At 72.3% G+C, this 53,468-nt stretch carries 58 protein-coding genes and 1 tRNA gene; 46 read left to right on the top strand and 13 right to left on the bottom strand.

Translation table 11 applies throughout. The annotated features are described in order from the left end of the window. Window positions 1-197: hypothetical protein (locus tag VM324_10165; protein ID HVL99642.1), on the top strand; the 197-nt coding region annotated here is incomplete at its 5' end. Window positions 198-652: 455 nt separating this feature from the next. Here VM324_10165 and VM324_10160 read toward each other — a convergent pair. After that, window positions 653-2,002 carry a hypothetical protein gene (locus VM324_10160; GenBank protein HVL99641.1) on the bottom strand — a complete coding sequence of 450 codons (1,350 nt, stop codon included), beginning with the start codon at window positions 2,000-2,002 and terminating at the stop codon, window positions 653-655. 656 nt (window positions 2,003-2,658) lie between these two features. Between VM324_10160 and VM324_10155 the strand changes: the two genes are divergently transcribed. From VM324_10155 to VM324_10115, 9 genes are all read left to right on the top strand, one after another. Beyond that, on the top strand, window positions 2,659-3,609 hold the full coding sequence (locus VM324_10155) for a BTAD domain-containing putative transcriptional regulator (protein HVL99640.1): 951 nt from the start codon (window positions 2,659-2,661) through the stop codon (window positions 3,607-3,609). 159 nt (window positions 3,610-3,768) lie between these two features. Next, window positions 3,769-4,017 (top strand): hypothetical protein, encoded by a 249-nt coding sequence (locus VM324_10150; protein ID HVL99639.1) that lies wholly within the window; start codon window positions 3,769-3,771, stop codon window positions 4,015-4,017. Between the two features lie 100 nt (window positions 4,018-4,117). Then, window positions 4,118-4,576 carry a secondary thiamine-phosphate synthase enzyme YjbQ gene (locus VM324_10145; protein ID HVL99638.1) on the top strand — a complete coding sequence of 153 codons (459 nt, stop codon included), beginning with the start codon at window positions 4,118-4,120 and terminating at the stop codon, window positions 4,574-4,576. A gap of 118 nt (window positions 4,577-4,694) precedes the next feature. Further along, window positions 4,695-6,107, top strand: coding sequence for a family 2B encapsulin nanocompartment shell protein (locus tag VM324_10140; protein HVL99637.1), 1,413 nt, complete (start codon window positions 4,695-4,697; stop codon window positions 6,105-6,107). 32 nt (window positions 6,108-6,139) lie between these two features. After that, window positions 6,140-7,603: a family 2B encapsulin nanocompartment shell protein gene (locus VM324_10135; protein HVL99636.1), complete on the top strand. Its 1,464-nt coding sequence runs from the start codon at window positions 6,140-6,142 to the stop codon at window positions 7,601-7,603. Then, the gene (gene ispH, locus VM324_10130; GenBank protein ID HVL99635.1) at window positions 7,600-8,574 is read left to right on the top strand and encodes a 4-hydroxy-3-methylbut-2-enyl diphosphate reductase; all 975 of its coding nucleotides are present in this window, start codon (window positions 7,600-7,602) and stop codon (window positions 8,572-8,574) included. Before VM324_10135 ends, ispH begins: the two co-directional genes overlap by 4 nt. 60 nt (window positions 8,575-8,634) lie before the next feature. Further along, a complete protein-coding gene (locus tag VM324_10125; GenBank protein ID HVL99634.1) occupies window positions 8,635-9,969 on the top strand; it encodes a family 2 encapsulin nanocompartment cargo protein terpene cyclase in 1,335 nt (444 codons plus the stop codon). A 27-nt stretch (window positions 9,970-9,996) separates the two neighbouring features. Continuing rightward, the gene (locus VM324_10120) at window positions 9,997-10,905 is read left to right on the top strand and encodes a geranyl diphosphate 2-C-methyltransferase (GenBank protein ID HVL99633.1); all 909 of its coding nucleotides are present in this window, start codon (window positions 9,997-9,999) and stop codon (window positions 10,903-10,905) included. Window positions 10,906-10,922: 17 nt separating this feature from the next. Continuing rightward, the gene (locus VM324_10115; protein ID HVL99632.1) at window positions 10,923-11,942 is read left to right on the top strand and encodes a polyprenyl synthetase family protein; all 1,020 of its coding nucleotides are present in this window, start codon (window positions 10,923-10,925) and stop codon (window positions 11,940-11,942) included. Window positions 11,943-11,953: 11 nt separating this feature from the next. Here the strand turns inward: VM324_10115 and VM324_10110 are convergent, their stop codons facing one another. Then, the gene (locus VM324_10110) at window positions 11,954-12,670 is read right to left on the bottom strand and encodes a CYTH domain-containing protein (protein HVL99631.1); all 717 of its coding nucleotides are present in this window, start codon (window positions 12,668-12,670) and stop codon (window positions 11,954-11,956) included. Between the two features lie 43 nt (window positions 12,671-12,713). On the opposite strand from VM324_10110, the gene ispG reads away from it, so the two are divergent. Together ispG and VM324_10100 are read left to right on the top strand one after the other, a co-directional pair. Further along, window positions 12,714-13,952: a flavodoxin-dependent (E)-4-hydroxy-3-methylbut-2-enyl-diphosphate synthase gene (gene ispG / locus VM324_10105; protein HVL99630.1), complete on the top strand. Its 1,239-nt coding sequence runs from the start codon at window positions 12,714-12,716 to the stop codon at window positions 13,950-13,952. A gap of 371 nt (window positions 13,953-14,323) precedes the next feature. Continuing rightward, a complete protein-coding gene (locus VM324_10100) occupies window positions 14,324-14,476 on the top strand; it encodes a hypothetical protein (protein HVL99629.1) in 153 nt (50 codons plus the stop codon). 105 nt (window positions 14,477-14,581) lie between these two features. On the opposite strand, the gene VM324_10095 is transcribed toward VM324_10100, so the two are convergent. After that, window positions 14,582-14,657 (bottom strand) — tRNA-Pro (locus VM324_10095). Between the two features lie 69 nt (window positions 14,658-14,726). Between VM324_10095 and VM324_10090 the strand changes: the two genes are divergently transcribed. The 12 genes from VM324_10090 (at window position 14,727) to gcvPB (ending at window position 24,644) form a co-directional block, all read left to right on the top strand. Continuing rightward, window positions 14,727-15,344: a CDP-alcohol phosphatidyltransferase family protein gene (locus tag VM324_10090; GenBank protein HVL99628.1), complete on the top strand. Its 618-nt coding sequence runs from the start codon at window positions 14,727-14,729 to the stop codon at window positions 15,342-15,344. A gap of 42 nt (window positions 15,345-15,386) precedes the next feature. Further along, complete coding sequence (locus tag VM324_10085) at window positions 15,387-16,214, top strand: DUF881 domain-containing protein (GenBank protein HVL99627.1); 828 nt, start codon at window positions 15,387-15,389, stop codon at window positions 16,212-16,214. Further along, the gene (locus VM324_10080; protein ID HVL99626.1) at window positions 16,211-16,543 is read left to right on the top strand and encodes a small basic family protein; all 333 of its coding nucleotides are present in this window, start codon (window positions 16,211-16,213) and stop codon (window positions 16,541-16,543) included. Before VM324_10085 ends, VM324_10080 begins: the two co-directional genes overlap by 4 nt. Before the next feature lie 40 nt (window positions 16,544-16,583). After that, window positions 16,584-17,375, top strand: coding sequence for a DUF881 domain-containing protein (locus VM324_10075; protein HVL99625.1), 792 nt, complete (start codon window positions 16,584-16,586; stop codon window positions 17,373-17,375). A gap of 58 nt (window positions 17,376-17,433) precedes the next feature. Continuing rightward, window positions 17,434-17,814 carry a glycine cleavage system protein GcvH gene (gene gcvH / locus VM324_10070; protein HVL99624.1) on the top strand — a complete coding sequence of 127 codons (381 nt, stop codon included), beginning with the start codon at window positions 17,434-17,436 and terminating at the stop codon, window positions 17,812-17,814. Between the two features lie 64 nt (window positions 17,815-17,878). After that, window positions 17,879-18,406 carry an FHA domain-containing protein gene (locus VM324_10065; protein ID HVL99623.1) on the top strand — a complete coding sequence of 176 codons (528 nt, stop codon included), beginning with the start codon at window positions 17,879-17,881 and terminating at the stop codon, window positions 18,404-18,406. Window positions 18,407-18,421: 15 nt separating this feature from the next. Further along, window positions 18,422-19,192 (top strand): MerR family transcriptional regulator, encoded by a 771-nt coding sequence (locus VM324_10060; GenBank protein HVL99622.1) that lies wholly within the window; start codon window positions 18,422-18,424, stop codon window positions 19,190-19,192. A gap of 5 nt (window positions 19,193-19,197) precedes the next feature. After that, window positions 19,198-20,349 (top strand): D-alanyl-D-alanine carboxypeptidase family protein, encoded by a 1,152-nt coding sequence (locus VM324_10055; GenBank protein ID HVL99621.1) that lies wholly within the window; start codon window positions 19,198-19,200, stop codon window positions 20,347-20,349. 109 nt (window positions 20,350-20,458) lie between these two features. Further along, the gene (locus VM324_10050; GenBank protein HVL99620.1) at window positions 20,459-20,929 is read left to right on the top strand and encodes a bifunctional nuclease family protein; all 471 of its coding nucleotides are present in this window, start codon (window positions 20,459-20,461) and stop codon (window positions 20,927-20,929) included. 207 nt (window positions 20,930-21,136) lie between these two features. Next, window positions 21,137-21,670 (top strand): MerR family transcriptional regulator, encoded by a 534-nt coding sequence (locus tag VM324_10045; protein ID HVL99619.1) that lies wholly within the window; start codon window positions 21,137-21,139, stop codon window positions 21,668-21,670. A gap of 128 nt (window positions 21,671-21,798) precedes the next feature. Next, a complete protein-coding gene (gene gcvPA, locus VM324_10040) occupies window positions 21,799-23,169 on the top strand; it encodes an aminomethyl-transferring glycine dehydrogenase subunit GcvPA (protein HVL99618.1) in 1,371 nt (456 codons plus the stop codon). After that, window positions 23,169-24,644, top strand: coding sequence for an aminomethyl-transferring glycine dehydrogenase subunit GcvPB (gene gcvPB, locus VM324_10035; GenBank protein HVL99617.1), 1,476 nt, complete (start codon window positions 23,169-23,171; stop codon window positions 24,642-24,644). Before gcvPA ends, gcvPB begins: the two co-directional genes overlap by 1 nt. A gap of 17 nt (window positions 24,645-24,661) precedes the next feature. On the opposite strand, the gene VM324_10030 is transcribed toward gcvPB, so the two are convergent. Continuing rightward, window positions 24,662-25,120 (bottom strand): hypothetical protein, encoded by a 459-nt coding sequence (locus VM324_10030; protein HVL99616.1) that lies wholly within the window; start codon window positions 25,118-25,120, stop codon window positions 24,662-24,664. 100 nt (window positions 25,121-25,220) lie between these two features. Between VM324_10030 and VM324_10025 the strand changes: the two genes are divergently transcribed. Next, entirely contained in the window at window positions 25,221-25,817 is a 597-nt protein-coding gene (locus VM324_10025; GenBank protein ID HVL99615.1) for a DNA-formamidopyrimidine glycosylase family protein, read from the top strand. Further along, on the top strand, window positions 25,735-26,472 hold the full coding sequence (locus tag VM324_10020) for a SurA N-terminal domain-containing protein (GenBank protein ID HVL99614.1): 738 nt from the start codon (window positions 25,735-25,737) through the stop codon (window positions 26,470-26,472). The genes VM324_10025 and VM324_10020 overlap by 83 nt, the downstream gene beginning before the upstream one ends. Window positions 26,473-26,516: 44 nt before the next feature. On the opposite strand, the gene VM324_10015 is transcribed toward VM324_10020, so the two are convergent. Then, window positions 26,517-27,998 (bottom strand): leucyl aminopeptidase, encoded by a 1,482-nt coding sequence (locus VM324_10015; protein ID HVL99613.1) that lies wholly within the window; start codon window positions 27,996-27,998, stop codon window positions 26,517-26,519. 52 nt (window positions 27,999-28,050) lie between these two features. Then, entirely contained in the window at window positions 28,051-28,662 is a 612-nt protein-coding gene (locus VM324_10010) for a 2,3-diphosphoglycerate-dependent phosphoglycerate mutase (protein HVL99612.1), read from the bottom strand. Window positions 28,663-28,834: 172 nt separating this feature from the next. Here VM324_10010 and VM324_10005 point away from each other — a divergent pair, with 172 nt between their 5' ends. The 3 genes from VM324_10005 to VM324_09995 are packed head-to-tail and all read left to right on the top strand — an operon-like array spanning window position 28,835 to window position 30,993. Continuing rightward, window positions 28,835-29,779, top strand: coding sequence for an acyl-ACP desaturase (locus VM324_10005; protein HVL99611.1), 945 nt, complete (start codon window positions 28,835-28,837; stop codon window positions 29,777-29,779). A gap of 57 nt (window positions 29,780-29,836) precedes the next feature. Further along, entirely contained in the window at window positions 29,837-30,256 is a 420-nt protein-coding gene (locus tag VM324_10000) for a DUF6098 family protein (GenBank protein ID HVL99610.1), read from the top strand. 35 nt (window positions 30,257-30,291) lie between these two features. Next, on the top strand, window positions 30,292-30,993 hold the full coding sequence (locus tag VM324_09995) for an HAD family phosphatase (GenBank protein HVL99609.1): 702 nt from the start codon (window positions 30,292-30,294) through the stop codon (window positions 30,991-30,993). On the opposite strand, the gene VM324_09990 is transcribed toward VM324_09995, so the two are convergent. After that, on the bottom strand, window positions 30,942-31,553 hold the full coding sequence (locus VM324_09990; GenBank protein ID HVL99608.1) for a TetR/AcrR family transcriptional regulator: 612 nt from the start codon (window positions 31,551-31,553) through the stop codon (window positions 30,942-30,944). The genes VM324_09995 and VM324_09990 overlap by 52 nt on opposite strands. A gap of 439 nt (window positions 31,554-31,992) precedes the next feature. Here VM324_09990 and VM324_09985 point away from each other — a divergent pair, with 439 nt between their 5' ends. From VM324_09985 to VM324_09945, 9 genes are all read left to right on the top strand, one after another. After that, entirely contained in the window at window positions 31,993-34,200 is a 2,208-nt protein-coding gene (locus tag VM324_09985; protein ID HVL99607.1) for a carboxypeptidase regulatory-like domain-containing protein, read from the top strand. Window positions 34,201-34,327: 127 nt separating this feature from the next. Next, window positions 34,328-36,139: a glycoside hydrolase family 3 N-terminal domain-containing protein gene (locus VM324_09980; GenBank protein HVL99606.1), complete on the top strand. Its 1,812-nt coding sequence runs from the start codon at window positions 34,328-34,330 to the stop codon at window positions 36,137-36,139. Between the two features lie 80 nt (window positions 36,140-36,219). Further along, window positions 36,220-37,260: an N-acetylglucosamine-6-phosphate deacetylase gene (nagA, locus tag VM324_09975; protein ID HVL99605.1), complete on the top strand. Its 1,041-nt coding sequence runs from the start codon at window positions 36,220-36,222 to the stop codon at window positions 37,258-37,260. Between the two features lie 151 nt (window positions 37,261-37,411). Beyond that, the gene (locus tag VM324_09970) at window positions 37,412-38,413 is read left to right on the top strand and encodes an SIS domain-containing protein (GenBank protein HVL99604.1); all 1,002 of its coding nucleotides are present in this window, start codon (window positions 37,412-37,414) and stop codon (window positions 38,411-38,413) included. 241 nt (window positions 38,414-38,654) lie between these two features. Next, window positions 38,655-38,894 carry a PTS glucose/sucrose transporter subunit IIB gene (locus VM324_09965; GenBank protein HVL99603.1) on the top strand — a complete coding sequence of 80 codons (240 nt, stop codon included), beginning with the start codon at window positions 38,655-38,657 and terminating at the stop codon, window positions 38,892-38,894. 7 nt (window positions 38,895-38,901) lie between these two features. Beyond that, window positions 38,902-39,357, top strand: coding sequence for a PTS glucose transporter subunit IIA (locus VM324_09960; GenBank protein HVL99602.1), 456 nt, complete (start codon window positions 38,902-38,904; stop codon window positions 39,355-39,357). A 121-nt stretch (window positions 39,358-39,478) separates the two neighbouring features. Then, window positions 39,479-40,645, top strand: coding sequence for a PTS transporter subunit EIIC (locus tag VM324_09955; GenBank protein HVL99601.1), 1,167 nt, complete (start codon window positions 39,479-39,481; stop codon window positions 40,643-40,645). Between the two features lie 52 nt (window positions 40,646-40,697). Next, entirely contained in the window at window positions 40,698-40,919 is a 222-nt protein-coding gene (locus tag VM324_09950) for a hypothetical protein (protein HVL99600.1), read from the top strand. 17 nt (window positions 40,920-40,936) lie between these two features. Further along, on the top strand, window positions 40,937-41,614 hold the full coding sequence (locus tag VM324_09945; GenBank protein ID HVL99599.1) for an HAD-IA family hydrolase: 678 nt from the start codon (window positions 40,937-40,939) through the stop codon (window positions 41,612-41,614). On the opposite strand, the gene VM324_09940 is transcribed toward VM324_09945, so the two are convergent. Both VM324_09940 and VM324_09935 read right to left on the bottom strand, forming a co-directional pair. Further along, window positions 41,611-42,666 (bottom strand): ATP-dependent DNA ligase, encoded by a 1,056-nt coding sequence (locus VM324_09940; GenBank protein ID HVL99598.1) that lies wholly within the window; start codon window positions 42,664-42,666, stop codon window positions 41,611-41,613. The genes VM324_09945 and VM324_09940 overlap by 4 nt on opposite strands. Further along, complete coding sequence (locus tag VM324_09935; protein HVL99597.1) at window positions 42,663-43,415, bottom strand: SDR family NAD(P)-dependent oxidoreductase; 753 nt, start codon at window positions 43,413-43,415, stop codon at window positions 42,663-42,665. The genes VM324_09940 and VM324_09935 overlap by 4 nt, the downstream gene beginning before the upstream one ends. Window positions 43,416-43,523: 108 nt before the next feature. Here VM324_09935 and VM324_09930 point away from each other — a divergent pair, with 108 nt between their 5' ends. From VM324_09930 to VM324_09920, 3 genes are read left to right on the top strand one after another with little or no spacing between them, the layout of a single operon-like run. Continuing rightward, a complete protein-coding gene (locus VM324_09930) occupies window positions 43,524-44,378 on the top strand; it encodes a 5'-3' exonuclease (GenBank protein ID HVL99596.1) in 855 nt (284 codons plus the stop codon). After that, on the top strand, window positions 44,371-44,898 hold the full coding sequence (locus VM324_09925) for a hypothetical protein (GenBank protein ID HVL99595.1): 528 nt from the start codon (window positions 44,371-44,373) through the stop codon (window positions 44,896-44,898). Before VM324_09930 ends, VM324_09925 begins: the two co-directional genes overlap by 8 nt. Further along, the gene (locus VM324_09920; protein ID HVL99594.1) at window positions 44,895-45,353 is read left to right on the top strand and encodes a hypothetical protein; all 459 of its coding nucleotides are present in this window, start codon (window positions 44,895-44,897) and stop codon (window positions 45,351-45,353) included. The genes VM324_09925 and VM324_09920 overlap by 4 nt, the downstream gene beginning before the upstream one ends. A 73-nt stretch (window positions 45,354-45,426) precedes the next feature. Here the strand turns inward: VM324_09920 and VM324_09915 are convergent, their stop codons facing one another. From VM324_09915 to VM324_09905, 3 genes are all read right to left on the bottom strand, one after another. Beyond that, window positions 45,427-46,311 carry a hypothetical protein gene (locus VM324_09915; protein HVL99593.1) on the bottom strand — a complete coding sequence of 295 codons (885 nt, stop codon included), beginning with the start codon at window positions 46,309-46,311 and terminating at the stop codon, window positions 45,427-45,429. A 44-nt stretch (window positions 46,312-46,355) separates the two neighbouring features. Next, window positions 46,356-47,360: a hypothetical protein gene (locus VM324_09910; protein ID HVL99592.1), complete on the bottom strand. Its 1,005-nt coding sequence runs from the start codon at window positions 47,358-47,360 to the stop codon at window positions 46,356-46,358. Window positions 47,361-47,559: 199 nt separating this feature from the next. Then, the gene (locus VM324_09905; GenBank protein HVL99591.1) at window positions 47,560-48,453 is read right to left on the bottom strand and encodes a sigma-70 family RNA polymerase sigma factor; all 894 of its coding nucleotides are present in this window, start codon (window positions 48,451-48,453) and stop codon (window positions 47,560-47,562) included. 236 nt (window positions 48,454-48,689) lie between these two features. Here VM324_09905 and dapC point away from each other — a divergent pair, with 236 nt between their 5' ends. The 5 genes from dapC to VM324_09880 are packed head-to-tail and all read left to right on the top strand — an operon-like array spanning window position 48,690 to window position 53,203. Further along, window positions 48,690-49,880: a succinyldiaminopimelate transaminase gene (dapC, locus tag VM324_09900; GenBank protein HVL99590.1), complete on the top strand. Its 1,191-nt coding sequence runs from the start codon at window positions 48,690-48,692 to the stop codon at window positions 49,878-49,880. A 34-nt stretch (window positions 49,881-49,914) separates the two neighbouring features. Continuing rightward, window positions 49,915-50,736, top strand: a complete 822-nt coding sequence (locus VM324_09895) for a 2,3,4,5-tetrahydropyridine-2,6-dicarboxylate N-succinyltransferase (GenBank protein HVL99589.1) — start codon at window positions 49,915-49,917, stop codon at window positions 50,734-50,736. Beyond that, window positions 50,736-51,821 carry a succinyl-diaminopimelate desuccinylase gene (gene dapE, locus VM324_09890; protein HVL99588.1) on the top strand — a complete coding sequence of 362 codons (1,086 nt, stop codon included), beginning with the start codon at window positions 50,736-50,738 and terminating at the stop codon, window positions 51,819-51,821. The genes VM324_09895 and dapE overlap by 1 nt, the downstream gene beginning before the upstream one ends. A 43-nt stretch (window positions 51,822-51,864) precedes the next feature. Next, window positions 51,865-52,065, top strand: a complete 201-nt coding sequence (locus tag VM324_09885) for a hypothetical protein (protein ID HVL99587.1) — start codon at window positions 51,865-51,867, stop codon at window positions 52,063-52,065. Between the two features lie 7 nt (window positions 52,066-52,072). Then, window positions 52,073-53,203, top strand: a complete 1,131-nt coding sequence (locus VM324_09880; protein HVL99586.1) for a DUF1749 domain-containing protein — start codon at window positions 52,073-52,075, stop codon at window positions 53,201-53,203. On the opposite strand, the gene VM324_09875 is transcribed toward VM324_09880, so the two are convergent. Then, window positions 53,184-53,468, bottom strand: a 285-nt coding sequence (locus VM324_09875; protein HVL99585.1) for a hypothetical protein, incomplete at its 5' end; no start/stop codon positions are given. The genes VM324_09880 and VM324_09875 overlap by 20 nt on opposite strands.

The following is a 53,468-nucleotide window of genomic DNA, read 5'->3' as shown; positions in this document are numbered from 1 at the left end:
TGGTCCAGCAGGAGCGCTCCGAGCCGTCGTTCGTGCGCTTGAGCGTCTCGGACGGCCGGGAGCAGTCCGAGGTGGACCTGGCCATGGACTATCGCGCCTTGGAGCCGGTCGACACCAGGTACGGGCCCGCGCTGGACCTGCCGCGAGCTGGGCGCGAACAAGGTGCTGGCGATCTTCGCGCGTGCCGACCCCCGTGACTTCGCGACCGTTACCACCTGGCAGACGGTGATCGCCCAACTTCACGAACGCCAACTCGGTCATGGTCACAGCCGCACTGACCCCGGTCGGGGCCATGGCATCGACCGATGATCGCCTTCAGCCACAACCGGTGCACATCAGCCCGCGTACCGATAGCGGCGGCTCCGCGAAGGTTGACAGGTAACCGCCGACCCTGACCGCGGTCGGGATACCCGACGGTTCCATTCCAGTGCCCTGAGGCATCACGGTATGCGAGCGGCGTTGCGTTAGTTAGGCGCCGTGCGGCGGTCGAGGTAGCCGGATTATCCCGGCACGCATTCATGCGCTTTGCTTGGCGGCCTAGCTCAGCACGTGGAATAGCCAGTTGCAGTAGGAGAGTACAGTACAGCTCCGCCTGGGTTGGCGCGGCGCCGATGCCTGAGTTCGACAGTTGGTGGGCATAGTGGCTCCGGTCTCAGTTCAACGCGGCTGTCTGGCGCCAGTCCTGTACGTGGTCACGCTCGTGAAAGAACTCAGCCTGTCCGAATGCCGGCCGCAGCCCATCCAGCCAGACGGTCTTCGAGGTGTAGCGAGCGAAGAAGGGCCGAGCGACCCAGTCAGGGTTTCGTGCCTGCAGAAACCGGAGCGCGAAAACTCGTTCTCCGGCGATGTCGGCGATGCCGTCGATGATGATCTTGCCTGGCGATGTCGACATCACGGGCCCCCGTGCCGTGCGCTCCAGACCTGATACCTGGGCGATCCCATCCCGATACACGGCGAAGGCGCGTGACAACGGCACCTCGAAGTACCGTCGGGCGCCAGTGTCGCGCTCGACGAACATGTAGTACGGAATGCACCCGTGCCGCACCAGCGCCCGCCACATGGTCGACCAGATGGCGGCCTTGTCGTTGACGTGGCGGACCAGAGGTGCCTGCGCCCGGATCACGGCGCCGGTGTTCCTGACCAGGCGGATTGCTTCGGCGACGACGGGAGTGTCCAGCTCTCTCGGATGTGAAAAATGCGCCATGACCGCGACGTGGCGGCCAGCAGCCACGCAATCTTCGAGCAGGCGCAGGATCTGTCCCGCGTCACGGTCTGAGGTGAAACGGTACGGCCAGTATGAGAGCGCCTTCGTCCCGAACCTGATATTACGCACATGCTCCAAGTCGCCGGCGAGCAGCGGATCCACGAATCGGCGCAGTACCGGCGCCGCCATCACCAGGGGATCTCCTCCCGTGTACAGCACGTCGGTGACTTCCGGGTGCTCCCGCAGGTACGTGACAGCGGTGTCCGGTTTGCGCAAGCCCTGCCGAAGGTCCAGCGTCCCCACGAACTGCGCCCACCGGAAGCAGTAACCGCAGTAGGTATGACACGTCTGCCCGGCAGCGGGAAAGATCAGCAGCGTCTCCCGGTACTTGTGCTGCAGGCCATTGACCACCTCACCCTCGAGACGCGGCCGATTGCGCTCAAGCTGGTCGCCGGGGTGAGGGTTCAACGCCAACCGGACGCCGTGGGCGACGGTTTGCGTTCGCTGGCCCGCTTCGGCGCCATCCAAAGTCGCGGCCACCCGATCGAAGTCCTCGCCGGCCAGCATGCCAGCTTGGGGAAACGTCAACTGGTAGATCGGGTCGTCGGGCACCCGCGACCAGTCAATCAACTCCTCGACGACGTAGTTATTCACCTTGAATGGCAGGACGCTGGCTACAACCCTGACCGCACGTTTGACATCGGCAGTAGCCCCTCGCAGATGCGGCAGGTCTGCCATCCTCGGCCCCGCCGTCACCACCATGCGCTTCGCCGCTGCCTGGCCGTTTCCGCCCGCCACAGACCTAAGCGACATCGCACTTGGAAAGGCAGGGGTGGTCACCGGACGGCACGGGGCCCGAGAGGGGCGGCTCAGACACGCCCTTCCTGGGCGAGTCGTTCGTCACGAACATCACTCCTCAGCGGGCCCATAAGGCCGCGCATGGGTTGGCGTAGCTTGCGCCGTTTTACTACGGACGCCCCGAGACGGCCAGACATAGGCGCCATGCGGTGATCACACGGGCTTGTCGGCGGTGGGTTCGCTCATCGTGCCGATGCGGCCCCGGATCCGGTCCTCTTCTGCGGCCGGTGAGTGCCGAAGCGGTGGCCCGCCATGACGCCGCCCAGCGCCTGCCTCACCCCCGAGCCCTGTATCGACCGTCGGGCATGCTGCTCAAAGCACGCGTGGCCCATTCACGTCACTAACCTAAAGATCACGCCCTTCGAGGCGAGCACGGACGCCCCGCGTCCCCGCACTTTGCCGGATCTCCTCCTCTGGCAACACGGGGCCCTGGGTTCCTCCTCGTGGTGCTCCGCTCGTTGTCGGGAGGGGCTGTACCACGGCGGTCGTGGCAGGAGCCGCACAATAGACGTGAACTTCCAATACCGCCTCGTAAGGGTGTAGCCTACTGCTCGCGGACGGGGCACCTTCCCCACCCTCCGCTTTCTGGAGCCGCCATGGCGTCACGGGCAGATCGCGCTCCCTGGACCGTCCGTCTGTTCGGCAAGCTCGACGTGCGGGTGGGGCGGGAGAAATTCGACACGCTTCCAGGGCGGCGTACGAAGGAGCTGCTGTGCTATGTCCTGCTGTTCCGGGAACGGCCGCACCACCGGGAGGTCCTGGCAGGCAAGCTGTGGCCTGAAAGCGACACGGCTCAGTCACGTAAGTACCTGCGCCAGAGCCTGTGGCACCTGCGGGCGCTGGATCGCTGCGCCGGCGACGCCGTCTCCCTCCTCGATCTGGAAACCGACTGGGTCGCGGTGCGGTGCGTTGACCTGTGGCTGGACGTCGCAGAGGTCGAGGATGCGTTCGCACCCGTCAGACTCGTGGTTGGCGAGGAGCTCACCGGCCAGCAGGCGCGGCGGCTCCAACAGGTCGTGTCCGTCTATGGAGGCGACCTGATGGAGGGCTGCTACCTGGACTGGTGCGTGTACGAGCGCGAGCGGCTGAAGGCCCTGTACATCGCGCTGCTGGAAAAGCTGCTCGGCTACTACGAGGCGCAGCGCCTACCTGAAGAAGGCATCACATACGGCGAGGAACTCCTGCGCCAAGACCCGGCGCACGAGCGCGCTCACTGGCGGCTCATGCGTCTCCACTACCTGTCCGGGAACCGCACTGCGGCTCTGCGGCAGTTCAAACGGTGCAGTGAGGCGCTAGCGGACGAGCTGGGTGTACTCCCAGGCAACCGCACCGTGCGTCTTCACGAGCAGATTCGCGCGGACAGGGGGATAGATCCGCCCTGCGACGCACCCGTTTCGGGAACCACCGCTGGTGGGCCCTTGTCCGGCCCGCCCGCTGACCCGGCTCCCCGGAACGTCTCGGCGCTGCACGAGGCTTTGCGGGCCCTCTTTCGAGCCGAGAACCTGGTCCAGCAGACGATCCGCGCGACCCGGGAGCGGCACAGCTGACACGTGCATCGCCCGGACGGCACAGGCCAGGGCGATGAGCAGCGGTTCTGCGGAGGTGCTCGAGCCCAGCGAACGCCAGCTCTTTTTTCTGCCCTGAGACGCGTTCGAGACGCTCGCGCGGACGCAACCGGGACGCCATGCCCGGTAGGAGTGCGCAATGTGTCTGTTGCGGAGCCGGCCAGCCACACCTTCCTCGTCCGGATCTGGATCGAGGAGACCGTCGAGGAGGCGGCGCACCTCGTCTGGCGCGGTCACATCACCCACCTCCCCGACGAGCAGCGGTCCTACGTCAAGACCTTCGAGGACATCGTGAGGTTCATCCAGCGGCATGTGGCAGGCGGGCTCGGCCCACCCGCCGCCGCGACGGATCCGAGCGAGGGCACGCAGCCGGGGCGTCGCCATGAGTGAGGGCCGTGCCCATGGCACCTACGCCGACCGTGGGAGGGCCCCGGCAGTTCCCCGGACCGTCGCCGCCGTGGGCGTGCATGCAGAAGAGGGGGCCGGCCACATGAGGGTCTACCGGGACGTGCTCCAGGTGAAGACGTCGGGTGAGTTCGACGTCATCGATGTGACAGCCGACGTCGAAAAGGCCGTCCTCACGTCCGCGGTCGAGGAGGGCTACGCCCTCATCTACTCGCGGCACACCACCTTCGCGGTCCTTCTTAACGAGAAGGAGAGCGGCCTGCTCGTCGACGCCTCGCGGCTGCTGCGCGGGCTCGTGCCCGAGGGCAACGGCTATCTCCACGACGACCTGGACATCCGCACCGAGAACCTGCAACCCGACGAACTACCGAACGCTCACGCCCATCTCCGCCAGATCCTCGCCGGGCGCAACTCGGAGTACATCCCGGTCGCCGACGGGGTCCTCACGCTCGGGACGTGGCAGCGGATCATGCTCGTCGAATTCGACCGGCCGCGGGACCGGGAAGTTGTCGTCCAGGTCTGCGGCGTCGGGCGGGAGCGATGAACGCAGCACGTTACCGCGGGGGCGGCTCGGCCACGTACGCATCGCAGTCAGCCGCGTTCGGCCTGGATGAAAAGGCGTCGCCATTGCAGCGGCACGACGAGAGACAAGGGGTTGCGCGATGACGCAGACAGCGGAAGACCTTGCCGCCCAGAACGGCCAGCCGAAGATGAGCCTGGCCACCACGGCGGCCCGCAGGCTCACAACGACGACCAAGACGGTCCCCCAGATGCAGGGGATCACGTCGCGATGGCTCCTGCGGGTTCTGCCCTGGGTGCAGGTCTCGGGCGGCATCTACCGCGTGAACCGCCGGCTGGTCTTCACCGTCGGTGATGGTCAGATCACCTTCCTGCAGAACGGCGGCCAGGCGCAGGTCGTTCCCCACGAGCTTCGTGAGCTGGCCCTGCTGAGGGACTTCGAGGACGAGGAGGTTCTGGCTGCGCTGGCGGAGCGCTTCGTCCAACAGGAATTCGAACCGGGCGAGGCGATCCTAGAGGCCGGTCAATCGGCCGACCAGATCTGCCTCATCGTCCACGGCAAGGTCAACAAGGTGGTACCGGGCAAGTACGACGAGCCCACGGTGCAGGAGGTCCTCGCCGACGGCGACCACATCAGCTACCCCGGGGTTCGCCGGACGCAGGACACCTGGCCGTTCACGGCGCGGGCGGCGACGCGCTGCATCGTGCTGATGCTCTCCGAGCAGGCCTTCGAGGAGGTGGCCGACCAGGCGCCAACCCTCCGAGCGCAGATCGAGCGGTTCGTGTCAGGGCCGGACCGTCCCCAGAACCAGTTCGGCGAGGCCGGCGTCGAGGTGGCCTCCGCGCACCGGCAGGAGGACGAGGTCCCCGGTACCTACGTCGACTACGACCGGGCCCCGCGCGAGTACGAGCTCACCGTCGCCCAGACCGTGCTGCGGGTCCACACCCGGGTCGCTGACCTGTTCAACGACCCCATGAACCAGACCGAACAGCAGCTGCGGTTGACCATACAGGCGCTGCGGGAGCGCCAGGAGCACGAGATGGTCAACAACCCTGAGATCGGGCTTCTCCACAACGCCGCCTTCCCGCAGCGGGTCCACAGCCGCACCGGTCCGCCGACCCCCGACGACTTCGACGAGCTGCTGTCAGTGGTGTGGAAGAACCCCGGCTTCTTCTTCGCCCACCCCCGGACCATCGCCGCCTTCGCCCGCGAGTGCAACCGGCGGGGGCTGTATCCCACCCCGGTCGAGGTGGACGGCCACACGGTGCCCGCCTGGCGGGGGATTCCTCTCCTGCCGTGCAACAAGATCCCGATCACCGACCGGGCAACGAGCTCGGTCATGCTCATGCGCGTCGGCGAGGACGACCGAGGGGTCGTCGGCCTGCACCAGGCCGGCATCCCCGACGAGTACGAGCCGAGCCTGTCCGTGCGCTTCATGCGCATGGACGAGAAGGGCATCATCTCCTACCTCGTCACCATCTACTACAGCGCGGCGGTCCTGGTGCCCGACGCCCTCGGGGTCCTCGAGGACGTGCAGATCGGCCTGCACGACTGACCGGCCACCCCGCATCCGGCGAACGCTGAGCGATGGCAGCAAACGTCACCCCGACAGGGGCCAGCGCGGCGACCGACGACGGGCGGCCGCGGCGCAGTCTCAGCACCGCTGCGGCACGGCAACTGGCCACCACCACCAAAACAGTGCCCCAGATGCGCGGGATCACCCCGCGATGGCTGCTGCGCATCCTGCCCTGGGTGCAGGTCGCGGGTGGCACCTACCGGGTCAACCGCCGGCTCGTGCTCACCGTCGGCGACGGGCGGATCACCTTCCTGCAGGAGGGCGCGCATGCGCGGGTCATTCCCCAGGAGCTGCGGGAACTGGCCGTGCTGCGGGACTTCGCCGACGAGGAGGTGCTCGACACCCTCGCCGGGCGGTTCGTCCAGCGCGACCTCGCACCAGGACAGACCATCGTGGAAGCCGGCCAGACCGCCGACGAGATCTGCCTCATCGCCCACGGCAAGGTCGAGAAGCTGGGCACCGGTCACTACGGCGAAGCCCTCGTGCTCGCGGTGCTGGGAGACGGCGACCACTTCAGCTACCACACCCTGGGCGCGCAGCGCTGGCCGTTTACCGTCCGGGCAGCCAGCCGGTCCACGGTACTGGTCCTGACACGGGAGCGCTTCGACGAGGTGGCCGCCGGCTCCCCGGCCCTGCAAGCGCACCTCGAACGGTTCCGGGCCGGGCCAGGACGCCCGCACGACCGGCACGGCCAGGCCGACGTGGAACTCGCCGCCGGCCACCGCCAAGAGGACCAGGTGCCGGGGACCTACGTGGACTACGACCGCGACCCACGGGAGTACGAGCTGTCGGTCGCCCAGACCGTGCTGCGCATCCACACCCGGGTGGCGGACCTGTTCAACGACCCGATGAACCAGACGGGGCAGCAGCTGCGCCTGACCATCGAGGCCCTGCGGGAACGCCAAGAGCATGAGATCGTCAACAACGCCGACTTCGGGCTGCTGCCCAACGTGGCCTTCTCCCAGCGGCTGCACACGCGGACAGGTCCGCCCACCCCCGACGACCTCGACGAGCTGCTGTCCCGACGCCGCAAGACGCGCTACTTCCTGGCCCACCCACGCGCCATCGCCGCCTTCGGGCAGGAGTGCAACCGTCGCGGCATCTACCCCCAACCCGTCCGACTGCACGGGCGGACGGTGCACGCCTGGCGGGATGTGCCGCTGCTGCCATGCAACAAGATCCCCCTCACCGAGTCCGGCACCACCTCGATCATGGCCATGCGCGTCGGGCAGGACGACCAGGGCGTCGTCGGCCTGCACCAAACCGGCATCCCCGACGAAGTCCAACCCAGCCTGTCCGCCCGGTTCATGGGCATCGACGAGAAGGGCATCATCTCCTACCTCGTCAGCGCGTACTTCTCAGCGGCCATCCTCATCCCCGACGCCCTCGGGGTCCTCGAAGACGTCGAGACCGGGCGTCGGGAAGCGGCGGCGGGTGCCGGCGGGGCGGGTGCCAGCGGGCGGTGGACCCCATGACCGACACGGGCGGCGCTGCCCGAACGTGGACGTCCGGCGAGCCCCGCACCGTCCTGCTCGCCTCGCCCCGAGCGAGCTGCGCCGGCGTCGAACGGGCCATCGAAATCGTCGAGCGCCTGCTGGACACGCGCAGGCCACCCATCTACGTGCGCAGGCAGATCGTCCACAACCGTCACGTGGTGGCAGACCTGAGCGACCGCGGCGCGGTCTTCGTCGAGGAGCTGGACGCCGTGCCCCAGAGGGCCACGGTGGTGTTATCAGCTCACGGCGTGTCCCCCGCCGTCCGGGCCGAGGCTGCGCGCCGGCAGCTGGACGTCGTCGATGCCACCTGTCCCCTGGTGAGCAAAGTCCACGCGGAGGTCCAGCGGTTCGCCACCCGGGGCGACACCGTCGTCCTCATCGGTCACGCCGGCCACGAGGAAGTCGAGGGGACCCTCGGGGAGGCCCCGCAGGACATCGTCGTGGTCGAAAGCCCCGCCGACGTCGAACAGCTGGCGGTCGACAACCCGGCCCGTGTGTCGTATGTGACCCAGACAACCCTGGCGGTGGACGAGACCGCGGAGACGATCGACGCCCTCCGGGCCCGCTTCCCGGCCCTGCGGGGACCCGCCTCCGAGGACATCTGCTACGCCACGACCAACCGCCAGGAAGCGCTGGCCGCGGTGGCCCGCGAGGCCGACCTCGTCCTTGTCGTCGGCTCGGACAACTCGTCCAACTCCCAGCGCCTGGCAGAGGTCGCCCGCCGCCAGGGCACACCCGCCCACCTCGTCGACGACGCCACGGACATCCGTGCCCAATGGCTGGCGGGCGCTCGGGTGGTCGGGCTGTCGGCCGGCGCGTCCGCGCCCGAGCGGCTGGTCGGCGACGTCCTCGCCCACCTGTCCACGCTCGGGCCGATCACCGTCGAGGAACGCGCGATCACCCGCGAGACCGCGCACTTCACGCTGCCCTCGGTGGTGAGGCGCCGATGACGAGCCCGCCCGCCCGCAGACCGGCCCGCGCCCGGTTCCGCAACGGATGAAGGAGAGGCGATGTCGATGTTGTCCCGGCTGACCGCGCCGGCGGGCACCGACGACCTCGCGGAGTTTGTCGCCACCCTGCTCGCCCGCACGAGCGCCCGTGCCCCGAGCACGCTGCCCGAGCCGAGCCCCGAAGGACCGGGGGATCCGTTCGCGACGGAGCCCGGCCTCCTCGACGCACCGCACGCGGACGCCCCGGCCGCGGCAGCCAGGCCGGCGCTACCCCTGGCGCCCGTCGGACTGGGGACCGGGGCGGCCCGACTGTCCCCGCGGTCCCCGGTCGCCCTGCCCGCGACCGCGCCCACCGCCGCGCCCAAGCCTGCCCCCGACGGGCCGACGGGGCTGGGCACCGCATCCTTGCGGACCCCCGCCTCGCCCTCCGACGAGACGGCTGTGCCCGAGCTGTACTGCCCGGGGCCGGTCCGCGACGACGTGGCCCTCGGCGAGGAGGTCAACGAACGGCTCGTCGAGTGGGCCGAGGAGGTGGGAATCTATCCCGGCAAGCTGGACGAGGTCCGCTCGGCCAACGTGGGACGGCTCATCATGCTGGCCCACCCCGACTCGGACGACCCCGACCGGCTCCTGGCGGCAGCGAAGTGCGCGTTGGCGGAGTGGGCCACGGACGACCACTACGTTGACGACGCGTCGCTGGGGGCAGACCCCAAGCAGCTCGCCACGCGTCTGGTGCTGGCCGACGCGGTCGTCGACCCGGCGCACCTGCCGCCCCCCTACGCCCCCGCCCTCGAAAGCGCCGTTCACGAAGACTCCGTGCTGATCGCGTACCGGTCGAGCCTGGAGGGCCTCGCCCGGTATGCCACGGCCACGCAGATGGCCCGGCTGCGCCACGAGCTGGCCGTCATGTTCGTCGCCTACAACCAGGAGGGGGAGTGGCGCGCGCAGGGGCGGACTCCGCCGGTCTGGCAGTACCTCACCCACCGTCACGAGAACAGCTTCCTGCCCTGCATGGTCCTGATCGACGCGGTGGGCGGCTACGAGCTCCCGCCGGACGAGTTCGCCGACCAACGGGTTCGCCGGGTGTTCACCATGGCCGGCAGCGCCACCGTCCTGGTCAACGACCTGCACTCGGTCGCCAAGGAGCAGTCGGGACAGGACTTCAACCTGCCGAAGCTCATCGCCGCCGAGGAGCGCTGTTCCCAGCGGGAGGCCATCCAGCGCACCGTGGAGATCCACGACGAGTTCGTGCGCACCGTGGAGGTGGAGGCTGCGGCGCTCAGCCTCGCCGGCTCCCCGACGCTCCGACGTTTCCTGACCGGCATCTGGGCCTGGCTGGGAGGCAACCGCGAGTGGCACCGCACCAGTCCTCGCTACAACACCCGGCCAGCGTGACCGCTGACCCAGGAAGAGGAGGAGCACATGGACACATCGACCCCCGCCGCGGAACGCGTCCTACGCAACGAGTTTCAACGCGCCGTTGCGGCCTACTGGGACACGAACCAACAAGACCCGGTGAACCTTCGCCTCGGCGACGTCGACGGGCTCTACCACCACCACTACGGGATCGGTGAGGTCGACTCGACCGTGCTGCAGGGGTCCGAGGACACCCTCGAGGAACGCATCATCAAGGAACTCCACCGCCTGGAGACCGCCCAGGCCGACCTGCTGCTCGACCACCTCGGCCCTGTCGGCACGCACGACCGCCTGCTCGACGCGGGTTCCGGCCGGGGCGGCACGAGCATCATGGCCCACGAACGTCTCGGCTGCGCGGTGGACGGCGTCACGATCTCGCAGTACCAGGTCGAGTTCTCCCGCCGGCAGGCGAAGGTGCTGGGCTGTGCGGACCGTGTGCGGTTCCACTTCCGCAACATGCTCGACACCGGCTTGCCGGCCGGCTCCTACCGCGGGATCTGGACGAACGAGACGACGATGTACGTCGATCTGTTCGACTTGTTCTCCGAGTTCGCTCGTCTGCTGCAAGACGGCGGCCGCTACGTCTGCATCACCGGCTGCTACAACGACGTGCAGGACAAGGACCCCTCCGCGGCCGTTCGTCGGATCAACGAGCACTACGTGTGCGACATCCACCCGCGAAGCCGGTACTTCACGGCGATGGCCGCCAACGGGCTTGTGCCCATCAACGTGGTTGACCTCACCAGGGCGACCCTCCCGTACTGGGAGCTGCGGCAGCAAGCCTCCGTGAAGACGGGCATCGAAGAGGCGTTCCTCACCGCCTACAGGGAAGAAAGCTTTCACTACCTTCTCATCGCCGCCGACCGCCTGCCCGACGACGCACAGGCCGCTGCGGCGTCGAGCCTGCGCGGGTAGCGGCGTCCTTCCAGCCGATGCCCGTCCGTACCGCGCCACCCGCCCTCACCGACGCCCGCAGCCTCGTCGACCCGGCGCTGCTGGCGGCCATCGGCACACTCTGCCCGAAGAGCCGTCTGCTGTGCGGCTACCACTTCGGGTGGAGCGACGCCCAGGGACGCGAGACCGGCGCACCCCGGGCAGGGAAGGCTCTGCGCCCGGCGCTGGTGTTCCTGTCGGCCCGAGCCGCCCGGGCCCGTCCCGAAGACGCCCTCGCCGGCGCCATGGCCGTCGAGCTCGTGCACAACTGGTCTATCCTCCACGACGACGTGATCGACCGTGACGGGCGGCGTCGCCACCAGCCCACCGCCTGGACCGTGTTCGGCGAAGGACCGGCGATCCTTGCGGGCGATGCCCTGCTCACCCTCGCGTGGCAGGTGCTCACCGAGTGCCCCTCACCGCACCGCACGGAGGCGCTTAGTCGTCTTACTCAAGCGGTGCGGGATCTCATCCGGGGCCAGCAGGCCGACCTGTCGTTCGAGCACCGGCTTGACGTGTCCGTCGCCGAGTGCATGGACATGGCCGCGGCCAAGACCGCGGCGCTTATGTCCTGCTCCTCAGCGATCGGAGCGCACCTGGCGGGCGCTCCGACCGGGCTCGTCGAAGGTCTCGCGTCCTACGGCCGCCACCTGGGCCTAGCCTTCCAAGCCGTCGACGACCTCCTCGGCACCTGGGGGGAGCCCGCCGTGACGGGCAAGCCCATCGGCAACGACCTGCGGCAGCGCAAGAAGACCCTGCCCGTGGTCTTCACCCTCTGCGGTGACGACCCGTGGCGAGCGCAGCTGCGCCAAATCCTCTCGCAGGAGCGCCTCGGCGACCGAGACGTCGCCAAGGCCACCGACCTGCTGGAACGAAGCGGAGCCAGACAATGGACCGCCGAGCTTGTCGAGCACGAGATACATCTCGCCCTGCGGTCGCTGGACTCCCAGCCGGTCGCCGTCGCGGTCCGCGCCGAGCTCGAAGACCTGGCGCGGTTCGTCGTGTCGCGGGAAGCCTGACGACGAGCTGCTCACGTCTGTCCGGCCGCGAGCCGGCAACCGAGCTGCTCGAGGGATTCGGGCAGCAGCGCGCCCCTGGCGCTGACGCGCAGCTGGTCCTTGTCGAGGCCGATCGCCATGGCAGCGCCGGTGACGAGCTTGTCGTATGGCCACTCGCGCAACTCAGGGACAGCCCGCTGCACCGCGCGGACGAGCGCGTCGAGGTCGGCCCCGATGTCCTCCAGCTCGATCTCCACCTCAAAGAACCGCACCGTCCGTGTCCCGAAGCGGTAGGCCACGTCATCGAGATCAAGCTCGGCCAGCGTCCAGTCCTCGGAGGTCATCGCCCGCCGCTCTCTCCTCATGCTGCGCTCCTGAATGACCCGCCAGGCGCTGGAAGGGACTCGGATCTCCCGCGCACGCAGCGCAGCCTCGATGCGTCGCCACGTCGCACCGCCTTGAGGCCCGGCGATCTCCAAACGCTCGCGAGGCCCAAGCTGCCCCTTCAGCGCAAGCTCGCACTCGCCGTCCACCCAACGCTCGCGCAGCGCGAGGCGCCGATCCCACAGGGCGCCGGAAGGCGTATCGAGGTAGCGGTCGAGGAGGCGCTGCTCGGAGCGGGGCTCAAGCCCGTAGGGTTCGACCCTCCGGAGCTCCCGCAGGCGGGCGAGGACATCCGCAGGATCCGAGGAAACCACCACGAGAGCGGCTTCGATCTCCCGGTCGACAACAGGCGACACGGCGGCCACCGTACCCGAATCCAAAACCTCCAGCGCCCTTCGTCTGCCGGCGGTGCCTGCAAGGGCTCCGTCTGCGCGGGTACGTCCTCCGTCCCGACCGACACCCGGAGGTGTTTCGCCGTTGACTTCCTTCCTCCCCGTCATCGACGCCGCCGCGTCGCCCCCAACGCATCTGAAACCGCCTCGCCGGCGCGCCACCCGGCGTATCCGCCTCGCCACCGTCGACGTGGGCGGCGGCGCCCCCGTCAGCGTCCAATCCATGACGACCACTCCGACCCGCGATGTGGACGCCACGCTGCAGCAGATCGCCGCGCTCGCGGCTGCCGGCGCCGACATCGTCCGGGTGGCCTGTCCGCGCGGCGACGATGCCGAGCCCCTGACCGCGATCGCCCGCAAGTCCACCCTGCCGGTCGTCGCCGACATCCACTTCCAGTGGCGCTACGCGATGGCGGCGATCGAAGCCGGCTGCGCGGGCGTGCGCATCAACCCGGGCAACATCCACAAGGGAGGGGACCGCTCAAGGGTGCAACTCATCGCCGACGCGGCCAGAGAGCGGGGCATCCCCATACGCGTCGGCGTCAACGGGGGATCGCTCGAACGGCGACTGCGGGAAAAGCACGGCGGGGTGACACCGGAGGCGCTGGTGGAGTCCGCCCTTGACGAGGTCGGCCTCCTCGAACAGGTGGGGTTCAGCGACATCAAAATCTCGGTGAAGCACTCCGACCCGTGGGTGATGATTCAGACCTACCGCCTCTTGGCGGCGCGCACGGACTATCCGCTCCATCTGGGTGTAACCGAGGCCGGACCGCCCAGCACCGGCGTCCCGAAGTCCGCAGTGGGCATAGGGACGCTGCTGGCCGAGGGCATCGGTGACACGATCCGGGTGTCCCTGTCGACCGACCCGGTGGAGGAGGTCAAGGCCGGCATCGCCATCCTCGAGGCGCTGCATCTACGAGGGCGGGGGCTTGACCTCGTCTCCTGTCCCTCGTGCGGGCGGGCGGAGGTCGACGTGTTCGCATTGGCCGAAGCGGTGCAGGCCGCCCTCGCGGGCATCGACGTGCCCCTGCGGGTTGCGGTCATGGGCTGCGTGGTCAACGGCCCCGGAGAGGCGCGCGAGGCCGACCTCGGGGTGGCAGCCGGCAAAGGCAAGGGCCAGATCCTCCAACGCGGCGAGGTCGTGTCCACCGTCCCCGAGGAAGACATCGTCCCAGCGGTCGTCCACCTGGGAAGGCAGATGGCCGAGGAACTCCGCCGAGAGCGAGGCAAGGGGGCCCCAAGCGTGGTGACCTAGGCGCTTTGGGATAATGCGAGGTCGCCGATCAGACGAGGTCCGCAATCCCCGCGTGTCGCCGGGCGGTGGTGCAAGCATGAGCGAGATATCCGATGGTGGACCTCCCACCGCAAAACGTTCCGGGATCCCCGGCTCTCGGAAGTTCCGGGGCGGGGTGCCCAGCAACGCGGTACACCGCGCCGAGCAAGGGGGACGGTCGCAGCTGCTCTCCGGTAGGATGGCTCCGTCACGTCAGGGTCAGCGGCCAACTAACTGAGTCCAACTAACGCCTGGTGTTAACGCGCTCCCGCTTCTCCGGAGGGTGTCGACGCCCTCGAGGAGGGCGGGTCGGGGACGCCACGTGAGAAGGAACGGGACCTTCCGATCCAGATGTGGCAGTGCTCGGGCACTCGTCCATCGCCATAACCGGCGATGTCTACAGCGACGTCACCCCCGGCATGCAGGCAGAGGCCGACGCGCGCGTCGCCCGGATCATCCAAGCAGCGCCCGACGCCGACGACGCCGGGGAAGGGGTGTTGACCTGACGCCGCTCCCGTGAGCATTCTGTGAGCATTCACGCCAGAGCCCTCCGGTTACGGGGGCCTCTGGCGTGCGAATACGCAGTATGACCTGCGCCTTCTGTTTCCCAGTCGGGATGGGGGGATTTGAACCCCCGATCTCCGGTCCCCCAGACCGGCGCCCTGGACCAAACTGGGCCACATCCCGCGGATGGACCAAGGCTAGCACGAGCCCGTCGGCGGTCACGGTCGGCGGCGAAGGTTACGCTGCCCGCACATGAGACCCGACCGGCTGCGGCAGTTCGCGTGGGGTGCCCGCGGGGACGGGCCTGCCGTCGTCCACGACCGCGTGCTGACGGCGGCGAACGCGATCACCCTCCTGCGGCTGCTCGGCCTGCCGTTGTTCGTCTGGCTGCTGCTCGCCCGGGAGGCGGCCGCCGCGGCGTTCGGGGTGCTCGTCGTCGTCGCCGCGACCGACTGGGTCGACGGCTACGTCGCGCGCCGCTTCGACCAGGTCTCGCGCCTCGGGCAGGTGCTCGACCCGCTCATCGACCGGGTGCTGCTCGCGACGGTCGCACTCACGTTGCTCGCCGCCGGGATCGTCCAGTGGTGGCTCGTGGCGCTCGTCGTGGGGCGTGACCTCGTGCTCCTCGTCGGCGCTGCGGCCGTCTTCCGCGCCATCCCGCCCATACCGGTCACGCGGGTCGGCAAGACCGCGACGGCGTGCCTGCTCGGGGCGCTGCCCGGCTTCCTGCTCGCCGAGGCTGGATGGGCAGCCATGCGCGAGCTGCGGACCGGATCGTGGGTCCTCGCCGGGGTCGGTGTGGTCGCCTACTACGTCGCGGCGGGCCAGTACACCCGCGCTGCGCTCGCGCTCCGCTCGTCCCGCCCCTGACCAGCGGTTTCGGCAGGTGCCGGTGGTAGGCTTTGCCGGGCGATGACGAACCTGGCCAAGGCGTCGGGGCTGGCCGACCAACCCGCGCACGATTACCCGCTCGGGCCACCCACCCGGTGGTCGCGGCCGTGGTCGCCGCCCGTTGTGAGCGCTCTGACCGCCATCGGTGCGCTCCTCGTCGGCTTCTTCCTCGTCGCGGGGCTGTCGGCGGGCCGGACGTCGGCCCTCGAGCAGGACGCCCGCAAGGCGGAGCTCATCGCCCTCATCAACGCCCGCAGCGAGCACACCGAGCAGCTGTCCGCTCGACTCGAGGATCTCCGGGCGCGGGTGGCGGAGGCCGAGGCCGACGTGGCCGCCGGCGCGCCGAGCCTCTCCGCCTACCTCACCCAGGTCGAGCAGGCGGCCGGGCTGACCCGCCTCACCGGTCCGGGCCTGCGGGTGACCTTCGCCGACGCCGTGACGGGCTGCTCCGTTCGGGAGGAGGACTGCCGCATCCAGGACAGGGACCTGCAGCTCGCGGTCAACGCCCTGTTCGGAGCGGGCGCCGAGGCCGTGGCCGTGAACGGCGAGCGGATCATCGCGACGACCGCGCTGCGCCGTGCCGGCCGCCAGATTCTCGTGAACTACCGCGTCCTGACCCCGCCCTACGTCGTGGAGGCGATCGGCAACCCCGACCGCCTCGCCGTGGACTTCGCCCGGTCGGAGATCGCCGAGCAGTTCGCGATCTGGACGGAGGTGTACGGGCTCGGGTTCGCCACCGAGGTCGTCGACACCCTCGACCTCGCCCCCTACGGCGGCAGCGTGCAGCTGCGCGCGGCCGAGCCGGTCGGTGACGTCCCCGGCCTGCAGGTCGCCGAGGACCAGCCGTGATCCCGCTCATCGCCCTGGTCGTCGGCGCGCTGCTCGGGCTGCTCCTGCAGCCGACGGTGCCGAGTGCGCTCGCCCCCTATCTGCCCGTCGCGGTGATCGCCGCGCTCGACGCCATCTTCGGTGCGGCGCGGGCGAGGCTCGACGGCACCTTCGACGAGCGGGTCTTCCTCGTGTCCTTCCTCACCAACGTGGTGCTCGCCGTCTTCCTCGTGTTCCTCGGCGACCAGCTCGGCGCCGGGCAGGAGCTGTCCACCGCGGTCCTGTTCGTGTTCGGCGTCCGCATCTTCCAGAACCTCGCCGCCGTGCGCCGGCACCTGTTCCGGGCATGAGCGCTCCGCGTGGGCCCGGGGGCCCTACGATGGATATGCGATGACCCCTGACGCCGCGCAGCGCAGCGAGGCGGGGACCGCCACCGCCCCCCGCCAGCGCCCCGCTCCCGCTGCCCCCGACCGGCCGCGTCGGCGAGGCACCATGAGCACCGCCGCGATCGCGCTCGCGTGCGGCGTTCTCGGCTTCCTGCTCGTGACCCAGCTGCGCGCCGGCGAGAGCCTCGGCACGCAGCTCGAGGGGGAGCGGGAGGAGGACCTCGCGACGATCCTCGCGAACCTGTCAGCCGAGAGCGACCGGCTCCAGAGCGAGTTCACCGACCTGCGCCTCACGCTCCTCGCCTTCGAGGAGTCCGCGGAGCGTGACGGGCTGGCGATGCGCAACCTCGAGCGCCGACTGCAGGACTTCAGCATCCTCGCCGGCGTCGTGGCCGCCGAGGGGGAAGGGATCGTGCTCACCGTCGACGACCCCCGCGGGGCGCTCGGGCCGGAGCACCTCGTGGACACCGTGCAGGAGCTGCGCGACGCTGGTGCGGAGGCCATCGACGTCAACGGGGTCCGTCTCGTGGTCTCCTCGGCGTTCACTGTGCGCAACAACCGCCTCCTCGTCGACGGCACGCCCGTCACCTCCCCCTACCGGGTCGCCGCCGTCGGGCCGGCCGAGACGATGGCCCGCGCGCTGGCCATCCCCAACGGCGTCGTCGACACCCTCGAGCGGGCCGGCGACGGCGTGACCGCGACCGTCGACTCCCGTGCGCAGCTCACCGTGCCTGCGCGAGGCCAGCCGACGTCGTTCGTTTTCGGCGAGCCGGTCACGGTCGAGGCCGCCGAGTGAGCCGGGGAAGGCGGTAGCATCCCTGGCCGCATCCCGGCGGCGAGGAGGAGAGCGGCACGTGAACCCCGAAGACCTGCGGTACACCCAGGAGCACGAGTGGGCACGCCGGGAAGGCAGCCGGGTGACGGTCGGCATCACCCACTACGCGCAGGACGCGCTCGGCGACGTCGTCTACGTCGACCTGCCGGCGACTGGCACGCGTGTGGAGGCCGGCCAGCCGTTCGGCGAGGTGGAGTCCACGAAGAGCGTCTCGGACCTCTACGCCCCCGTGAACGGCACGATCGTCGAGCGCAACGAAACGCTCGAGTCCGCACCCGAGCTCGTCAACTCCGATCCGTACGGGCAGGGGTGGATGGTCGTGATCGAGGCGGACGACCCGGCAGGCGTCGACGGGCTGCTCCGCGCGGACGACTACAGCAAGCTCACGGAGTCGACATAACCGACGGTACAACGGTCCCGCGGCCACCCCTTCGCCGGTGCTACCATGCCGCGCCAGACTCGACATGCTGCCTGTCGATCGGGTAGGGGAGATGATGTACTGCACGCACTGCGGGCACCAGAACCCCCATGACAGCAACTTCTGCGGCAACTGCGGCCGCCCGCTCGCAACGGCCTCGACGAGCGGGGACACGACGACCGGTGCCCTGCGCGCGGACGACCCCCAGGAAGCCGTCGAGGAGCAGGCGTCCGCGCTCGAAGCCGCGGACATCGTCCGCGACCTCGAACCTGGGACGGCGTTGCTCGTCTCGGCACGGGGACCCAACGAGGGTGCCCGCTTCCTGCTCGACCGCGACGTCGTGTCCGCCGGCCGCCACCCCGACAGCGACATCTTCCTCGACGACATCACCGTGTCGCGCCGCCATGCGGAGTTCCGCCGCGACGCCCAGCGCTTCTGGGTCCACGACGTCGGCAGCCTGAACGGCACCTACGTGAACGGCCGGCGTGCCGACGACCAGATGCTCAACACCGGCGACGAGGTCCAGATCGGCAAGTTCAAGCTCGTCGCCTTCGTGGCTGAGCCCGCGCAGTGAGCCGCAGGTAGGGCTGTGGCGGCGGACGGCTTCACGATCGGCGAGGTGCTCAACCAGCTGAAGGAGGAGTTCGAGGACATCACGATCTCCAAGATCCGGTTCCTCGAGAGCGAAGGGCTCATCTACCCCGACCGCACCGAGTCGGGCTACCGCAAGTTCACCGACGACGACGTCGACCGCCTGCGCTTCATCCTCTCCGCCCAGCGTGACCACTACCTGCCGCTGCGGGTGATCCGCGAGCAGCTCGAACGTCTCGACGCCGGCGAGCCGGCCGGCGATGTCCGGGCGCCAACCGACGACACCGTCGACGGCGACGGCCTGGCGTCGAAGCGCGCCGCCGAGATCGCCCGAGCGCTCGAGGCCGCGGTCGGCGACTCCGGACCTTTGCTCGACCAGCCCGCCGCCCGCGTGTCGTTGTCCCTGCGGGAGCTCTGCGACGCAACCGGTCTGGAAGCGGACGCGGTGAAGTCCCTGCGCGAGTACGGCATCGTCGGCGACCGCGGCGACGACGGGGCAGCGTTCGACGCGGACGACCTGCTCGCCGCGCGCGCCGCCCGCGACCTGCTGCGGCTCGGTCTTGAGCCACGGCACCTGCGCATGTACCGCCAGTTCGTCGACCGTGAGCTCGCCCTCTTCGAGCAGCTCGTGACGCCGCTGCTGCGCCAGCGCAACCCGGAGGCGCGGCGGCAGGCCACCCGCCAGCTCGAGGAGCTCGCCGGGCTCACCGGGCGCATGAAGCGTGCGCTGCTCGTGCGCGCGCTGCGCACCTACGTCCACCGGGGCTAGCGCGGGTGGGGGGGGTTGCACGGTGGCTTGTCGCCGTCGCCGCGGTGCTGCTCGCGCTCGCCGCAGCAGGGGCGCCGGCGTGGGCCCAGCCGCCCCGGGTGACCGCAGCCGGCGCCGTCCTCTGGGACCCCGCCGACCAGCGCGTGCTCTACGGCAGGGACGAGACCGTCAGCCGGCCGATGGCGTCGACGACGAAGATCATGACGACGCTCGTGGCCCTCGAGGCGGGCGCGGGCGACGACGAGCTCGTCGTCTCGCCGGGTGCGGCGGCCCAGCAGGGGGCGAGCCTCGGTCTCGCGGCCGGCCAGCGCATACCGGCGCGCTCGGTCCTCGCCGGCCTCATGCTCCGCAGCGGCAACGACGCCTCGCAGGCCATCGCCGAGCACGTCGCCGGCAGCGAGGCCGCCTTCGTCGGACGCATGAACGCCCGAGCCGCCGAGCTGGGGCTCACCGGCACACAGTTCCTCAACGCCTCGGGGCTGACCGACGACCCCGGGCACCGGGCGACCCCGCTCGACCTCGCCCGGCTCGCCGAGGTCGCCATGGCCCACCCCGACATCGCGGCATGGGCGGGCGCGGCGAGCCTCACTGTCCCCGGCCTGCCGCCGATGACGAATCGCAACGAGCTGATCGGCACCTACCCCGGCGCGACGGGGGTGAAGACGGGCTTCACGAACCTGTCGCGCTACAGCCTCGTCGGCAGCGCCACCCGCGATGGGCGCACCTTCTACGCGGTCGTGCTCCGCAGCGAGGACAGCTTCGGAGACACCGCCCGTCTGCTCGACCACGGGTTCGGCGACTTCCGTCGCGCCGAGCCGGTACAGGCGGGCGCGCCCGTGACCGTCTACCGCTGGGCCGACGCGGCTGTCACGCTCCTGGCCGACGATGCGCTCGGCAGGACCGTGCCGGCCGACGGGCCCGCGGTGACGTGGCGAACCGTCGTCCCGCCGGTCGTCGACCGCCCCGTCGCCGCCGGGTCGGTCCTTGGCGAGGCCCAGCTGCTCATCGACGGCGCGGTCGAGCGGAGCGTCCCCCTGCGGGCGGCCACCGGCGTCGGCGAGGTACCGGAGGCGCCGGCGGCGGTCCGTGCCGGGGCTGCGGTGCAGGAGGCTCTGCGGACGTTCGCGCGCCTGCACGAGATCGACCGCGCAGCGTGACGTGAGGCTCGCGTGCGCGGGGGCCGCCGGGGCGGCCGGGGTTGATTGAGGGGGTCGCAGGGGCAACGTACACTCGCCGTCGTCGACGCTTGCAGCCAAGGAGCGCCTTGTGATCGAGCTGGAGCTGGTGGGAGTGCGGGTCGAGTTGCCGCACAACCAGCCGATCGTGCTGCTGAAGGAGCGCAGCGGCGACCGCTTCCTGCCCATCTGGATCGGGGCGGTGGAGGCGACGTCGATCGCCTTCGCCCTGCAGGGCATCGTTACCGCGCGGCCGATGACCCACGACCTCATGCGCGACCTCCTGTCGCACCTGCGGGTCGTCGTCGACCGCGTCGTCGTGACCGAGCTGCGCGACGGCACCTTCTACGCCGAGATCCAGATGACCCAGGACGGCCAGTCCATCTCCGTGTCGTCGCGCCCGTCGGACGCCATCGCCCTCGCCGTCCGGGCCACCGTGCCGCTCTACGCCGACGAGGCGGTCCTGAGCGAGGCCGGCATCGAGATCGAGGACGAGGACGAGGACGAGGTCGAGCGCTTCAAAGAGTTCCTCGACCAGGTGAGCCCCGAGGACTTCCGGTAGGCCGCGGTCCCGGCTCGCGCACGGCGCCTGCCCAGCACTCCGTCCCGTCCCACCGCCGGAAAACCGCTCGCCGCATTGACCCGTCCCGCCGGTTGCCCTACGGTGATGGCCCGCGTAATCACGGCGGTGAAATACTCGGACGGTGAGGGTGCCGTCGGCGACCCGAGGTGACCGCGTCCGAGCCGCAACCGAGCGAAGGAACGGCTCGTGCCCACGCCGCGCCCCAACCGCTACCTGCGCGACATCCCCCTGCCCGGTCTCGAGGACGCGCAGACCGGCTACCGGGGCCCGGCGGTCTGCAAGATCGCCGGCATCAGCTACCGCCAGCTCGACTACTGGACGACGACCGGCCTCGTCACTCCCTCGGTGCGTGGCGCGGAGGGATCGGGATCCCAGCGCCTGTACTCCTTCGACGACATCGTCCAGCTGAAGGTCATCAAGGGCCTGCTCGACACCGGCGTGAGCCTCCAGCGCATCCGCCAGGCGATCGAGTTCGTCCGTGAGCGGGGTTTGTCGCTCAAGCACCTGACGCTCATGAGCGACGGCCGAAAGGTCTACGCCCTCGACGACAACCGCCAGATCATCGACCTCATCAGCCGCGGCCAGGGCGTGTTCGCCATCGCCGTCGCGCCCCTCTACGAGGAGCTCGAAGCGCGGATCACCGAGCTGCCGGCCGAGCGGGCAGTCCCGCCCGTCACGGGCCGCCGGGGGGGCGCCCGGCGCAGCCAGGCCGGCGGCTGAGAGCGGGCGACCGCCGCCGGAGGCATGTCGCCCGTCTGTCGCCCGCCCTGCCTGAGCGCTCGCGTGCCGGGGGGCGCAGACTAGGCTAGGTTGCGGGGCTTTCGTTCGAACCAGGAGGAGTCGGCCCTGTGCGCTTCGCCCCCCATACCGCCGACGACGTCGCCGCGATGCTCGAGGTCGTCGGCAAGCCGTCGCTCCCCGCGCTGTTCGAGCACCTGCCCGAAGCCGTCCGCGCCCGCGCCGGCGCCGCCATCGACCTGCCCGAAGGGCTGAGCGAGGACGAGGTCGTCGGCCGTCTCGCAGCGCTCGCCGCGGCGAACCACGAGGGCGCGGTGTGCTTCGCGGGCGGCGGCGCCTACGACCACGTGGTGCCCGCGATCGTGCCGGCGCTCGTGTCGCGCGGGGAGCTGCTCACCGCCTACACCCCCTACCAGCCGGAGGTGAGCCAGGGGCTGCTGCAGGCGCTGTTCGAGTACCAGACGGTCATCAGCGAGCTGACCGGCCTGCCGGTGTCCAACGCGAGCCTGTACGACGGCGGCAGCGCGGTGGCCGAGGCGGCGTCGATGGCCTGCGCGGCCACGCGCCGCAACCGGGTGCACCTGTCGTCGGCCCTCGACGCCCCGTCGCGCCAGGTGGTACGCACCTACGGCCATCCTCTCGGCCGCGCGATCGACGAGCTGCCCGTCGACGCCAGCGGCCGCACTCCGGTCGCCGACGTGGCGCCGGACACCGCCGCGGTCGTCCTCGCCCAGCCGAACGCGCTCGGCATCGTCGAGGACGTGCGCAGCTGGGCGGAGGCGGCCCACACCGCGGGCGCCCAGCTCGTGGTGAAGCTCGAGCCGACCGCGGTGGGCCTGCTCGCCACGCCCGGCAGCCAGGGCGCCGACCTCGTCGTCGGAGAGGGCCAGCCGCTCGGGCAGGGCCTCGTCTACGGAGGACCGACCTTCGGTTTTCTCGCCTGCCGCAAGGAGGACGTCCGGCGTCTTCCGGGACGGCTCGTCGGGGAGACCGTCGACCGCCGCGGCCGGCGCGGCTACGTGATGACCCTGCGGCCCCGAGAGCAGGACATCCGGCGGGAGAGGGCCACGAGCAACATCTGCACGAACCAGACGCTCACCGCCGTCGCGGGGCTCGTCTACCTCTCGTGGCTCGGTCCGCAGGGACTGCGCGAGCTGGCCCGCACGTGCCTCGCGCGCGCGCGCCACGCCGCGCAGCGGCTGACCCGTATCGAGGGGGTCGAGCTCGCGGTCGACGGTCCCTTCCTGAAGGAGTTCCCCCTCCGCCTCGACGTGGCCGACCCGCACGCGGTCGTGGCGCGGCTGCACGCGGGCGGCCACCTCGTCGGGCCGGTCGTGCCGGACGGGCCGGCTGCGGGCGCGGTCATGGTCGCCGTCACCGAGCGGCGCACCGCCGAGGAGGTCGAGGGCCTCGCGCGAGCCCTCGAGCTCTGCGCGTTTCCCGACCGGTTCACCTACGGGCCGCTGCAGGAGGCGCGCTGATGCCGGTGATGGGTGACCGCGCGGCTTCCGAGCCGACGATCTTCGACAAGTCCCGCGCGGGCCGGCGGGCGTCAAGCCTGCCGGCGCTCGACGTGCCGCCCGTCGACCCGGCCGAGGCGCTGCCGGGGGTGGAGCTCGCCGCGCAGCCACCTGCGCTGCCCGAGGTCGCCGAGCTCGACCTCGTTCGCCACTTCACCCGGCTGTCGCACCGCAACCACGGCATCGACGTCGGCTTCTACCCCCTCGGGTCATGCTCGATGAAGTACAACCCCCGCCTCGCCGAGTCGGTCGCGGCCTTGCCGGGGTTCCGTGAGCAGCACCCGTGGGCGCCCGACGCCGCGTGCCAGGGCACCCTGGGCCTGCTCGCCGACCTCGAGCGCTGGTTGTGCGCGCTGACCGGGCTGCACGCCGCGACGTTCCAGCCGGCCGCCGGGGCGCACGGCGAGCTCACCGGTCTCCTGCTCATCCGCGCCTACCACGAGGACCGCGGGGACGCCCGGCGCGCCATCGTCGTCCCCGACTCGGCGCACGGCACGAACCCGGCGAGCGCGGCGATGTGCGGCTACGACGTCGTGACGGTCCCCTCCGGCCCGGACGGGCTCGTCGACGTCGGGGCGCTCGAGGAGCTCGTCGACGAGCAGACCGCCGGGCTCATGCTCACCAACCCGAACACCCTCGGGGTGTTCGAGGTGGAGATCGAGCGCATCGCCGCCGCCTGCGCGCGGGTGGGCGCCCTCATGTACTACGACGGCGCGAACTTCAACGCGATCATGGGGCGGGTCCGTCCGGGCGACATGGGCTTCGACGTCGTCCACCTGAACGTGCACAAGACCTTCGCGACCCCCCACGGCGGCGGAGGACCGGGCGCGGGCCCGGTCACCGTGAGCGAGCGGCTGGCGCCGTACCTGCCCGCACCGGTGATCGTGCGCGACCGCGACGGCAGCTACCGGTGGGACACCGACCGGCCGAAGACGATCGGTCGCCTGCACGGCTTCCACGGCAACGTCGCAGTGCTCGTCCGCGCCTACAGCTACCTGCTCTACCACGGGCTGTCGGGTCTGCGTGACGCCAGCGCCCTCGCCGTGCTGAACGCGAACTACGTCGCCTCCCGCGTCGCGAACCACCTGCCCCTCGGGTACCCGCAGCACCAGCCCATGCACGAGTTCGTCGCCACGGGCAAGAGCCTGCGGGGCCACGGGGTGCGGGTGAGCGACCTCGCGAAGCGTCTCATCGACTACGGCTTCCACCCGCCGACGAACTACTTCCCGCTCATCGTCGACGAGGCCCTCATGGTCGAGCCGACGGAGACGGAGACGCCCGAGACGCTCGACGCGTTCGCCGCGGCGTTGTGCGCGATCGTCGAGGAGGCGGCGACCGACCCCGACCTGCTGCGCGACGCGCCGACGACGACACCGGTCGCCCGCCTCGACGAGGCGCGGGCCGCGCGTGACCTCGTGCTGCGCTGGCGTCCCTGAGGATGGCGGGTGGCCAGCTAGACGTCCGGGACGCCGATGCGGATCGCGTCGGCCAGCTCGCCTGACCGGCGCGACCCGATCACGACCTCCTTGCCGTCGACGAGGTGCACCCGCACTCCGCGGTTGCCGCTCACGTTGTAGGCGCGCTTGCCGCGCCCGCCGATCCGGTAGCCCCAGCCGCCGAACTCCCGCATGGGCGAGTACCGCTCGTCGGCGAAGGCGGCGATCTGCTCGAAAGGCAGGTACCTGCCCTTGAGCGGAGGAAACCGCACCCGGACGCCGCCGTCGTCGACGGTGGTGACGAGCCGCACGGCGAGCAGCGCCGCCATGGAGGCGAGCACCGCCACCCCGGCGACGGACTGCCCCCGTCCGCCGCCGGCCACCACGCCCAGCACGACGAAGGCCGCCACCACGACGAAGACCACGAGCATGACGCGGTTGTGCCAGAACGGCTGCACTTCGCGGAACCGGGTCATCGCCCCGTCGCCTCCTTCTCGTAGCGACCGCCCCCCGGACAAGGGGGAATCGCCATGCTCCGGTGATGCACGAGACGCCTGCGCGTGATACTGGCGTGCCATGCCCGAAGGCCACACCACGCACCGGCTCGCGCGCGAGCACCGCCGCGAGCTCGCCGGCCGCACGGTCGCGGTGGCCTCGCCCCAGGGGCGCTTCGCCGCCGGCGCGGCACGACTCGACGGGCGCATCCTGTGCGACGTCGAGGCCCACGGCAAGCACCTGTTCTACCGGTGGGACGGCGGGGGGGACACGTTGCACGTCCACCTCGGGCTCGTGGGCACGTTCCGGACCTTCCGTGGCGACGTCCGACCGCCGGGAGCGGCCACCCGCCTCGCGCTACGCACGGACGAGGTCGCCGTCTACCTCGCCGGTCCGATGGCCTGCGAGCTGCTCGACGCGGGCGAGGAGCAGGCGGTGCGTGCCCGGCTCGGGCCCGACCCCCTGCGCCGGGACGCCGACCCCGGGGCGGCATACGCGGGCGGGAAGGACGGTCTTCTTCTGCCCGGGGCGCCAGCGCGGCGACTGACCTGCACGTGGCCTAGGGTGGTGCGAGAACCCCGACGAAGGTCCGTCCATGCGCATGCTCTCCCGTCTCGTGGCCGTCGCGCTGCTCGCGTTCCTCCTCGTCGCCTGCGGCGGCGACGGCGGCGAAGGTGACGAAACCGCGCAGCGACCGGACCCGACGCCGGACGCCGCGCCGGGTGCCGACCTTCCCGACGGCGTCGCGGCCGTGGTCAACGGCCAGGAGATCAGCGCGCAGGACATCGACGGCCAGATCGCGGCGTTCTCCGAGAACGCCCAGATCGCCGAGGCCATGCAGGGGGCGGAGGGTGAGCAGACGCTGGCCCTGCTGAAGGCGCAGGTGCTGTCGACGACGATCGTCAACCTCATCGCCATCGAATGCGCCGAGGAGCTCGGCGTCCCGGTCACCGACGAGGACATCGCGCAGGCACGCGCAGAGCTCGAGGAGGACGTCGGCGGCTCGCAGGCGCTCGACGAGGCGGTCGCGCGCGAAGGCATGCCCGCCGGGCACCTGGCCGCGCAGCTCCGCGCGCTCGCCGCCCTGCGCAACATCGAAGAGGCCCTCACCGAAGCCGCGGGCGACGAGGCGCAGGAGGCGCCACCGCCCGAGCCCGGCGCGCCTACGGCGGCCGAGGCCCGCGCGCAGCGCTTCGTCAGGGACAAGCTCCTCGAGGCCGACGTCGTCATCAACGACGACTACGGCACCTGGGATGCCGAGACGGGGCGGATCATCCCGCCGGGTGGCGTCCCGAAGGCGCCGGAGCAGCCCCCCTCGCAGCCGAGCAGCTGACTGAGGGGGCGTGCGCGCCGCGCGTCGCAGGGTGGCCGTCCTGATCAGGCGACGCGGCGCTCCAGCCAGGCGAGGAGGGTCCGCACGCCGAAGCCGGTTCCGCCGGCGGGCAGGTGCCCACCGGCCAGCGACCGTGGCAGGAAGGCGGGGCCGGCGATGTCGAGGTGCGCCCACGGGACGTCAGCGGTGAAGCGGCGTAGGAAGAGCCCACCGATGATCGCGCCGCCGCCGGCACCGTCGCCCGTGTTGTTGCAGTCGGCGACGGGGCTGTCGAGCAGGTGCTCGAGGGAGCCCCACAGGGGCAGGGGCCAGACGTCCTCGCCGGCGACCTCGGCCGCCTGCCGCAGCGACGTGACGAGGTCCTCGTCGGTGCCCATGAGCGGCGCGGCGTAGCGGCCGACCGCGGTGATCGCCGACCCGGTCAGGGTCGCGAGGTCCACCATCGCGTCGGGTCCGAGGGCCGCCCCGTAGTCCAGCCCGTCGGCGAGTACGAGGCGCCCCTCGGCGTCCGTGTCGAGCACCTCCACCGTCTGTCCCCCGTGCACGGTGACGACGTCGCCGGGGCGCTGCGCGGTGCCGTCGGGCATGTTCTCGGCGAGGCACAGCAGACCGGTCACGTCGAGGCGCACGCCGATGTCGTCGAGGGCCGAGCACGCCGCGGCGACGGCGGCCGCCCCGGCCATGTCGGACTTCATCTCGTCCATCCCGCCCTCGCGCTTCAGCGAAAGCCCCCCGCTGTCGAAGGTGATGCCCTTGCCGACGAGGACGACGTGGCCGAGGGGGTTGGCGGGACGGTAGCGCAGCTCGACGAGCCGCGGCGGCGCGGTCGACCCGGCGCCCACGGCGAGCAGCCCCCCGAAACCGCCTTCGGCGAGCGCAGCCTCCTCGACAACCTCCGCGTCGCAGCACGCGCCCGCGAGGTCGGCGACCTTGCGTGCAAGATCGGGCGGCCGCTTGCGGTCCGGGGGCAGGTTCACGAGGTCACGGGCCGCGCACGTCGCGCGGGCGTACACGTCCGCCCGGCGCACCGCCCGGCGTGCCTGCGCCAGCCGGCTCGACGGGACGAGGATGACGACCTCGGCAAGGCGCACCACCTCCGGGTCGGTCTTGAACCGCTGGTCACGGTACGCCCCGAGCAGGAAGCCCTCCGCGACGGCCTCGACCGCGGCGGACGTCGAGTGCACCTCCGCGAGGGTCGTGGCGACCCGCTCGACACCGGCGGCGGCTGCCGCCGCCACGCCGGCCGCGCGGCGCAGTCTCGGAGGCTCCGTCTCGTCCATGCGGCCAAGGCCGACGAGGAGCACGCCCCGGCAGGCCAGCCCCGCTCCGGCGTCGCCGGGGCCCGCGATGAGGAGGTGCTGGCCGATGTCGCCCCGGAACTGCGGGGTGATCGGCAGGTCCTCGAGCCCCAGGGCCGCGAGCGCCAGGGCCGCCCCGGGGCCCTCGATACCACCCTTGAAGACCGGTACGACGAGCAGGTCGGCGCGGACCTCGCGGGGGTCGGCAGCCTCGGCGGTGACCTTCACGGTGCAGCGGCCTTCCGGGGTCTCGGCAACGGGCGGGAAGTATAGGGGGCCTTCAGAGGAGCACGCGCTTGTCGACGGGGCGCCCGTCTTCGAGCTCGTACACGAGGGGCACGCCGGTGGGGATCTCCAGGCGCGTGACCGCGTCGGCGTCGAGGCCGTCGAGGTCCTTCACGATCGCCCGGAGCGAGTTGCCGTGCGCGCTCACCAGGACGACGTCGACCTCGTACGTGGCCGGCAGGATGACGCGCTCGAAGTAGGGCATGGCCCGGGCGGTGGTGTCCTTCAGGCTCTCCCCACCGGGCAAGTCGACGTCGTACCCGCGCCGCCAGATGTGCACCTGCTCCTCGCCGAACTCCTCGCGCGCCTCGTCCTTGTTCCTGCCGGTGAGCGCGCCGTAGAAGCGCTCGTTCAGCTCCCACGCTTCGACCTGCGCCAGCTCGGGTTGCCCGAGCGCCTCGAGCACCGTGCGGCCGGTCTCGATCGCCCGCACGAGGGTGGAGGTAAACGCACGGTCGACGCGCACGCCGGCCGCGGCCAGGCGCTCCCCGGCCTTGCGCGCCTCCACCCATCCGGCCTCCGACAGCGGCACGTCGACCCATCCGGTGAAGCGGTTCTCGGCGTTCCAGGTCGACTGGCCGTGGCGGACGAGGATGAGCTGGCTCATGGAGGGTCCTTTCGCGGGCGCGCCCGCACGCTACCGCCGCGGCGGGGGATCGGGCGAGCGCCGGGCGCGCGGCGAGGGTGCGCGAAGAACCGGACACCTTGACGTGTAAGTTACGCCTGCGTAGGTTACGCTCCCGTAAGTCTTTTCAACGCTCCCCGTCGGGAGGATCATCGTGCCGACCCGCTACACGGACCGCGCGCTCATCGCCGAGCTCGAGCCGAAGGCCGAGGAGCTGCTGAACCGCCACGAGAAGGTGGCGAAGGAGTGGTTCCCCCATGAGTACGTCCCGTGGAGTCTCGGCCGCGACTACCCGGCCTTCTTCGACGGCGGTGACGACTGGACGCCTGACCAGCCGCGGGTGACCGGCGTCGCCCAGACGGCGCTCGAGGTCAACCTCCTCACGGAGGACAACCTGCCGAGCTACCACCGCGAGATCCACGAGATGTTCGGCTCCGGCGACGGCGCGTGGATCAACTGGACGCACCGCTGGACCGCCGAGGAGAACCGCCACGGCATCGTGCTGCGCGACTACCTCATCGTCACGCGCAACGTCGACCCGTACGAGCTCGAGCGGCTGCGGATGGACGCGATGCAGAAGGGCTACGACCGGGGGAACAAGGACTCCCTGCGGGGGATGGCCTACGTGGCATTCCAGGAGCTCGCGACCCGCATCAGTCACCGCAACACAGGCCGCTACTCGCAGGACCCCGTCGCCGACCGCATCATGGCCCGGATCTCCGCCGACGAGAACCTCCACATGGTCTTCTACCGCGACATGCTCGCCGCGGCGCTCGAGCTGGACCCGTCGCGTCTCGTCGAGGCGGTCACCGCCGAGGTGGTCGACTTCGCGATGCCCGGCACGGTCATCAAGGGCTTTCAGCGCAAGGCTGTGGAGATCGCGAAGGCGGGCATCTACGACCTGCGCATCCACCACGACGAGGTCGTGTGGCCGCTGCTGCGCCACTGGCGCATCTTCGAGCTCGAAGGCCTCGACGGGGGCGGGGCGAAGGCCCGGGAGCAGCTCGCCGAGCACATGGACAACCTCGACCGGCTGGCCACCCGCTACGAGGAGAAGCGCGCCGCCCGCGCGGCCAAGCAGGCGGCCCAGGCCTCCTGACCATCTCCGGGCGTCGGTAGGGATGAGGGGGACGGCGCCGGGGAATCGTCGGGCGCCATGGACGAGGACCTGCCCGAGCTGCGCACGCTGGCCCAGCTGGCCGAGCATGTCCGCCCCGGCGTCTTCGTGCGGTTCTCCCGCGGGCCCGCCGTCGACCGCGACCGCTGCAGCCGCGACTACGAGAGCGGTCTGGAGCTGCCCGGTCTCTCGGTCAACCCCCTGCAGCCGGAGCCCTGGTGGACCCGCCCGGTCAAGGAGTGGCTCGCCCGCCAGCTCTGCAACTACGTCCACCTCGCCGACGAGGCCGACGACGAGCGCAGGGCCTGGATCCTGGAAGGCGAGGTCGTGGCACGCGGACCCGACAACGAGCCGCTCGTGACCGGCGTCCGGCCGCTCGCCTGGCTGTCCGCGGGGCTCGTCGAGGAGGCCAAGCGGCTCTACGCCGAGCGCTTCGACGTCGCGGAGGACTCGACGTAGCCGCCGGCCAACCGCCGGCGGCTAGCCTTGCGCCCATGTCCCCGGCGCCGCCGTACCCGCCCGAGGCGGTCGTCTTCGACCTCGACGGACTGCTCGTGGACTCCGAGGACGCCTGGGCGCGCGCCACCCGGCAGGTCGTCGAGGACCTCGGCGGCGTCTGGGAGGACGCGCTGCACACGCTGCTGCTCGGTTCGGGGCCCGCTGAGGCCGCACGACTCCTCGCCGCTCACCTCGGCGGCCGGCACGCGCCGGCGGACATCGCCGCCAGCATGCGCGGTGCCGCCGCCGCGGCGTTCGCGAGAGGTTTCGAACCCCGGCCTGGCGCGGTCGAGCTCGTCAAGGCGCTGCACGGGCAGCTGCCGCTTGCGGTCGCGACGAACTCCGAGCGTGCGCTCGCTGACCGGGCGCTGTCCTCGAGCGGCCTGGCGGGCTGGTTCGCGACGGTCGTGTGCGCCGACGACGTCGTGGCGCCCAAGCCGGCCCCCGACCCCTACACGATGGCGTGCGCCGGCTGTGGCGCGCGGCCTGAGCGGTCGGTGGCCCTGGAGGACTCGCCGGCGGGCACCCGTTCAGCGAAGGCCGCCGGGCTGTGGGTCATCGGCTGCCCCTCGCTTCCAGGGGTCACCCTGCCCGCGGCTGATGTGGTCGTGGCGAGCCTCACGGCCGTCGACCCCGACCTGCTCGCTCAGCCGGGGCGGGGTGTGGGGTCGCGGGGCAGTCGGGACAGGCCGACGTAGGCGAGGGCCGACACGTGGGCGGCGACGACCTCCTTGTCGGGCTCACGCACCTCGCTCCACCAGGCGCCGACATGCACGACCATGCCGATGAGGGCGCGGGCGTAGAGGGGGACCATCTCCGGATCGAGGCCGGACTCGGCGAAGAAGCCCTTCAGGACGTCCTCCGCCTTGGCCGCCACGTCGGACAGCAGCCCCGCCAGTCCGCCGCCGGCGAAGCCCGACGGCGAGTCGCGGGTCAGCACGCGGAACCCGGCGGAGTCCGCCTCGATGTAGTCGAGGAACGCGGCGGCGCTGGCGTGCACCTGCTCGCGCGGGCTGATTCCGGGACCGAGACGGACGGTGATCATCTCCAGCAGCCGGCGGGTCTCGCGGTCCACCACGACGGCGTAGAGCCCCTCCTTGCCCCCGAAGTGCTCATAGACGATCGGCTTGGACACCTTGGCCCGGGCGGCGATCTCCTCGATCGAGGCGCCGAGGTAGCCCTGCTCGGCGAAGACGGCCTTCGCCACGCCGACGAGCTGGTCACGCCGCTGGCTCGCCGTCATCCGCCCCTCGGTCATGGGGCGCAACGCTAGCATCGGCCGCCATGCGGCCGGGGACCGGACGCACGGTATTTGTCGGACGCCTACGGTACGAGGGTACAGCCATTTGCCGTACAGGCGGTGACGCTGCCGGGCGCATCGCAACCGCTCATGGCCGCGCGGTGCGCAGCCAGAACAGCGTCCCGCGGGGCGATCCGGCCCCGGGAGGCTGAGCCCGGCTACTTAGGTAGGTCCTACGCTTGTGGGCGCCTGTGCGGTCTGGGAGCCTGAGAGGCTGGGCACGTCGCAGTGCGGGAAAGTGCGGGAACGTGGCGGGTCAGCCTCTGGGCGGGTGACCCGACCGGTCGCGGTCGAGACTCCAACGCCCTTTCTGCATGGCGGCGCGGTGTTCCTTTCCGCAGCAGCGCAACGCGTCGCGCCGAGTCGGCACCAGCGACAGAGGGAGAAGAACGCACCGATGAACGCACATGCGAAGTCAGGGGCGGTCCCCCGCCCGGTCCGCACGCTGCTCGCCTCGGCGACGGCGCTGCTCATGGTCAGCACCCTCGTGGCCGCCAACCCGGTGTCCGCCGACAACCACTTCCGCGCGCTCGACGCGTGGAACAACTACTTCATCCAGGCTGGGCAGGGCACCACCGACGGCGTGTTCGTCCGCTGGAGCGAACCGATCACGCCGACCACCCATGGTCCCGTGAGCGGCTACACGATCCACGAGGCGAGCGACTGCAGCGGCGAGGCGATCAGCACCGGGCAGACGGGCAGCTGGGCACCGGGTCGTCCGGCGATCCGGGACCTCACCATGGCGAACTGGGCCGCGATCCAGACCGGGCGGACGTACCACCTCCGCGTCGCTGGCGCCACCGAGCGGGCGAGCGCGAGCAGTGCGACCAACCAGGCCGAGTGCTTCCCGTTCGTCGCCCAGCTGCGGGCCGCCATCACGGGGAGGGTGACCGACGCCGAGACGGGTGCGGGCCACCCCGACGCCACCGTCGTCGCCTATGACGGCAACGGTGTCGAGGTCGGCCGCCAGGCGACGGTCGCGACGGCGCCGCAGCCGGCGACGATCGGCAACTACAGCATCGAGGGCCTGGCCCCCGGCACGTACACCGTCACCGCGTCGGCGCCCGGCTACGAGTCGCAGAGCAGAACGGTCGAGGCGCCGGCGGGCCAGACGCTCGGCGTGACGTTCGCACTGAGACGCGAGGTGGCACCGACTCACGGGACCGTTGCCGGCAGGGTCACCGCCGCGAGCACCGGCGCGGCGATCGCGGGTGCGACGGTGTCGGCCCACGGCCGCACGGCGACCACCGACGGGGACGGCGCATACACGATCAGTGCGCTGGACCCCGGCGAGTACACGGTGACCGTCGCGGCGCGCAACTTCCTCGGCGCGTCACAGACCACGACCGTCGAGGCCGGCCGGACCGCCACCGTCGACTTCGCCCTCCAGGGCGTGGCGTTGGGCCGCTGGGAGTCGACCGGCCCGCTGTCGGTGCCCCGCTACGACCACACGACGACGCTGCTGAACAACGGCCGGGTCCTCGCGGCCTCGGGGCGCCGCGTCGTCACCGGCGAACCGGTGCAGATCGTGTCCTCCGCCGAGGTGTACAACCCGCAGAAGGGCACGTGGACGGCCACGGGCGCGCTCAACGAGGCTCGCTGGAGCCACACCGCCACCCGGTTGCGCGACGGGCGGGTGCTCGCCGTCGGCGGGTTCGCCGCCCCCTACACGCTGACAGCCACCGGGGCCGGCAGCAACGCCCAGCCGGTGACGAGCACCGCGGAGATCTACGACCCCGACACGGGCAGGTGGACGCGCACGGGCGACCTCCACACGCGCCGCACGCTGCACACGGCGAGCCTGCTGCCCGACGGGACGGTCCTCGTCGCCGGTGGGCGCACCTGCGACCAGGCGCCGCCGGCGGCCTGCAACTTCACGTTCCGCACGAACACCGCGGAGATCTTCGACCCGTCCACCGGGACATGGACGGTGGTCGGCGACCTCACCGAGCGGCGGCACACGACGTCGGCGGCGCTGCTGCACGACGGCACCGTGATCGTGCCGGCGGGCTTCAGCGAGACCGGCAACAGCCGCACGGCCGACATCTACGACCCGGCGACGCGCACCTGGCGCCAGACGGCCGGACCGCTCAACGTCGGCCGGGCCCGCCAGGGCGCCATGCTCCTGCACGACGGCCGGGTGCTCGTCGCCGCCGGCTTCCAGGGTCGGGACACCTCGGAGATCTACGATCCGGCCACCGACGCGTGGACGCACACTGGCACGGTGGCAGACGCGGGGCGGTTCAACTTCCGCTTCCAGGTGCTGCCCGACGGCCAGGCCCTCATCGCCGGCGGCGCCGTGCCCGGAACGGGCGTGGACAGCAGCACGGAGGTCTACGACCCGGCCACCGGACAGTGGCACTCGGGCGGCGCCATGCCCGCAGCACACGGTTCGAGCTCGTCGCTCTCGAAGACCGACGAGGCCATCCTGCTGGGCGTCCCCCGATCCGGGAACGCGAAGTCGACCGCGTGCGGCCCGCACTGCGGCAAGGTGCTCGTCGCCGGCAACAGCACGAACGGGGCGGTGTCGCTCTACACCCCGGTCTGCCCGACGCGCATGCCGCCGCCTTCGCAGCGGACGACCTGCGTCGCGCACACCCCGTAACACCAGGGCACGAGGAGGCCCGAGCCGGGGGCGGCGCACGCGCCGCCCCCGGCTTCTGTGCGACGCGAAAAGACCCTGAATCGTCCGGCGTGCCCGCGTATCCTGTCGCGACCGATCGGAGCACCGCATGCGACCCCGAGCGATCCGCCTGGCGGGCACGCTGCTCGCCGTCCTCATGGCCCTGACCGTCGGCGTGCCCGCAGCGGCCCAGAGCGCCCGCCGTCCGCCCCACGCAGGCGGAGGTGCCGCAGGCCCGCCCGTGCACGCCGAGCAGGGACTCCTGCGCAGCACGGTGGCGCGGATGAGCCTGGAGGAGCTCGTCGGGCAGCTGTTCACCACGCACGTCTACGGCGCGCACGCGCAGGACACGAGCCGTGCGGCGGACAACCAGGCCAAGTACGGCGTGAGCACGCCGGCCGAGGTCGTGCGGAAGTACCACCTCGGCGGCGTCATCTACTTCGCGTGGTCGGGCAACACGCAAGACCCCGCGCAGATCCGTGGGCTGTCCACGTCGCTGCAGGACGTAGCCGGCGCGCAGCCGTCCAGGGTGCCGCTGCACGTGGCCATCGACCAGGAGACGGGGATCGTGGCCCGGATGCTGGAGCCGGCGACGGTGTTCCCGGGTGCGATGGCGCTCGGGGCCACCCGCGACGCCGACCTGGCCGCGCGGGTCTTCGCCATCACCGCGCGGGAGCTCGACGCGGTCGGGGTGACCATGAACTTCGCGCCGGTCCTCGACGTGAACACCAACCCGCAGAACCCCGTGATCGGCGTCCGCTCGTTCGGTGAGGAGCCCGGGCTCGTCGGCGGCCTCGGCACGGCGACCATGGCGGCGCTGCAGGCCGGTGGGGTGTCGGCGACGATCAAGCACTTCCCCGGCCACGGGGACACCGACGTCGACAGCCACTACGGCCTGCCGTCGGTGGAGTACGACCGCGAGACGCTCATGAACGTCCACGTCGCGCCGTTCGCGCAGGCGATCAACGCCGGCGCCGACGCGGTGATGACCGCGCACATGATCGTGCGGGCCGTCGACCCCGACCTGCCCGCGACGCTGTCGCGCCGGGTCCTGACCGGGCTGCTGCGCGAGGAGCTCGGCTTCGACGGTCTCATCGTCACCGACGCGCTGGAGATGGGCGCGCTGGCGAACTTCTGGGACTCCGCCGAGATCGCCGTCATGGCGCTGCAGGCCGGCGCCGACGTCCTGCTCATGCCCGCCGACATGGACCTGGCCTACCGGGGCGTGCTCGACGCCGTGCGCAGCGGGCAGATCAGCAGGCGGCGCATCGAGGAGTCGGTGATGCGCATCCTGCGGGCCAAGTACGCCCGCGGCCTGTTCCACAACCCTTACCCCGAACATCCGCTGGACGTCGTCGGCAGCCCCGCCCACCAGGCGGTGGCCGTGGAAGCCGGCGAGCGTGCGACGACCCTGGTGGCCAACGACGCCGGGCTGCTGCCCCTGGACGCCGCCGAGGTGGCCAGCGTGCTCGTCACCGGCTGGGGGGCCGCGACCACCGCGACCCTCGGCAGCCTCGTCGCCGCCCACGGGCCCGAGGTCACCGTGCGCGAGACGGGCGCCAACCCCCGTCAGGAGACCATCGCCGGGGTCCTCGCCGAGGCCCAGCGGCACGACGTCGTCGTCGTCGCGACGATGTCGGCGGCGTTCGCGCCCGCCGTCGGCCAGCGACAGCTCGTCGAGGCACTTCACGCCGCAGACACCCCCGTGGTCGTGATCGCGGTGCGCAACCCCTACGACATCGCAAGCTTCCCTCAGGTGGACACCTACCTCGCGACGTACAGCTGGCGGCCCGTATCCCTGCGCGGCGCGGTGGCGGTCGTCTTCGGGGCGGTCGCGCCGACCGGTCGTCTGCCCGTCACCATCCCGACCGCGGACTTCACCGGTGTGCTGTACCCGTTCGGCCACGGGCTCGGCTTCTAGGTTCCACGGAGGAGAGGGCCACGGGACGTCTCGGGGTCGCAGCCGCACTCGTCGACGGACAGCGCGTCCCCGGCGACGTCGTGGTCGCCGGCGGGCTCGTCCGCCAGGTCGGGGTGGGCGGTGGCCAGGGTCGAAGCCTTGCCGTCCCCGGGTTCGTCGACCTGCAGGTGAACGGCTTCGCCGGCGTCGACTTCCTCGGCGCCGACGTCGCCGCCTACGGCGAGGTGGGCGGAGCGCTCCTGCGCTCCGGCGTGACCGCGTTCCAGCCGACCTTCATCTCCTCCCCGCCCGGCGCCTACCTCGCCGCGCTCGACGTCGCGGGACGCGCCCAGTCCACGGCGGTCGGCCCCCGTCTGCTCGGCGTCCACCTCGAGGGGCCGTTCCTGTCCCCGCAGTTCGCCGGAGCGCACGACCCGGCGCACCTCGTCGACCCGCAGGTCGACCTCGCCGACCGGCTCTGCGACGCCGGGCCGGTGCGCTACATGACCCTCGCGCCGGAGCGGCCGGGGGCCCTGGACCTCATCGCGCATCTCGTCGCCCGGGGCATCACCGTGGCGGTGGGGCACACCGACGCCGACGCCCCCACCGCGCACGCCGCGTTCGACCGGGGCGCCCGGGCGGTGACGCACATCCACAACGCCCAGCGCCGCTGGCGCGCGCGCGACCCCGGCGTGGCCGGCGCCGCCCTTGCCCGCCGCGACGTCGTCGTCCAGGCGATCGTCGACGGCGTCCACCTCGCCCCGGAGACGACCCTGGCTGCCTTCCTCGCCGCCCGGGGGCGGTTCGCGCTCGTCACCGACGCGATCGAGGCGGCGGGGCTGCCCGACGGCCGCTACCGGCTCGGCGACCGAGACGTCACGGTCAACGGCGGGGCGGCGCGGCTGGCGGACGGGACCCTCGCCGGGAGCGTGCTGAGCATGGACGCGGCGGTCCGCAACCTCGTCGCCCTCGGCGCGACCATCGTCGAGGCGGTCGAGGCCGCCACCCGTGTGCCGGCGGGGCTCGTCGGCCGCCCGGAGCTCGGCACGCTGCGCCCGGGCACACCTGCGGACCTCGTGGTCCTCGACGACGACCTGTTGGTGCAGCGCACCGTCGTGCGCGGCGAGGAGCACGCCGGATGACGACCCTGCCGGTCGCGCCCGGACGCGCGGCTGCGGCACGCCACCGGCGGGACCCCTACGATGCGGGGGCGCCGGCCCGACGGCCGGTGCACCGGAGAGCACCCTGACACCGACGTCCGGCTCGGCCCGCACCCGGCCTCCCGGCGCCCTCATGGCCGCCGAGATGGCCGAACAGCCCCGGGTGCTCACCGACCTCGTCACGCGCCGGGAGGCGATCGTCTCGTCGGTCCGGGCCGTGCTGCCCCAGCCGCTGCGCGCGATCGTGCTCATCGCGCGCGGCTCGTCGGACCACGCCGCGGTGTACGGGCGCTACGCCCTCGAGGCGGCGTGCGGGGTGCCGGTCGCGCTGGCGGCGCCGAGCCTCCACACGCTGTACCGGGTGCCCGCGGACTACGCCGGGTGCCTCGCGGTGGCGATGAGCCAGTCGGGCCGCACACCGGAGATCGTCACCGTCCTCGACCGGTTGCAGGAGCATGGCGCGACCGGCGTGGCGGTGACCAACGACACCGCCTCGCCCCTGGCGGAGGTCGCCGACGTCGTCGTCGCGATGCACGCCGGCGAGGAGCGGGCGGTCCCGGCCACGAAGACGTTCACCGCGCAGCTTGCCGTGCTCGCGTTCCTCGCCGAGGCCGTCGGGCAGCCACCGTGGCGGGCGGAGGAGTGGGCCTCGGTGCCCGCCGCGGTGCAGGAGGTGCTCGACGACGCCAGCGTCGCGGAGGACGCCGTCGACCGGATCGGGGGCGCCCCGGGCCTCGTGGTCGTCGGGCGCGGCTACCTCTACGCCTCCGCGCTCGAGACCGCCCTCAAGCTCAAGGAGACGGCGTCGGTGCTCGCCCACGGCTACTCGGCGGCCGACCTGCGGCACGGCCCCATCGCCGTCGTCGAACGCGACTTCCCGGCGCTCGTGCTTGCCACGCCCGGGCCAACCTGGGACGACCTGCAGGATCTCGTGGGCCTGTTGCGGGAACGCGGTGCCCGCGTGGTGCGCGTCGCTCCGGGCGGTGACCTCACGCTGCCCGCGACGCCGAGCGAACCCCTCGTTCCCCTTCCCGTGGCGGTGCGCGGCCAGCAGCTCGCCCGCTCCCTCGCACTGCGGCGGGGCTTCGACCCCGACAGCCCCGAGGGGCTCCGCAAGATCACCCCGACCCGTTGACCGACGCCTGGACGCGCACGCCGCAGGAGGGCGCTGACGTCGCGACGCTGCGTGCCCTCGCGCCGACCGCCAAGCGGATAGGTGTGGACGTGCACCACATCGGAGACGCAGGATGGGCAGGGACCGCCCCGCCGGAGAACGTGTACGCCTACGCGGTTGACCGTCCGGGGGGTGCGGCACACGTGGAACCGGATGGCGCGCGGCGTGCGGGTCCGCTGGTGAAAGCAAGGAAAGGATCGCGATGAGCTTCGACGATGTCGCGGCACAGGTGCTCGAAGGCCTTGGTGGCGCGGACAACATCGAAACCCTCGAACCCTGCATCACCCGGCTGCGGGTGGAGCTCCACGACGCCTCGAAGCTCGACGAGGCGGTCCTGCGCAAGGCGGGCGCCCACGGGGTCATGAAGGCGGGCAAGGTCGTCCAGGTCGTCATGGGGACGCAGAGCGACAACATCGAGTCGGCGATGCGCAGGCTCATGTGAGCCGCGGATGAGGACGCTCGCGAGCCCCCTGAAGGGACGGGTCGTGCCCCTGGAGCGCGTCGCCGATCCCGTCTTCGCCGACCGGGTGGTGGGCGACGGCGTCGCGATCGAGCCCGCCAGCGGCGAGGTGTGCGCACCGGTGGAGGGCACCGTGGCGAAGCTGTTCCGTGGGGGACACGCCTTCGTCGTGCAGACGAGCGACGGTGTGGAGGTCCTCACCCACATCGGCCTCGACACCGTGGAGCTCGAGGGCGAGGGCTTCACCTGCCACGTCGACGAGCACGACGCCGTGACCGCCGGTCAGCATGTCGTGACCGTCGACCTCGAACGGCTGCGGGGTCGGGGCATCGACCTCACGAGCCCGGTCGTGGTGCTCTCTCACCACTCGGTGCGGCCGCTTGCCACGGGCGCCGTCGACGTGGGTGCGCCGCTCATGGAGGTGAGGGCCGAAGAACAAGCCTGAGCGCGGCCGCCTTGCAGCGCGAGGTGGGCGCCACCCCGCTCCGTCCGAGGTGACGGCGCGGGCCCGGCGACGGAAAGGACGCAGGATGCTTGCGGTTCTCCAGCGAGTCGGACGCTCGCTCATGATGCCCATCGCCGTGCTGCCCGCGGCCGCGCTGCTCCTGCGGTTCGGGGCGCTCGGCATCGAGCTCGAGCTGCCGGCCCAGCCCCTGTGGCAGGGCATGGAAGCTGCCGCCGGGGCGATCTTCGGCAACCTGCCGATCATCTTCGCGATCGGCGTGGCGATCGGGCTCACCGGCGGCGCCGGCGCCGCCGGTCTGGCCGCCGCCATCGGTCACCTCATCCTCCAGGCGATCAACGAGCTCACCGTCGTCGTGCCCGAGGTCGTGGAGAACGGCGAGGTGGTGGAGGAGGCCGTCACCGCCGACATGGGGGTGATAGGCGGCATCATCATCGGCCTGCTCGCCGCCTGGCTGTTCGACCGGTACAAGGAGGTGCGGCTGCCCGACTACCTCGCGTTCTTCGGCGGACGCCGGTTCGTGCCGATCATCACGGCTTTCTCCTCGATCGGCGTCGGCATCGTCGCGTTCTTCGTGTGGCCGCCGATCGGGCTCGCCATCGGGGAGCTCGGGGAGTGGATCGTCGGTGCCGGCGCGCTCGGTGCGTTCGTGTACGGGGTCGCCAACCGCGGCCTTCTTCCCTTCGGGCTGCACCACATCATCAACACCCTCGTGTGGTTCGAGTTCGGTACGTTCCGCGACCCCCAGACCGGCGAGGCCGTCGGCGGGGACCTCACGCGCTTCTTCGCCGGCGATCCCGACGCTGGCCTGTTCATGGCGGGGTGGTTCTTCGTCATGATGTTCGGGCTGCCGGCGGCCTCCTACGCGATGTACCGGCGCGCCGACGCGGGCAACCGCAAGCAAACCGGGGCGATCATGGGCTCGGCGGGGTTCACGTCGTTCCTCACCGGGATCACCGAACCGATCGAGTTCAGCTTCGTGTTCAACGCCCCAGCCCTGTACGGCATCCACGCCCTGCTGTCGGGGGTGGCGCTCGTCACCGCCGACCTGCTCGACATCCGCCACGGGTTCGGCTTCTCGGCCGGCGTCATCGACTACCTCATCAACTACCCGCTCGCCACGAACCCCCTCCTCATCATCCCCGTGGGACTGGTGTTCGCGTTGCTGTACTTCCTGCTCTTCTACTTCGCCATCCCGATGCTCGACGTCGCCTCGCCGGGACGCACGACGCGCAAGGAGAGCGCAGCCGCCGAAGAGCCGGTCGTCTGAACGCCGGGCGAGCGGCTCGGGCGGCGCACCGGGCAGGAGGGAGAACGCGACGGTGACCGTGGAGAGCTTCGCCGTCGTCGCGGGCATGGCCCTCGTGTGGTGGATCCCCACCTTCAAGGCGCTCACCGAGGTCCTCGACCTCCAGGGTGTGCGCCGGGTGCTCGTGTGGAAGTGGCTGGCTCTGCTGTGCGTCCCCGTCGTCGGCTGGGTCCTGTACTTCCAGCGGGGACGAGGCGAGCTGGCGGCGGACCGACGTGCCGGGCAGCGGCGGTGACCCGATGGTCGGTGCGCGTGGTGCTGTTCGACCTCGACGGCGTGCTCGTGGACTCCACCGCCTCCGTGGCCGAGGCGTGGACCGCCTGGGCGCTGCGGCACGGAATCGACGCGGACGCCGTCATCCACCAGGCGCACGGCCGGCGCGCCGTCGACACGATCCGGTCGGTGGCGCCCCATCTCGACCCCGACGCGGAGACCGCGCTGCTCGAGGGCGCCGAGATCGCGGCGGCGGAGTCGACGCGCGCGCTGCCGGGTGCGGCCCGTCACCTCCATGCGCTCCCGCCCGGCACGTGGGCGGTCGTGACGTCGGGCACGCGCAAGCTCGCCCGCGCACGCATCACCGCCACTGGGCTGCCCGAACCGTCGGTCCTCGTCACCGCCGAGGACGTCACCGCCGGCAAGCCCGACCCGGCGTCCTACCTGCGGGCGGCGAGTCTGCTCGGTGTCGACGCAGCCGACGCGCTCGTCGTCGAGGACACCCCTGCCGGCATCGCGGCGGCGGTCGCGGCGGGGATGCCCGCGATCGGACTCACGACGACGTACCCGGCCGGCGATCTCGCAGCCGCGTCGGCGGTCGTTGCGACCGCCGACGACCTCGCCATCACGCTCGCCGACGACGGCGAGCTCGCGGTGACGACGCGCGACGACGTCCAGGGCGCTGAGGGCACCGACCGCACGCGACCTGGGGTCTAGGTCGCAACGACGTCGGCGAACGTCGGCCCCCGCGGGCGCTCGAGCTGCTCGAACGTGCACTCGCGGGGGTCCTTGTCGGGCCGCCAGCGTGCGAAGCGGGTGGCGTGACGGAAGCGGTCGCCCGTGAGCTGGTCGTAGCTCACCTCGCAGACGAGCTCGGGGCGCACCGGCACCCACGCGAGGTCCTTGTCACCGGACCAGCGGCTCGGCTCGCCGGGAGCGCGCACGCTGCCGCCGGCGCCCAGCGCGGCGCTGCCGTCGGGCACCTCCAGGGGCCGCAGCCGCTCGAGCAGCGCGACGCGGTCCGCGTCGCCGAACCCCGAGCAGTGCCCGATGAAGTGCAGCCGCCCGGTGTCGTCGTACAGCCCGAGCAGCAGGGAGCCCACCCGGTCGCCGTGCTTGTGGACACGGTAGCCACCGACGACGACGTCCGCGTCACGACGGTGCTTGACCTTCACCATCGACCGCTTGCCCTCCTCGTAGGCTCCGGTCAGGGCCTTTGCGACGATCCCGTCGCAGCCGGCGGCCTCGAACGCGTCGAACCAGCGGCGACCTTCCTCGACGTCGATGGTCGACACGGTGAGGTGCCAGCTCCGGGGACCGGCCGGCTGCTCGAGCCCCTCGACGAGGGCGGCGACACGCTCCCGCCGCTCGGCGAACGGGGCGCCGCGCAGGTCGTTGCCGTGGACGGCGAGCAGGTCGAAGGCCACGAGCTCGGCCGGGGTCTGCTCCGCGAGCAGGCGGATCCGGCTCTCCGCCGGGTGGATGCGCTGCTGCAGCGCGTCGAAGTCCGTCCTGCCGTCACGCACGACGACGACCTCCCCGTCGACCACCGCGCCCGCCGGCAGCAGTGCGAGCGCGGGGGCCAGCTCGGGGAAGTAGCGCAGCAGCGGGCGCTGGTTGCGGCTGTCCAGGCGCGGCTCGGGCCCACCCCAGGCGAGGGCCCGGAACCCGTCCCACTTCGGCTCGTACGCCCATCCCGGAGGGCTGGGCAGGGCGGTGTGGACCCGCGCCTCCATCGGTGTGCGGGGCGGGTCGAACGGCCAGGTCATCGCAGCGTCCGCAGGTCCGTGACCGCGCCGTTCTCGAGGTCGCGCTCGAGCAGCCTCCAGATTCCCCCGGCGGCGTCGCCGGGGTCGGCGAGGCTGCCCGACTCGTGCAGGTCGATGAACTTGGCCACCTGGGGGAAGTCCGCCTCGTCCATGGTGCGGATGGAGTCCTGCATCCTGGTGGCGACCACCCCCGGAGCGACGGCGACGACACGGGTCCGCCCTCCGCGCCGCGCCTGCTCGGCGCCGGCGACCCGGACCCACATGTCGAGCGCCGCCTTGCCCGCCGAGTAGCTCGACCAGCCCTCGTAGGGCGTCTGCGCCGCCCCGGAGGTGAGCATGACGAGGTGCGCCTGTCCGGAGAAGCCCGATTCGTTGACCGCCCTGAGGAAGGCGTGTCCGAGCGCCTGGGGTGCGGCGGAGTTGAGCAGGACGTTGCGCCGGTACGCCACCGAGTCGACCTCGCCCACGAACCCGATGGGGGTGATCGTGCCGGCGTTGTGCACGAACACGGCCCGCCGGCCGCGGAAGTCGCCGAGCTGTGCGAGCAGGTGGGCCTCCACCGCCGCCCACGCCTGCGGGTCGGCGAGGTCGGCGCGCAGGTGCTCGACGACCGAGCCGTCGGGCGGTGTCGTGCCCGGGCCCGAACGTGAGATGTCGATGACGCGGGCGTCGGCATAGGGCACGGACGCGACGAGCGCAGCGCCGATGCCGCGCGACGCGCCCGTGACCCACACGAGGGTCTCTGCCATGTCACCGCTCCTCCCGGTCGTGCTCCGGGCGATGCTAGCGACCCACTCGCGCGCCGCGCCCGGCGGCGTCGGGGGCAGCACGGGCCGCGGCCGTATCCTTGGCCGAGCATGCGGCTGCTCCTCGACACCTCGAGCCTGCTCTACCGGGCCTTCTTCGCCCTGCCCACGACCATCGCCGCGCCCGACGGGACGCCGGTCAACGCCCTGCGCGGCTACCTCGACATGACGGCCCGCCTCGTGACCGACCGCCGGCCCGCCGAGGTCGTGCACGTCTTCGACGACGACTGGCGTCCGGCACCCCGCGTGGCCGCCTACTCCGGGTACAAGAGCGCCCGCACGGAAGAACCCGGGGAGCTGACCGCGCAGTTCGCGCTGCTGCCGTCCGTCCTCGACGCGCTCGGTCACCGCCAGGTGCACGCCCCCGGCTGGGAGGCCGACGACGCGATCGGCACGCTCTGCCACGCCGTGGGGGGCGACGAGCGTGTCGCCGTCGTCACCGGCGACCGTGACCTCCTCCAGCTCGTGCGCGACCCCCACGTGCGGGTGCTGTTCACCGTGCGCGGGACGTCCGAGCTCGCCGAGTTCGACGAGGCCGGCGTCGAGGCGCGCTACGGCGTCCCCCCCGCCCGCTACGTCGACTTCGCGATCCTCCGTGGTGACCCGTCCGACGGGCTGCCCGGCGTCCCGGGCGTGGGGGACAAGACAGCCCGCACGCTCGTCACCACCTATCCCGACCTCGACGCCCTGCTCGCCGACGCCGGCGCGCAGACGCCGCGTCTGGCCCAACGCCTCGCCGCGGCGGGCGACTACGTCACCGCGATGCGCAGCGTCGTGCCCGTCATGACCGACGTCGCCCTCGCGACCCGCGTGGGCGCCCGCGACGACGACGCTCTCGCGGCGCTCGCGCGCCGGCACAACCTCGAGGGGCCCGTCCGCCGGCTGCGCGAGGCGCTCGATGCCTGAGACGGCTGGTGCCCGAGCTGCGGGCAGGGTCCGGCTGGTCGCGGCGGCGCTCGCCGTGGCCGTCGCCGCGACCGGCTGCGGGGAGCCCGCCGTCGACCTCGACGTTCCCGACCGGCGGGCCGGCCAGCACGTCCTCGACACGGTCGGGCTGCTCGACGGCACGGACGTCGCGGCGCAGCTGGCGGCACTGGCCGAGGAGGGGCTCGACGTCGTCGCCGTCGTCTACGAGACCCCGCAGGCCGGGCTGGGCGAGGGCCGGCGGGCAGGTCAGCTCGTCGTGCGGGAGTGGGAGGCGGACGTCGCCCTCGTGGCGGTTGCCGCCCCGGGCGACTTCACGAGCGGCGACACGCAGGCGCGTCGGCGGTTCTTCGGCCTCGAGCCCGCCGACGCGTTCGCCGTCCCACGGGGGCTGCGGGAGCGGGTAGCCGAGCAGCGAGCCCCACCGCTCGCCGAGGCGAACGACTGGCCGGGGGTGTTCACGATGGCCATCGAGGAGATCGCGCGGGAGCTCCTGCCGTGAGGCTCGCCGAGCTCGAGGCCGTCTGCCGGGAGGCCGCCCGCGGTGTCGTGGAGCGCGAGGGCCGGCCGGTTCCGCCCGCCGTCGTGCTGCCGCTGCCTGAGCGGAACAAGGTCACGACGTTCCCCCACTTTCCTCCCGACGACGAGGGGCGGACCGCGCTGCTCGAGCGCTTCGGTGCCGAGGTCGTACGCCCCGCCAACGCCTCCTGCTTCGGCTTCATCGCCGAGGCGACCCTCGAGACGGGGCAGGGCGATCCGGTCGACGTTGTCGTGGTCGCCTACTCCGCCCGCCTCCACCACGCCCACGTCACGGCGGCACCGTTCGCAGAGGGCGTCCTGGGCGACTTCTCCGCCGCCGAGGAGCTCGACCCGGAGGCGATGCCCTTCCTCGCCGCGCTCCAGGCCGCCGTCGACGCGGCGGGACCTCCGGACGCCTTCCGCGGCGCGCTCACATGAGCGCGAGGATCGCCGCGCCCGCCGGTCCCGCGTCCCCGGGGTGCCGACGCGCCGTTGCCGGGGCCGGCGCCGCCTATCGACGGGCGGCGGTGTGGAGGGTCAGCTGCTCGCGCAGCGCCACGGAAGCCCGGTTGAGCACCGGTCCCAGGCGGGCGATGCCCATCGTGCCGGCGTCGAGGCCGGAGGCGCCGACGCGGCCGCCGTGCGCGCCGAGGGTGATGACGAGACCGACCGCGCGCGCGTCGGCGGAGATCACCCCCGCGCCCGAGTCGCCGGGTACGACGAGCCCCGTGGCGCGCACGTGGGCCTCGTCGGGCATGCCCTGGGCGACGGCGGTCCGGGCCGGCAGCACGCCCCCGAACAGCAGGCCCTGACCGTAGTACCGCAGCGTCGTCGTGGCCGAGGGGCGGTCGGAGTTGATCCCCGTGGGGCCACCGAAGTGGCACATCCGCGGGCTGCTCGCCACGTCCCCGTCGAGCCGGACGAGGCCGAAGTCCCGCGCGCCGTTGACGATCGCGTAGGCGAACGTGCCGATCCGCCGGCCCGCCGCGTCGGCCACGACGGGCCCCTGCCCGGGTCCCCAGACCCGCTGGACGGGGGGCCGGACCTGCCCCCCGAATGCGCAGTGCCCCGCGGTGCCCATGTACGTGTGCGTGCGCCCGAGCCGATCCCGCCCGGTGAAGCGGAAGTTCAGCGTGCACACCGACGACCCGTCCACGACGATCCGCGCGCCCGGCCGGACCCCGGCGCACGAGCCGGTGCCGGCGACGCCCGCGGCGGGAGCGCTCGCGAGCACCCGCGCGGGGGCGCCGGGCCGGCGGGGGGTGCCCGCGGCGGTGTGCGCGCAACCGTCTCCGGCGGCGGGGAGGGGGGCGGCCTGCGCCGCCTCCGCCGCGCCAGCGGGGGCGGCGGCAACGGCGACGAGCAGCGCGAGCAGGAGCGTCAGGCAACGCCTCATGCCGCTTGCAACGCCCCAGGGCAGCGCCTGGTGACGGGCCGGCGTCACCAGTAGCGGTGTGCGGACAGCGCCGCCCGGGGGGCGCGGCGGGCCGGGCGGGCCACGAGACCGGCCGCCACGCCCGCCACGACGAGCCGGATCACGCGCCCCCGCTGCCCCGCGTAGGGGGCCAGGAGGGCGAGCATGCCCGCGTCGGTCCACGAGGCGCGGGGGGCATCCACCGGCCCTCCCCCGAGGACCGTCCCGATGAGCGCGGGCAGGTGGTAGTCGCCGACGCTCACCGCGTCGGGGTCGCCGAGCGCCAAGCGCGTCTCCGCGCTCGTCCACACGCCCACGCCGGACAGGGCCCGCAGCCGCGCGTCGAGCGCCGGCCAGTCGCCGACGCCCTCGGCGAGGCGCTGGTCTGCGACGGCCGCGGCGTGCAGCGCGCGGGCTCCGCGCAACGACACGCCGCAGCGGCGCAGCGCCCAGGCCGGCGTCGCGCCGATGCGCGCGGCCGTCGGCCAGCACCACAGCCCGCCGGCCGCCTCCTCGCCGGCCATGACGGCGACCTGCGCGGTCGAGCGGCGCGCCTCGAGCGACTGGACGAGCTGCCCGAGCACTGCACGGCCGAAGGCCTCCCCGAGACGGGGCACCCGCGAGAGCCGCGGGGTGCCGAGTCGGCGCTGGAGCGCCCGCAGCACCGGGTGGGCGGCGACAAGGTCGGCGAACCCGCCGGCTCGTTCGCCGAGACCCGCCCACGCACCGGCGTCGGCCAGTGCCCGCTCGGCGACGTGCGCGGGGGTCGCCGCCGGTCCCCAGACGGCGAGCGCGACGCCGCGCGGGTCGGGGCGGGCCTCGAGGACGAGGGGACCACACGGTCCGGGCTCGGCACGGCGCAGGGCGCCGCCCGGTGCGCGGGTCGCCACCGCGCCCCGACGTGCCCGGTCGGTCGTCACCCAGGTCGCGAGGTCACCGACCGTGCCGGCGCGGACGTCGGCGGCGAGCAGCCGCACGACGCCCGCCGCGGAGGCGGGGCGCCGGGAGGCGGTGGGGCGCGGGGACGGCACGCCGCAGGGTAGCGCCCAAGCGGACGAGTGCTCGCGCACCGAGCCCAGCGAAGCGGTGGCGCTGACGACTACGCTGAACGTGCGGGCTTCTCCACCCCGAGCGCCTGCCCGAGGCGGAGGGTGCCGCCCCGCCGCGCGGCATGAGGAAGGCCCCGGCCGAGACGGCCGGGGCCCTGGGGGGTCCTTCAGTCGACGAGGCTCAGGCTGCGACGCCGAGCTGCTCCTGCAGGCGGTGCAGCGCCTGGTTCTCGATCTTGCGAACCGACTCGCGCGACAGGCCGAGCTCCCTGCCCAACGCGTCGAGCGTGAGCGCCTGCTGACCGTCGAGCCCGTAGCGGCGGGTGAGGACGTACCACGCGCGCTCGTCGAGGTGCTCGCGCGCGAGGTCGAACAGCCCCTCGACGAAGTTGCGCTCGACGACCTCGTCGGCGGGGGAGTCCTCGGCCACGGCGACGAACTCGCCGAGGTCGCTCGCGTCCTGGTCGAAGCCGACCGGGCGGTCGAGCGACGTCATGGCGTGGTCGCCCTCCATCGCGCGGCGCACCTTCTCCTCCGACAGCCGCGTCGCCTCCGCCAGCTCCGCGACGGTGGCCTCACGCCCCGTCTCCGACTCGAGCCGCGCGCCGGCGGCGCGCACCTTCACGAGCGCGTCATGGAGCGCGACCGGCAGGCGGATCGTCCGCTCGCTGCCGGCCACGCCACGCTGGATCGCCTGGCGGATCCACCACGTCGCGTACGTCGAGAACTTGTACCCCCGGCGCCAGTCGAACTTCTCGACCGCGCGCAGGAGTCCGAGGTTGCCCTCCTGGATGAGCTCCCCGAGGTCGAGCGTCGACCGCTTGGAGAACTGCGCGGCAACGCTGACCACGAGCCGCAGGTTCGCTGCGACGAAGTGGTCGAAGGCCGCCCGGCCCTCGCGTACCGCGCGCTCGAGCTCGCGCCGGTTCTTCTTCTCACCGGCGTCGAGCTTGGCCTGGGCCTCGCGACCCGCCTCGATCGTCTTCGCCAGGCGGACCTCGTCCTCGGCCGTCAGCAGACGGACCTTGCCGAGCTCGGAGAAGTACAGGTCGAGGAGGTCGTCGGGGACACTCATGGGTCCGTTCCTCCTGAACGTGCTTGTGCTTTGCTTCACATCGTTACCTAACAACGGCGGAGTCCGAACTGTTCCCGATCGCGCTCGATCACATGGGTTCGTTCGGCGCCGGCTCCCTGTCGTATTGCCCCTGCCCCCGCCTGCCTATGCCTACTTCTGTCGTCGGCCGGCCGGCCGCGGACCTGTAGCATCCCTGGCCGTGCCGGCTTTCCTTCAAACGACCTGGTAGGCGCCGCGTGACGAATCCGCTCCTGCAGCGGCTCGGCGGCTATCCGCTCGCCGCCTTCCAGGAGCTCAAGCTCGCCCTGGCCGCAGACGGGCGGCCCCTGCACGACTTCTCCGTGGGCGACCCGGTGGAACCCACACCCCCGTTCATCCGCCGCGCGCTCATCGAGGCGGTGCCGGAGGTGAGCCAGTACCCGACAGCCGCGGGTCTGCAGGAGGTCCGCGCGGCGATCGCGGGATGGGTGCGACGGCGATTCGGGGTCGACGTCGACCCTGACACAGAGGTTCTACCCACCGCCGGCAGCAAGGAATCCATCTTCCACCTGCCCCTGGCCCTCGTGGACCGGGACAGCACCCGGCGCGCCGTCGTGTGGGGCGCGCCGGGCTACCCCGTGTACGAGCGCGGCCAGCTGTTCGCCGGCGGCGACAGCGACCCGGTCCAGCTGACGCCCCGGGAGAGCTGGCGACTGCCCCTCGACGCCCTCGACCCTGCCCGTCTGCAACGCGCCTGCGTCGCCTGGCTGAACTACCCGCACAACCCGACGGGGGCCGCGGTCGACGACGACTACTACCGCCGCTGCCTCGCCACTGCCCGCCAGCACGGCGTCGTCCTGGCCAGCGACGAGTGCTACGCCGACATCTACCCCGTGGACGCGCCGGCGCCGCCGTCCTTGCTCCAGGCCGCCACCGGTGACCTGTCGGGCGTCGTCGTGGCGTTCAGCCTGTCGAAGCGCTCGGGGATGACCGGCTACCGCTGCGGGGCGCTCGTCGGTGACGCGGCGCTGATCGCCGAGCAGCGGGTCCTGCGCCCGAACATCGGGACGGCGAGCCCGGACTTCGTCCAGCGGGCCGCCGCGGCCGCCTGGTCCGACGACGCCCACGCCGCCGAGCGCCGGGTGGTGTTCGACGGCAAACGGGCGGTGCTGCGCGCGTTCCTGTCCGGAGCCGGCCTGGACGTGAGCGGAAGCGAGGCGACGTTCTACGTGTGGTTCGCCGCCCCGGGCGGTGACGACGCCGCCTATGCGGAGGCACTCCTGCGCCACCGCGTCGTGGTCTCGCCCGGGAGCGCGTTCGGGGCGGCGGGGCGGGGCTGGCTGCGCGTCGCCCTCGTCCCCGACCTGGCCGGCTGCCAGGCTGCGGTCGCGGCCTGGCAGGCGGCGATCGCCGCAGGCGACCTGCCCGGCCACGAAGGGCAGCGCTAGCGCAGCGGTAACGCCCCGCAATAGGCTTCGGGGGATGAGCGACCACGAAGCCCTGCGCAAGACGATCGACGCGGCGTTCGAGGACGGCGCGCACGACGCGCCCGAGGCGCGTGAGGCGGTGAGCGCGGCGCTCGACCTCCTCGACACGGGTGCGGTCCGCATCGCGGAGAAGCAGGGCTCGGAATGGGTCGTGAACGAATGGCTGAAGCGCGCGGTGCTGCTGAGCTTCCGGCAGCGGAAGATGGAGACGATCGAGCTCGGCCCGTTCGAGTTCCGCGACAAGGTGCCGCTGAAGTCGGGTTACGCCCAGGCGGGGGTGCGGGTCGTGCCGCCCGCAGTCGTGCGCCACGGCGCGTTCGTGGAGGCGGGCGCGGTGCTCATGCCGAGCTACGTGAACATCGGTGCGCGCGTCGGTTCGGGGACGATGGTCGATACGTGGGCGACCGTCGGGTCGTGTGCGCAGGTCGGCCGGAACGTCCACCTGTCGGGCGGGGTGGGCCTCGGCGGGGTTCTCGAGCCGCCGGGCGCGCGCCCGGTCATCATCGAGGACGACGCCTTCATCGGGTCGCGCTGCGTCGTCGTCGAGGGGGTCGTCGTCGAGGAGGGCGCCGTGCTGGGCGCGCTCACCGTCCTCACCGCGTCGACGCAGGTCGTCGACGTCACCGGTGACGAGCCGGTTGTGAGCCGGGGACGCGTCCCCGCCCGCTCCGTCGTCATCCCCGGCACCCGGCCGAAGGACTTCCCGGCGGGCACGTTCGGCGTCCCGTGCGCGCTCGTCATCGGGCAGCGCTCCGCGGCGACCGACAAGAAGGTGTCCCTGAACGAGGCGCTGCGCGAGCACGACGTGCCCGTGTGATGGGCACGCACGCCGACCGGCTCGAGGCGCTCCTCGGCGAGCTGCTCGCCCTGCCCTGCGTCACCGGGGAGGAGGGGCCGATCGCGGACCTCGTAGAGTCTCGCTACGCCGGCCGCGGGGAGCGTGTCCAGCGGGTCGGTCACTCGATCGTGGTGGGCGAGCCGGACGCGGACCGGCCCGACGTGCTGCTCGTCGGCCACCTCGACGTCGTCCCGCCGACCGACGCCGACCGTCGCGCCCGGCGCGACGGGGACCGCATCGTCGGGCGGGGCGCGAGCGACATGAAGTCCGGGCTCGCCGCGGCGATGGACTGCTTCGAGGACCCCGCGCTGCGAGCGGGCCCGTACAACCTCCTGCTCGTCGCCTACGCCGGCGAGGAGGGGCCGCACGAGGCCAACGAGCTCGCCCGGGTGCTCGACGCCGTGCCCGAGGTCGGTGAGGCCGACCTCGCCGTGGTCCTCGAGCCGACCGACCTCACCGTGCAGCTCGGCTGCCTCGGTGCGCTGCACGCCGAAGTGACCATCCGCGGCCGCGCGGCCCACTCGGCCCGCCCGTGGCAGGGCGAGAACGCCCTCACGAAGGCGGGGGGCCTGCTCGCCGAGCTACACGACCGCCGACCTGTCGACGTCACCGTCGACGGGCTGACCTACCAGGAGGTCCTCACCGCGACGCAGGCTTGGACGGCGAACGCCCGCAACGTCGTGCCGGACCGGTTCACCGTGAACGTCAACTACCGGTTCGCACCCGACAAAACCGTCGAGAGTGCCGAGGAGGCGCTGCGCGCGTTCCTCGGGGACCGGGCGGAGTGTCACGTCACCGACCGCGCACCGGCGGCCAGGCCGTACCGCGACAACCCCCACGTGGCGGCGTTCGTCGAGACCGTCGGCGCTCCGGTCGAGGCCAAGCAGGCCTGGACCGACGTCGCCCGGTTCGCCGCGGAAGGCGTCCCGGCGCTCAACTACGGCCCCGGCCTCACCGGGCAGGCGCACCAGGCGGGGGAGTACGTCCCCGTGGGGAACCTCCACGCCGCCCGGGAACGCCTCGCGGCGTTCCTCGGCCGCCCATGGGGGCGCGACGCCGGGTAGCATCGACGGCGACGATGCCGCTGACCGCGAGGGCAGGTGCCCGGTGACCGAATCAGGCCTTCCCGAGGAGCCGTTCGACCCGACCGCCGACACCGGGCGCTTCCAGGCGTTCGTCGACGGCGAGCCCGACCCGGCCATCGTCGCCGCACGCCCCGCCGCCGCCGGAGTCCCGTTCCGGGTCGGCACGCTCATCGGCGGACTGGTGGTGCTCGGGGTCCTCGTCGTGCTCCTGTTCCTCCTCTAGCAGGGCCGTGGCGGCAGCCTCCCGCCGGCGGAGCGGGCGGACGGCGGCCGGCCTCCTCGCCGCCGCGCTCGTCGTGCTGCTCGCCGCCGGCTGGCACTACGCGACGGTCGTCCTGCGCGCGGCCCCCGCTCCGCCTCCCGCGGTGAGCGTCCTCGACGTCGGGGAGCGCACCGTGACGCTCGAACGTCGGGACGACAGCCTGCGCGCGGGTGTGTGGGGCCTCCACGGGCCGAACGGCTACGCCCAGGTGTGGGAGGTCACCGGAGCCGACGACGACACCGTGACGCGCCGGCTCGTCATGCTCGCCGGCGCCCTCGAGGCGGGCACGCGCGCACGCCTGGACCCGCTCGCCTATCCACCCGACCCCGCCACGGCGTTCTTCTTCCCCGCCGAGGCGGTCGCGCTCCGCGGGGGCGGGCGCGCCGACCTCGTGCTGCCCGAGGTGGCCGCGCCGGACCACGACCGCCTGGGTTGGCGCACGGCGGGGCTGCACGACACGTGGGTCGTGCTCGTGCCCGGTCAGGCCCGCAGAGAGGCCTACCGGCTCGTGCCGACGGTGCGCGAGCTCGGCCTCCCCGCCCTCGTCGTGGGGGCCGACGCGCCGGTTGCCTCGGGTGGTGCGCCCCCGGCCGGTCGCGTGGACTGGCGGAGCGTGCAGGCCGCGACGGACCATGCGTTCGATGTGGGCGCCGAGTCGGTCGTCCTCGCCGGGCTCTCCGTCGGGGGCATGGCGGTTGCGCACTACCTCCAGCGCTCGCCCGACGCCCACCGGGTCGTCGGCGCGGTGCTCGACACCCCCGTGCTCGACCGCGACGCGGTGGTGACCGCAGCCGCCGCCGACCGGGGCGTGCCGGGGTGGATGACCCCCCTCGTCAAAGCGATCGTCGCGGCGCGCACCGGCGTGCGCTCGGGTGACGGCGAGGCGTTTGCGGAGCGCCTGGCCGTCCCGGTGCTCGTGTTCCACGGCATGGATGACCCGGTCGTGCCGGCAGCGGGTACCGTCGCGTTCGCCGCGGCCCGTCCCGACCTCGTCACCACGGCTCTCGTCGAGGCGGCCGGGCACCTCGAGTCCTGGAACGCCGACCCCCGGGGCTACGTGCGGCGCCTGCGCGCGTTCCTCATCCGGGTGGCCGGGTGACCTCGTCGGTGTCGGGGCCACCACCGGCCTGCGACGCGGCGGCGAGGTCACCGAGGTGGCCGACGAGGAAGGTGGTGAGGCGCGAGACCTCCTCCACGGGCAGGCGGAAGCTGCCGACGCACACGTCGTCGCGCCAGAGGCTCAGGACGACGACCCCCCGCTCGGCGTGCCAGGACACGCGCATTCCCGCGCCACGCTCGTCGACGAACAGCGCCCGGCGGGGCGGGGGCAGCGCCATGGCCCGCACACTGGCCCCCCACCGTCC

It is taken from the genome of Egibacteraceae bacterium, assembly GCA_035540635.1.
In the GTDB taxonomy this organism is placed as follows: domain Bacteria; phylum Actinomycetota; class Nitriliruptoria; order Euzebyales; family Egibacteraceae; genus DATLGH01.
Note: the sequence above shows the minus strand (reverse complement) of the source record. Positions and strands in the feature narration are given on the sequence as shown.

Coding starts and splice junctions, on each gene's coding strand:
- VM324_10115 (HVL99632.1), top strand. CDS start 10,923: ATGCCCGTCCGTACCGCGCCACCCGCCCTCACCGACGCCCGCAGCCTC.
- VM324_10030 (HVL99616.1), bottom strand. CDS start 25,120: ATGACCCGGTTCCGCGAAGTGCAGCCGTTCTGGCACAACCGCGTCATG.
- VM324_09970 (HVL99604.1), top strand. CDS start 37,412: ATGGCCGCCGAGATGGCCGAACAGCCCCGGGTGCTCACCGACCTCGTC.
- VM324_09985 (HVL99607.1), top strand. CDS start 31,993: ATGAACGCACATGCGAAGTCAGGGGCGGTCCCCCGCCCGGTCCGCACG.
- VM324_09980 (HVL99606.1), top strand. CDS start 34,328: ATGCGACCCCGAGCGATCCGCCTGGCGGGCACGCTGCTCGCCGTCCTC.
- VM324_09955 (HVL99601.1), top strand. CDS start 39,479: ATGATGCCCATCGCCGTGCTGCCCGCGGCCGCGCTGCTCCTGCGGTTC.
- VM324_10125 (HVL99634.1), top strand. CDS start 8,635: ATGTCGATGTTGTCCCGGCTGACCGCGCCGGCGGGCACCGACGACCTC.
- VM324_10090 (HVL99628.1), top strand. CDS start 14,727: ATGAGACCCGACCGGCTGCGGCAGTTCGCGTGGGGTGCCCGCGGGGAC.
- VM324_10135 (HVL99636.1), top strand. CDS start 6,140: ATGGCAGCAAACGTCACCCCGACAGGGGCCAGCGCGGCGACCGACGAC.
- dapE (HVL99588.1), top strand. CDS start 50,736: ATGGGCACGCACGCCGACCGGCTCGAGGCGCTCCTCGGCGAGCTGCTC.
- VM324_10020 (HVL99614.1), top strand. CDS start 25,735: ATGCGCATGCTCTCCCGTCTCGTGGCCGTCGCGCTGCTCGCGTTCCTC.
- VM324_10140 (HVL99637.1), top strand. CDS start 4,695: ATGACGCAGACAGCGGAAGACCTTGCCGCCCAGAACGGCCAGCCGAAG.
- VM324_09935 (HVL99597.1), bottom strand. CDS start 43,415: ATGGCAGAGACCCTCGTGTGGGTCACGGGCGCGTCGCGCGGCATCGGC.
- VM324_10085 (HVL99627.1), top strand. CDS start 15,387: ATGACGAACCTGGCCAAGGCGTCGGGGCTGGCCGACCAACCCGCGCAC.
- VM324_09925 (HVL99595.1), top strand. CDS start 44,371: ATGCCTGAGACGGCTGGTGCCCGAGCTGCGGGCAGGGTCCGGCTGGTC.
- VM324_10010 (HVL99612.1), bottom strand. CDS start 28,662: ATGAGCCAGCTCATCCTCGTCCGCCACGGCCAGTCGACCTGGAACGCC.
- VM324_09995 (HVL99609.1), top strand. CDS start 30,292: ATGTCCCCGGCGCCGCCGTACCCGCCCGAGGCGGTCGTCTTCGACCTC.
- VM324_10075 (HVL99625.1), top strand. CDS start 16,584: ATGACCCCTGACGCCGCGCAGCGCAGCGAGGCGGGGACCGCCACCGCC.
- VM324_09940 (HVL99598.1), bottom strand. CDS start 42,666: ATGACCTGGCCGTTCGACCCGCCCCGCACACCGATGGAGGCGCGGGTC.
- VM324_09930 (HVL99596.1), top strand. CDS start 43,524: ATGCGGCTGCTCCTCGACACCTCGAGCCTGCTCTACCGGGCCTTCTTC.
- VM324_10025 (HVL99615.1), top strand. CDS start 25,221: ATGCCCGAAGGCCACACCACGCACCGGCTCGCGCGCGAGCACCGCCGC.
- VM324_10155 (HVL99640.1), top strand. CDS start 2,659: ATGGCGTCACGGGCAGATCGCGCTCCCTGGACCGTCCGTCTGTTCGGC.
- VM324_09960 (HVL99602.1), top strand. CDS start 38,902: ATGAGGACGCTCGCGAGCCCCCTGAAGGGACGGGTCGTGCCCCTGGAG.
- VM324_10065 (HVL99623.1), top strand. CDS start 17,879: ATGCTGCCTGTCGATCGGGTAGGGGAGATGATGTACTGCACGCACTGC.
- gcvPB (HVL99617.1), top strand. CDS start 23,169: ATGCCGGTGATGGGTGACCGCGCGGCTTCCGAGCCGACGATCTTCGAC.
- ispH (HVL99635.1), top strand. CDS start 7,600: ATGACCGACACGGGCGGCGCTGCCCGAACGTGGACGTCCGGCGAGCCC.
- VM324_09895 (HVL99589.1), top strand. CDS start 49,915: ATGAGCGACCACGAAGCCCTGCGCAAGACGATCGACGCGGCGTTCGAG.
- VM324_09965 (HVL99603.1), top strand. CDS start 38,655: ATGAGCTTCGACGATGTCGCGGCACAGGTGCTCGAAGGCCTTGGTGGC.
- VM324_09990 (HVL99608.1), bottom strand. CDS start 31,553: ATGACCGAGGGGCGGATGACGGCGAGCCAGCGGCGTGACCAGCTCGTC.
- VM324_10000 (HVL99610.1), top strand. CDS start 29,837: ATGGACGAGGACCTGCCCGAGCTGCGCACGCTGGCCCAGCTGGCCGAG.
- VM324_10120 (HVL99633.1), top strand. CDS start 9,997: ATGGACACATCGACCCCCGCCGCGGAACGCGTCCTACGCAACGAGTTT.
- VM324_10145 (HVL99638.1), top strand. CDS start 4,118: ATGAGGGTCTACCGGGACGTGCTCCAGGTGAAGACGTCGGGTGAGTTC.
- VM324_09905 (HVL99591.1), bottom strand. CDS start 48,453: ATGAGTGTCCCCGACGACCTCCTCGACCTGTACTTCTCCGAGCTCGGC.
- VM324_09915 (HVL99593.1), bottom strand. CDS start 46,311: ATGAGGCGTTGCCTGACGCTCCTGCTCGCGCTGCTCGTCGCCGTTGCC.